Consider the following 55,786-nt stretch of genomic DNA (forward strand, 5'->3'; position numbering starts at 1 on the left):
CCCTATGAAGGCCAAATGTGGGAGGGGGCTTGCTCCCGATAGCAGTGGGTCAGGTAATGAATATGTAGCTGACACACCGCCATCGGGAGCAAGCCCCCTCCCACAGTTTTAATCGGTGGAGAATTTGAACACGGTGTTGTGGTTGTAAGTTTGTCCTGGGTTCATCAATACGTGATCTGCGGTTTGATCCTGCTACTGGCGGTGGTCATCGATCGCATGAAACAACGCTGATCCAGACCCCTATGAAAGCCGAATGTGGGAGGGGGCTTGCCCCCGATAGCGGAGTGTCAGTTTGCACATTTGTCTCTGACACACCGCCATCGGGGGCAAGCCCCTCCCACCTATAGATCTCAACTGTATTGACGGGCGGTATTTGCCATAATGCCCGCGCTTTCATACTTATAGGCCCGATATGCAGGAAAACGCCCACACCCCCGTCAAAGACGCCGCCCCCACCGGCACCCAGACCCTGCTGCGTGGCCTGGGCGTGGTGCAGGCAGTGGCGGCCGGTGCGCGGGATCTGAAAGAGATCGCCAAGCGCATCGGCACCACTCGCAGCACCACCCACCGCCTGGCCAGTTGCCTGGTGGATGAGCGTTACCTGCGCGTAGTGCCGCAAGTCGGTTACCTGCTGGGGCCAAAGTTGATTGAACTGGGCTTCCAGGCACGGGAAGAGCTGCCATTGGTGACCCTGGCGGTGCCGTATCTGGACGAGTTGTCGGCGCTGACCGGTGACACCATCCACCTGGCGATTCGCGAATTTGACGACGTGCTGTACCTGCACAAGAACCCCGGCCGTAATGGCCCGGAAATGCGCTCACGGGTCGGCCATCGCATGCCTTTGGCGCGCACGGGCGTAGGCAAGGCAATGCTGCTGGATGACACGGTGCAAGAGTGGCAACGCTTGTACGAAACCAGCCTGCCGGCGGGAGGAAAGAACTTGCAGTGGCCGCAGCACCCGGAGCAATCCTGGGCACAGTTCGAGCAGCGCATGCATGAATATGTGGTGGGCGGTTATGCGTTCGATCTGGAAGACAACGAACCGTCGATCCGCTGCGTGGCGGCACCGGTGCGCGATGCGAGCCGGCGAATCGTCGCCGGCATCAGCATCGCCAGTACCGTGCCTTATATGCCGCTGGAGAAAATGGCCGAGCTGATCCCTGTCATCAAACAAGTCGCAGCGCGGCTTTCAGCGGAGTTGGGCGCGAAGGTCTGATCAGACCTTCAGGGTCGCCATGTCGATGACAAAGCGGTACTTCACATCACCGGCGATCATGCGGGCATAGGCCTCGTTGATCTGGCGGATGTCGAGCATTTCGATGTCGCAGGTGATGCCATGCTCGGCACAGAAATCCAGGACTTCCTGGGTTTCGGCAATGCCACCGATCAGCGAGCCGGCCAGTACTTTACGGCCCAGCACCAGCTTGGCTGCATTCACCGGCGGGTCCACTGGCTCGATCAAACCCACCAGGATGTGCACGCCGTCAAAGCGCAGCACGTCGAGGTAGGGGTTGAGGTCGTGCTGCACTGGGATGGTGTCCAGCAAGAAATCAAAGTGCCCGGCAGCAGCTTTCATCTGCTCGGCGTCGGTGGACACGATCACGTGGTCGGCGCCCTGGCGACGGCCTTCTTCAGCCTTGCTCGCGGAGCGGGTGAACAGTGTGACTTCAGCGCCCATGGCCTTGGCGAACTTGATGCCCATATGGCCCAGACCGCCCATGCCCAGGATCCCGACTTTATCGCCGGCCTTTACGCCGTAGTGCTTGAGCGGCGAGTAAGTGGTAATGCCGGCGCACAGGATCGGCGCGGCGCTGGCCAGGTCGAGCTTGGCCGGAATCTTCACCACAAAGTGCTCGCTGACCACGATGCTGTCGGAGTAGCCGCCCATGGTGTTGCTGCCATCCACACGATCCGGCGTGGCGTAGGTCATGGTCGGGCCTTCGAGGCAGTATTGCTCCAGGTCCGATTTGCACGCTTCACAGTGACGGCACGAATCGACCATGCAGCCTACGCCGACGAGGTCGCCGACTTTATGCGCGGTAACGCTGGCGCCGACGGCAGTGACCTTGCCGACAATTTCGTGACCGGGCATCAGCGGGTACACAGCGATGCCCCATTCGTTGCGCGCCTGGTGGATGTCGGAGTGGCAGACGCCGCAGTACATAATCTCGATCGCCACGTCATCGGCGCGCGGGCTGCGGCGTTCAAACGACATGGGGGCGAGGGGAGTGGTGGCCGACTGGGCGGCATAACCGATGGCGGTATACATGGTGAAACCTCGCAAAAAGCAGTGACAAGTGAGGCGGGCCATTCTCCCCATCGACCGTCGAGGCGACCATGGCGATTGCTCCGAGTCTCATGCCTATTCGTCCGGGAGTGCCCCTTGTTTGGATTTATGTGCCGCCAGACCTGCGATGATGCTCTCATCCCTTTTTCGCGAAGTTTTTTGCCATGTTGTTGACCCGCCATCTCGACGCCAACGCCACGTTGGTTTCCCTGATTGAGGGGCTCACGCCCTGTGACGGTTTTTCCCCTACCCATCTGCCCGGTGTGAAGGTGCTGCGCGCCAGTTGCGACGTGGCGCGCGGCCCGCAGATCTATGAGCCGAGCCTGATGTTCGTGGCCCAAGGCAGCAAACTCGCGTATCTGGGGCCGCGGACCCTGGAGTATGGCGCTGGGCATTACTTGATCCAGGCGATGCCCGTGCCGTTCGAGTGCGAGACATTCGCCATGGCGCCCGGAGCACCGCTGTTGGGTGTGTCGGTGGGTATCGACCGTGTGGTGTTGGGGGAGTTGGTGATGGCCATGGGCATGCAGGCTGGGCCGCCACCGACCCCGCAAACCCTGGAGTCGATGAGTTCGGTGGTGTTGGATGACGCCATGCGCGGTTGCGTCGAACGGTTGTTGCAGTGCCTGCACGATCCGCTGGAAAGCCGGATCATGGGGCCAGCGCGGGTGCGCGAATTGTTGTTCACCGCGCTGCGCGGGCCGCAGGCGGATGTGCTGCGTGCGTTGGTAGAGCAACAGGGGCAATTCTCTCGGATTGCCACGTCGTTGAGTCACCTGCATGCCCATTTCGCCGAGCCGCTCAATATCGAGACGTTAGCCGGGTATGCGCACATGAGTGCGTCGACCTTCCATGAGCACTTCAAGCGCTGCACCTTGCTGTCGCCGGTGCAGTACCTCAAGCGTCTGCGCCTGCTCAAGGCCCAGCAATTGCTGCTGGTGGAAGGCATGGGCGTGGCCCAGGCGGCGCACAACGTGGGTTACCAGAGCACGTCGCAGTTCAGTCGCGAATACAAGCGCTACTTCGAGCGCAACCCAGGGGAAGAGCGCGCGGCTTAGTAGTAACGTCGCGGGTCAGAATCGATCAGGCTGGCCAACTTGGTCAGGGCGAAGCGCAGCTCGTCCTGACTGGTGGGCGACATCAGTACCAGCCGTACACTGCGCGTCACCCCGGAACGTTCGGCCTGGAACTGAGTGCCACTGAGCACCAGCACCCCATTGGCCCGCGCCAGCATGGTGAATTCGTCGCTGGTCCAGGGCTCGGGCAGCGTCAGCCAGACATGGTAGGAGTACGGCTGGGTCTTGAGTTCGTAATTGGCGAAGATCTCCTGGGCAATCGCTTGGCGCCCGGCGGCTTCGTTGCGCTGGATACGGATCAGTTTTTTGTCCAGGCCTTCGGTGACGACATTGCTGGCCAGTTGCGCAGTCAGTGGCGACGGCATCCACACGCTGCTGCGGACCATCGACGTCAAGCGTGACAGTAGTTTTGGCGGGCTATACAGGTAGCCGATGCGCAGCGCAGGCATCACCGACTTCGACAGGCTGGTCAGGTACACCGAACGGTCCGGGGCGAACGCCGACAGCGGTTTGATTGACGGGTCGGTGGCGAGAAAACCGTAGATGTCATCGTCGAGAATGATGAAGTCGAACTCTTCGGCCAGCGCGGCGATTTGCGCCCGACGCTTTTGCGACATGATCGCCGCCGTCGGGTTCTGGCAGGTTGCCACGCAGACCAGCATCGTCGGTTTTTCGCGCTGGCACAGTTCGCGCAGTGCCTCGGGGATGATGCCTTCGTCATCCATCGGCACGCCCCGCAGACGGCGCTCCAGGCCGTGGGCCAGGGAAATGATGCCGGGGTAGCAAAGCGCTTCGCAGAGCACCAGGTCGCCGGCGTTGGTCAGGGCGCTCATGGCCACCATCAAGCCATGCTGGGCCCCGGCGGTGATGATCACTTGCTGCCACTGCGCATCGGGCAACGAATGCCGCAACCACTGTGCACCCGCCTCGCGATGAGCCGGGTGGCCGCCATCGGGTGCGTAGTCCAGGGCGCGCGCGAAATCGGTGCTCTTGGCCATGCTCACCAATGCATCGCGCAGCCAGTATTCCAGGGTTTCGCTGTAGGGCTTGATGATCGACAGATCGAGCAGTTCGGACTGCCCAAGATTCAAGGGTATGGACGCGCTGTTACTCGCCGGCAGTTCCAACTGCTTTTGATTAAGCACATACGTGCCGCGCCCCACTTCACCCTGCACCAAGCGACGCCGCTGGGCTTCGCTGTACGCGCGGCTGATGGTGCCCGGCGTGACATTCAGCGTCGTGGCCAGCTCCCGCAGGGTCGGCAGGCGATCGCCTTCGTTCAATACGCCGTTGCCGATATCGCGTGCCAACGCATCGGCAATCGACAAATACATCGGCTGGCCGAATTCGCTTAGCTGGGGAACCCACATGAATGATCACTGCCCATCGTAGAAATGATGAATATCCGAGCATATCACATGGAGGTTAGGCAACTAATAAATCGACACAATTGGCGAATTGATTCGATTGATCCCGTGATTGAATCGATCTTGATCGCTAGGTTCAGATATTTTTTGGTTTTTTAATCGCCTTATAAATCAAATAATTAAATGCGTAACGGCGCAAAAACAGGCACGTATAGCAAAAAAACATCCCGTAACAACCTCGCCAGCTATTGAATCAACTCAATTCCTTCAAATACACTCATCTCGAATCGAAGCAATCGACTCAATCTTCCCCTGTTCACTGCCCGGCCCCGCCGCGCCAAGTCGAGACATCATGGACACACTCAGAAAGGATCTATCCCTGTCAGCCGTCATCGCGGGCTTTATTGCCGTGATCATTTCTTATGCCGGCCCTTTGATCATCGTGTTTCAGGCGGCCAAGGAAGCGCACCTGCCCAATGACGTGGTGTCTTCGTGGATCTGGGCGATTTCCATCGGCAGCGGCATCACTGGCCTGTTCCTCAGCTGGCGCCTACGGGTTCCGGTGATTACCGCGTGGTCCACACCTGGCGCGGCATTGCTCGTTTCGATGCTGCCGACGGTGACGCTGCCACAGGCCATCGGTGCCTATGTGGTGGCGTCGGTGATCATTGCCGTGGTGGGGTTGTCCGGCGCATTCGACAAGTTGATGAGTCGACTGCCCAAGGCCATCGCCGCTGCCATGCTTGCCGGCATTCTGTTCCGCTTCGGCGCCGAGCTGTTTACCTCGATCAAGCTGCAACCCGCGCTGGTACTGTCGATGATCGCGGCCTACCTGATCTTCAAACGCCTGTCGCCGCGCTACGCAATTCTTTCGGTGTTGATTATCGGCTGTGCAGTCGCCGCCTCGTTTGGAGAGTTGAACAGCACGGCAATCACCATCGCCGTGGCGCACCCGGTGTTTATCGCGCCGGAATGGAGTTGGCACGCCATCATCAACATCGGCCTGCCGTTGGCGCTGGTGACACTGACCGGGCAGTACGTGCCGGGCATGGCAGTGTTGCGCACTTCGGGCTACAACACCCCGGCGCGCTCGATCATTTCGGTGACGGCGATCGGTTCGGTGCTGATGGCACCGTTCGGTTCCCACGGCTTCAACCTCGCCGCGATCACCGCTGCCATCTGCACCGGCCGCGAAGCCCACGAGGACCGCGACAAACGCTACATCGCCGGGATCGCCTGCGGGGTGTTCTACATCCTGATGGGCACCTTCGGCGCGACCCTGGCTTCGGTGTTTTCCGCCTTGCCTAAAGAGTTGATTGCGTCCCTCGCCGGGTTGGCCCTGTTCGGTGCGATCAGCGCCGGGCTGACCGGTGCCATGGCCGACGAGAAGCAACGGGAAGCCGCGTTGATCACCTTCCTGGTCACCGCCTCGGGCATGAGTTTCCTCGGCTTGGCCGCGGCGTTCTGGGGCTTGATCTTTGGTCTCGTCGCCCACTTCGTGCTGACCTACACCCGAGAAAGCAAGGCCATCGCGATGGCTGAGGGCAGCCGTCCATGACCGCACGTTACGATTTCATAGTGGTGGGCGGTGGCATCGCTGGCGTGTCGGCGGCGTATGAGCTGGCGGCCCACGGCAGCGTTTGCCTGCTGGAGCAGGAGCAGCAACTGGCCTATCACACCACTGGCCGTTCGGCGGCGATCTCCATGGAAAGCTACGGCAACCAGCAGATCCGCTCGCTGACCTGCGCTTCCCGAGGCTTTTTCGAGAACCCGCCCGAAGGCCTGGCCGAACACCCGCTGTGGTCGCCACGCGGTGCCTTGATCGTGGCGCAAGCGCAGCGGGTGGACAAACTGGCTGCGCGGTTTACCGCAGTGCTCGGGCAAGTGCCCACGGCAAAGTTCCTCGACGACCAACAGGTGCTCGAACTGGTGCCCTACCTGGCCGAAGGCGCCTGGAGCGCAGGCATCTATGAGCCCAGCGCGTTCGACCTGGATGTGCATGGCATTCATGGCGCCTACCTCGGCGGCCTGCGGGTGCGCGGCGGTGTAGTCAAGCGCGAAGCCGAAGTGGTGCGCGGCGAACACCGCAACGATCACTGGACCTTGCACACCGCTGACGGCCAACGGTTAGAGGCGTCGATCGTGGTCAACGCTGCCGGCGCCTGGGCTGATGAGTTTGCCCAGCGTTGCGGGGTGCCCAAGGTTGGTGTGCGGCCGCTGCGCCGCACGGTGCTGGCGGTGGATCCGCAGTGCGACGTGCACCACACGCCGTACCTGGGCACGGTGGACGAAGACATTTTCATCAAGCCGGAAGCCGGGCGCCTGATTGTCTCGCCCTGCGATGAAAACCCGTCGCTGCCCTGTGACGCGCTGCCTGACGAGCTGGACCTGGCGATCACCATGGACCGTCTGCAAAGCACTACGCGCCTGCGTCCACGCTCGATCATCAACAAGTGGGCAGGCCTGCGTACCTTTGTTGCCGACCGGTCCCCGGTGCTCGGCCAGGATCCGCAACACGAGAGCTTTATCTGGCTAGCCGCCCTCGGTGGCTACGGTATTCAAGCCGCGCCAGCCATTGCCCGGCTGTGCAGTCACGCGGCGCTGGGCATCGCCATGCCGACCGATCTGGCGGCGCTGCAACTCAACTACCAGCATTTCTCCCCGGCGCGTTGCCGCGACGAGGCGTTTTCCAGCCTGGCCGTCAAACAGGTTGCCGATTTGCACTAACCCTCCACCCACTTCACAAGGAACGTCACCATGCAGACCAACGCTCAACACCAGTCCGTCGCCAAGCCTTTCCTGGGCGAAGAAAACGTGATCTTCACCGACAAGGCGCCGCTGCCCCTGGGCACGTATTCCCAAGGGATCAAGGTCAGTCACGGGCAAACCATCTACCTGTCGGCACAGACTCCCGTCTCGGCGCTGAACAACGAGGTGCTGGCCAAGGACTTCGAAGGCCAGTTGCGTCAGACCCTGGACAATCTGCAGCAAATGGCCGAGGCCGCAGGCGGCACTTTGGCGAACGTGGTCAAGGTCACGGCGTTCATCACGGACTTGAGCGAGTTCCCGACCCTCAACCGGGTGATGGAGGAGTACTTCACCCAGCCATACCCGGCGCGCACCACTGCCGGGGCCAGCGCCCTGGCGCGCAATACCCTGGTCGCCATCGACGCCATCATGGTGGTCTGAAGCCCACTCTCTGCGTGCAGTGCCCGTCGGTCCGGGGCAGTGGACCGACGTCGGCAGCAAAAGCACCCGCACCGCGTATTTTCAGGGGGTTGGTCATGAAACATTCGTACAGCGAGTATGTGTTGCAGTGCCTGGTCTGCGATCGCAGCTACCAGCCGCATGAGGTCAGCTACTACTGCCCTCATTGCAAAACCGACGGTGCCCTCGATGCGCTTTACGATTATTCGACGCTCAAGCGCGAATGGTCCAGGGACACCCTGGTCCATGATCACGCCCGAGGCATGTGGCGTTATGACCGGCTGATGCCATTGCGTTCGACGCAGTTCATCCCGCCGCTGCTGGTGGGGAACACGCCGCTGTATTCGCGCCCGGAACTGCTCGGTAGGGGCGCGCGGATCAAGGTCTATATCAAAGATGAATCGCGCCAGCCCACCGGCTCGCTGAAAGACCGCGCCAGCGCCCTGGCGGTGGCCCATGCCATGCAGTCCGGTGCACGCACCGTGGCGGTGGCCAGTACCGGCAACGCCGCCTCGGCCTTGGCCGGGATGAGTGCAAGCCTGGGCCTGCATAACGTGATTTACCTGCCCAAAAGTGCGCCCCGCGAGAAGCTCGCTCAGATGCAAGGCTATGGCGCCGAGATTGTGCTGGTCGATGGCCAGTACGACGAAGCCTTCGAACAATGCCTCAACGCCTGTGAAACCCACGGTTGGTACAACCGCACCACCGGTATCAACTCGTACATGAGCGAAGGCAAGAAAACCGTGGCCTTCGAGATGTGCGAGCAGCTCAACTGGCAGGTGCCGGACCTGGTGTTCGTGCCGGTCGGTAATGGCTGCATTCTGGGCTCGGTCTACAAGGGGTTCTTCGACCTGTTGCAAATGGGCTGGATCGAGCGTATTCCACGGCTAATCGGCGTCCAGGCCGAGCACAGCAACTTTATGTACCGGGCCTGGCGCAGTGACCGGCCGATGCAGCAGATTGAACGCATTGCCCCCACCAGCCTGGCCAGCAGCATCAATGTGGCCTTGCCGCGCGACCGTCTCAAAGCCATGCGCGCCGTGACGGCCAGCGGCGGCGAGTTCATTTGCGTCAGCGATCCGAGCATTGTCGCGGCGGCTTCCCGCCTGGCCGCCAGCACCGGTGTGTTTCCCGAGGCCGGCGCGGCGAGTGCCTTCGCCGGGCTGCTCAAGTACGCCGAAGCACACCCCGACACCCCGCAGACCGCCGTGATCCTGATCACCGGCAGCGGTTTGAAAGACACCTCCATTTTTCTCTCCAACTCGACCAGGGGCCAGACACGGGTGCAATCCCAGCCCCTGGCCGACCTGCTGACCTAGGAATCCCACCATGAGCCTGCAAAATTTCGACCCCGCCATTGCCCGCCTGATCGACCGTGAACGCAATCGTCAGGAAACCCACCTGGAGCTGATCGCTTCAGAAAACTATGTGAGCGACGAAGTGCTCCAGGCCCAGGGCTCGGTGCTCACCAACAAGTACGCTGAAGGTTATCCGGGCAAGCGGTATTACGGTGGGTGCAAGGTCGTCGACGAGATCGAAAACCTGGCCATCGAACGCGCCCGCAAACTGTTCAATTGTGAATACGTCAACGTTCAGCCGCACTCCGGGTCGCAGGCCAACCAGGCGGTGTTTCTCGCGGTGCTGGAACCCGGCGATACCATTCTGGGGATGTCCCTGGCTCATGGTGGTCACCTGACCCATGGCGCATCGGTGAATTTCTCGGGCAAGTTCTACCAGGCGTTTTCCTACGGCCTGGACCCTGACACCGAGACCCTGGACTACGCCGAAATGGAAGCCCTTGCCCGGCAGCACAAACCGAAGATGATCATCGCCGGGGCCTCCGCCTATTCGCGCACCCTGGACTTCCAGCGCTTTCGCAAGATCTGCGATGAGGTGGGCGCCTACTTGATGGTGGACATGGCGCATTACGCCGGTTTGATCGCGGCGGGCGTGTACCCGTCGCCGGTCGGCATTGCCGACTTCATCACCTCGACCACTCATAAAACCCTGCGTGGGCCGCGCGGCGGCTTGATCCTGGCCAAGGCGCAATACGCGGCGTTGCTCGATAAGACGATTTTTCCGGTCTACCAGGGCGGCCCGCTGATGCATGTCATCGCAGCCAAGGCTGTGGCGTTCAACGAGGCGCTTAGTGATGGGTTCAAGCATTACCAGCAACGGGTGATCGATAACGCCCGCACCATGGCCGACGTCCTCACTCGCCGTGGTTTGCGTGTGGTGTCGGGAGGCACCGATTGCCATATGTTCCTGCTTGATCTGCGCGCGATGAACATCACTGGCAAGGATGCCGAAGCGTTGCTGGAGAGTGCGCACATCACCTTGAACAAGAATGCGATCCCCAACGACCCGCAAAAACCGGCGATCACCAGCGGCATTCGCATCGGCACGCCGGCGTTGACCACCCGGGGCTTTGGGGAGGCGGAGTGTGCTGAAGTAGCAAACCTGATCGCCGACCTGCTGGAGCAGCCGAACAACGCGACGCTGCTGGAGAACACCCGGCGCCGGGTGATGCACCTGTGCGAGTGCTTTCCGGTTTATCTGCTGAGCTGACGCAAACAAAAAAGCCAACGCTTTTGGGCGTTGGCTTTTTGTGTTTCAGGCAATCGTCTTACATGTTCGGGTAAGTCGGTCCACCTGCGCCTTCCGGCGTGACCCACGTGATGTTCTGCGAAGGGTCCTTGATGTCACAGGTCTTGCAGTGCACGCAGTTCTGGGCGTTGATCTGGAAGCGCTTCTCGCCGTCTTCCTTGGTGATCACTTCATACACACCGGCCGGGCAGTAGCGCTGTGCCGGTTCATCGTAGAGCGGCAGGTTGGTGCCGATCGGGATGCTCGGGTCTTTCAACTTCAAGTGGCACGGCTGCTCTTCTTCATGGTTGGTACCAGAGATGAACACCGAACTCAGCTTATCGAAGCTCAGCTTGCCGTCTGGCTTGGGGTAGTCAATCTTGGTGCTGTCTTTGGCCAGCTTCAGGCAGGCGTAGTCCGGCTTGGTGTCGTGCAAGGTGAACGGCATCTTGCCGCCGAGGATGTTCTGGTCGAACCAGTTGAAGCCCGCACCGAGGATCGGGCCGAACTTGTGCATCGCCGGGCCGAAGTTGCGGGTGGCGAACAGTTCTTCGTAGAGCCAGCTGGCTTTGAAGCTGTCGACGTAATTGGTCAGTTCATCACCGCCTTCGGACTCTGCCAGCAGGCGCTCGGCCACGGCGTCGGCGGCGAGCATGCCGGACTTCATGGCGGTGTGGCTGCCTTTGATCTTGGCCACGTTCATGGTGCCCAGGTCGCAGCCGATCAAAGCGCCGCCCTTGAAGACCATTTTCGGCAACGAGTTGATGCCGCCCTTGGCCAGTGCGCGAGCGCCGTAGCTGATGCGCTTGCCGCCTTCCAGGTACTGTGCGAGCACCGGGTGATGCTTGAGGCGCTGGAACTCATCGAACGGCGACAGGAAAGCGTTGCTGTAGGACAGGTCGACGATCAGGCCCACGACCACCTGGTTGTTTTCCAGGTGATAAAGGAAGGAGCCGCCAGTGTTCTCGTTGCTCATGATGTCCAGCGGCCAACCGGCGGTGTGGACCACCAGGCCTGGCTGGTGCTTGGCCGGGTCGATTTCCCAGATTTCCTTGAGACCAATGCCGTAGTGCTGGGCGTCGGCATCGCTGTCCAGGTTGAAGCGCTGGATCAACTGCTTGCCGATATGCCCACGGCAGCCTTCGGCGAACAACGTGTACTTGCCACGCAGTTCCATGCCTGGGGTGTACACGCCTTCTTTAGGATTGCCTTCGCGGTCGACGCCGAGGTCACCGGTGATGATCCCGCGCACCACGCCGTTCTCGTCGAACAGTGCTTCCTGGGCGGCGAAACCTGGGTAGACTTCCACGCCCAGATTCTCGGCCTGCTGGGCGAGCCAGCGGCACAGGTTGCCGAGGGAGATGATGTAGTTGCCTTCGTTGTGCATGGTCTTGGGCACGAAGAAATCAGGCACTTTGGTGGAAGCTTCGGGGCTGCGCAGTACATAGATGTCATCGCGCACCACGGGTGTGTTGAGCGGGGCGCCGAGTTCTTTCCAGTCCGGGAACAGTTCGTTCAGGGCCCGTGGTTCAAACACGGCACCGGAGAGGATGTGTGCGCCGACTTCGGAGCCTTTCTCGACCACGCAGACGCTGATTTCCTTACCGGCTTCGGCGGCCTTCTGCTTCAGTCGGCAGGCGGCGGACAGGCCAGCCGGGCCAGCGCCGACGATGACCACGTCGAATTCCATGTATTCGCGTTCCACAGGCTATCTCCTACTCAAGGCTCAACAGGCTTTTTTTCTAATGGGTGGAGGTTCGGTGTCGTCTTGCGGCAACGGCAAGACCCACCTTTCTCTCTAGGTGGCGCATTATATATAGACCACTGTCAGCGTCCAATACAAACGTTTGTTTGAATTGCCCGCAGGCTAGGAAAATCAAAGCAACGCGGCTTATGACTGGCCATTTTGCCGTATTGACCAGAATAGGCGTTCCGGTCAATATACGGTCGGTTTTGCGCTTACCGTAGGCAGACAGCAGGTTTCAAGAGCACGTCCAAAAGCGAAACAGGTGACGCGCGCCTAAACACCGGCGCGCAGTTTACACGCCGCGATAAAGAATGACCTCTCAGTCACCACTGACGAACGGTCGTCATTTCCCGTGAGCAAGGTCATTTGCCCAGGTTTTTGGAGGTGCCCTTGTGTGCCGATGAGCATCAACCGCCAGGTTCGCCTAGGCGACTTTCTTTTCACCGGAGAGTAACGAGGAATCCATGAAGGTTCTTGTAGCTGTCAAACGCGTTGTCGATTACAACGTGAAAGTTCGCGTCAAGGCGGACAATTCCGGCGTCGATCTTGCTAACGTCAAGATGTCGATGAACCCTTTCTGTGAAATCGCTGTGGAAGAAGCCGTACGCCTGAAAGAGAAAGGCGTAGCGACTGAAATCGTCGTGGTTTCCATCGGTCCTACCACTGCTCAAGAGCAGCTGCGTACCGCCCTGGCACTGGGCGCTGACCGCGCTATCCTGGTCGAATCCGCTGAAGACCTGACCTCCCTGGCCGTTGCCAAACTGCTCAAGGCTGTTGTCGACAAGGAACAGCCTCAGCTGGTGATCCTCGGCAAACAGGCCATCGACAGCGACAACAACCAGACTGGCCAGATGTTGGCTGCACTGACCGGTTACGGCCAAGGCACCTTCGCCTCGAAAGTCGAAGTAAGCGGCGACAGCGTTGCCGTGACCCGCGAAATCGACGGCGGCGCACAGACGGTTTCCCTGAAACTGCCGGCCATCGTCACCACCGACCTGCGTTTGAACGAGCCGCGCTACGCGTCCCTGCCAAACATCATGAAAGCCAAGAAGAAGCCTCTCGAAGTGCTGACTCCGGACGCTTTGGGCGTTTCCACCGCCTCCACCAACAAGACCGTCAAAGTTGAAGCGCCGGCTGCACGCAGCGCGGGCATCAAGGTCAAGTCGGTGGCTGAACTGGTCGAGAAACTGAAAAACGAAGCGAAGGTAATCTAACCATGACTATCTTGGTAATCGCAGAACACGACAACAAAGTGCTGGCCCCGGCCACGCTGAACACTGTTGCTGCTGCCGCCAAAATCGGTGGCGACATCCACGTGCTGGTAGCAGGCCAAGGCGCTGGCGCCGTGGCTGAAGCCGCTGCCAAAGTGGCTGGCGTGAGTAAAGTACTGCTGGCCGACAACGCCGCTTACGCTCACCAACTGCCGGAAAACGTCGCTCCACTGGTTGCAGAGCTGGGCGCTGGCTACAGCCATATCCTGGCTGCCGCTACCTCCAACGGCAAAAACATCCTGCCACGCGTTGCCGCGCAGTTGGACGTTGACCAGATCTCCGAGATCATCTCGGTTGAAAGCGCCGATACCTTCAAGCGCCCGATCTACGCCGGTAACGCTATTGCCACCGTGCAATCGACTGCTGCCGTCAAAGTCATCACCGTGCGTGCCACCGGTTTCGATCCGGTTGCTGCTGAAGGTGGTTCGGCTGCCGTTGAAGCCGTCTCCGCTGCCCACGACGCTGGCACTTCCAGCTTTGTTGGCGAAGAGCTGGCCAAGTCGGACCGTCCTGAGCTGACCGCTGCCAAGATCGTCGTATCCGGCGGTCGTGGCATGCAGAACGGTGACAACTTCAAGCACCTGTACGCCCTGGCCGACAAGCTGGGCGCTGCGGTTGGCGCTTCCCGCGCCGCCGTCGACGCAGGTTTCGTACCCAACGACATGCAGGTCGGCCAGACCGGCAAGATCGTGGCGCCACAGCTGTACATCGCCGTCGGTATCTCCGGCGCGATCCAGCATCTGGCCGGTATGAAAGACTCCAAAGTGATCGTTGCGATCAACAAGGACGAAGAAGCACCGATCTTCCAGGTGGCTGATTACGGCCTGGTAGCGGACTTGTTCGAAGCCGTACCTGAGTTGGAGAAGCTGGTCTAATCCAGCCGCTTCACTTATAAAGAGCCCGGTCTTGCGACCGGGCTTTTTTTTGTCCGGCCTTTTTGAATATCGGAGAAACCGCCATGGAACTGCGTCCCTGGGCACTATTGCTGGGCCTGTCGCTGCTGCCGAGCCTGACCTTGGCCGCTGGCAAATGTGAGCGCCTGGTGATCACCGGCAGCCCTGACGCACCGCCCTTGTTATGGCGCGACCCCCAAGACCCCACGCACCTGATCGGCGCCACCGCCGACGTGCTCCAGCAAGTGGCAAAGGACCTAGGGTTGAAAATCGACCTGCTTTACGGCGGCAAGCGTTCCCAGGCCTTGGATGAGGTGCGCAGCGGCCGTATGGATATATTCGCCGATACGCCGCTAAACCTCGGCGAGCTGGAAAATCTTGATTACATCCACCCGGCGTTAGTGCAGACCGATTATCTCGTCTGGACGCGCAAAGACTCGGCACTGGTCTACACCACGGCTGCCGACTTGCACGGGCACAAGGGTGCAGTATCGGAGCGTTCCCGTTTTAGTGCCGGATTCGAAACGTTCGCCGGTGAGCAACTGACCTTACAGCGCCTGCCGACGTTGACTCCGGCATTCCAGAAACTGCTGCTGGGGGAGGTGGAGTACGTGCTGGCGGGACGTTATTCCGCAATGGCCATGGCTCAGACACTGGGCATGAGCAACGACCTGATCGCCCGCGATGTTCCGATCGATCAGCCGGGGCTGTACCTGGCGATTTCCCACAACTCGGCCTGCAATGATCCGTGGTTGCGCGGACAGCTCACCAAAAAGATGACAGAATTGCCCGGGTCTGGTGTGACGGAAGCCGCGCTGCAGCGCAATCTGGAGCGTTGGAAAGCGCAATTGCAACAACCCGTCGGCACCCCAACAAAGTAGGGATTTTCAGTGACTCTTCGACCTTTTTTCGCGGCCCTCGCCGTTGTCGTTCTGGCGGGATGTGCGGCCGATCCTGCGCCGAATGAACAAATTCGCCTCACCCAGCAAGCCCTGGAGCAAGCCAACGCGGTGGGCGCCAGCGCCGATGAATCCCCTGAACTGAAGCTGGCCGAAGACAAATTCGCCCAGGCCAAGGCCGAAATGGCCGACCAATCCTACAAAGACGCGCGCATGCAGGCCGAACAGGCCGAGTTGGACGCGCGCCTGGCCGAAGCCCAGGTGCTGACTCGCAAGAGCCAGGAACAACTGAATGTGCTTAACACCCGCATCACGCGCTTGCGCAAGCAATTGCAGTTAGGGGAAGCCCAATGAGTCGGATGATCCGTGGAGTGGGTTTTACCGTGCTGCTGGGCAGTGCGGTGCTGGGCGGTTGCGCCAGTCACCCGAATGGCGAGCAAGCCTTGCAACAGGCCGGCAGCGACTTCCAGAAGGTCAAGGAAGACGCCAACGTGCTGCGCATCGCGCCTAAAGACGTGATTCGCGCCGGTGAATCCCTGGCGCGGGCTGACCGCTTGTCCAGCTACTGGGGCAGCGGCGCCGACGTGGTGCATTACGCCTACCTGAGCCAGCGCTACAGTGCCATCGCCCGTGAACACACCGAGCAGGCACTCAACGAGGAACGCGCCGCCAAGCTCGAACTGGAACGCCAGCGCCTGCAACTGGCCCTGCGTGAAAGCAAGCTGATCAGCGTACAGCAACAGGGCAAATGGCTGGAAGAACAGATAGCCAGCCTGACCACCACCCAGACCGATCGTGGCCTGGTGATGACCTTGGGCGATGTGCTGTTCGATACCGGCGAAGCGGAGTTGAAGAACTCGGCCAACCGCACCGTGCTGAAAATCGTGCAGTTCCTGCAATTGAACCCCAAGCGCGTAGTGCGCATTGAGGGTTACGCCGACAACACCGGCGGCCAGCAGGAAAACCTCAAACTGTCCCGTGACCGCGCGCAATCGGTGGCCGATGTGTTGGTGGATCTGGGAATCGATGAAAAGCGTATCCAGGTCGAAGGCTATGGTGACCAATACCCGGTGGAAGCCAACGCCTCCGAACGAGGTCGCGCGCAGAACCGTCGGGTCGAGATTGTGTTTTCCGACGAGAAAGGCCAACTGGGCGCCGCTCGCTAAAGGCTTGCCCCGATCAAAACTGTGGGAGGGGGCTTGCCCCCGATGACGGAATATCAGTCACCGAAAAGGCTGACTGAACCACCGCTATCGGGAGCCAGACCCCTCCCACAGTTTTTTCGTATACACCTGAAAATTCTATCCGCCACCCTTACAGTTTTTACTGTCACTCCCGCGCGCGCTCGACTATTGTGGCAACTGTCCCCGTACACTTTCAAACTGTGCCGGTATGTTTCACACAAAAATAAAATACCCGTGAAATCGAGTGCTGCGTCATGACCAATCTGTTGCTTTACCAACGTATCGCCCAGCAACTGGCTGAGGACATCCGACGCGGTGTCTATCAACCGGGTGAGCGCGTGCCCTCGGTGCGCAAGATGAGCTCCCAGCTCAATGTGAGCCACGCCACGGTATTGCAGGCTTACGCCAACCTGGAAGACCAGGGGCTGATCCGGGCGCGGCCGCAGTCCGGCTACTACGTGCACCAGACGCCAGCGCTCACGGCGCCAACACCGGACATTGCACGGGTCGAGCGCCCAGGGTTGGTTACGCGCAGCAGCATCATTCAGCAGGTCTTGGGCGAATCGCGCCGCGAAGGCGTGTTCCCGCTGGGTGCCGCCGTGCCGAGTGTCGACTACCTGCCGGTGCGGGCGCTGCACCAGCAGTTGGCCAAGGTCACTCGGTTTCAGAGCCCGCGCGCGTTCAGTTATATGTTCAGCCCAGGTTTCGAGCCGCTGCGCCGCCAAGTGGCGATCCGCATGCGCGATGCGGGCGTTGTGGTTGACCCGTCCGAAGTAGTCATCACCCACGGTTGTGTCGATGCATTGCAGATGTCTTTGCGCGTGCTGACGCGTCCCGGCGACTTGATCGCGGCTGAATCACCGACGTATTACGGCTTGCTGCAACTGGCCGACTTGCTGGGCCTTAAAGTCATTGAGATCCCCAGTGATCCGTCCACCGGCATGAGTCTGGAGGCCCTGCAACTGGCAGCCAACCAATGGTCGATCAAGGCCCTGGTGCTGACCACGCGCCTGAGCAACCCCTTGGGCGGCACCATGCCCGAGGAGCGGCAGAAACAGTTGCTGCGCCTGGCCTCGGATTTCGATATCCAGATTGTCGAGGACGATATCTACGGCGAGTTGATGTTCGAAATCGGTCGCACCAAGGCCCTCAAGGCCTACGACCGCCTGGACCGGGTGATCTATTGCTCAAGCTTCTCCAAGACGTTGTCGCCGGGTGTGCGTATCGGCTGGATGATCGCCGGTAAGTACCAGCAGGAAATCCAGCGTCTGCAGATGTTCAGTACCCATTCGGCATGCAGCGTCACCCAGATGGGCGTGGCGGCGTACCTGGAGAACGGCGGCTACGACCGGCATCTGCGCTACATCCGCCAGGAATACCGCAAGAATCTCAGCGCCTTCCAACTGGCAGTGCAGCAGTATTTTCCCGAAGGCACCCAGATGACCCGTCCGACCGGTGGTTTTATCCTGTGGGTCAGTTTGCCCGGACGCGTCAATACCCAGGAACTGCACGTGCGCGCCCTGCAACAGGGCATCAGCATCGCGCCGGGGTTGATCTTCAGTAACACCGAGCAGTTCAACCACTGTATTCGCCTTAACTGCGGCACCCCGTGGAACCGCGAGGCAGAGCGGGCGCTGATGACGTTGGGGATGCTGGCCAGCCAGTTGTGTCAGGAAACCGCGGCAGGATTTTGAGGCGTTGAATGGGGACAACTCCGATAGCTGGCTAATCACCGCCCTTGTCATGGCGCGCACAACAAGCGAGCATATGGCCCTCTGCCGTTAATGCTGTAGGCGATATGACCTCGATTGTTCGTGCTGTTTTGGTGATTGGCCTGTTAAGCCTGTGCAACGTCAGCACAGTGCTGGCGGCGGCACCTGTGACTGAAAACAAGCCTGCTGCCACTACCGAGCAGAACGCTCCGGCAAAGAAACCAAGCCCCTCCAAGCAAGCCTCCGTTACGAAGAAACAAGCCGCCACGGCGAAAAAGCGTGCAGCGAAGGCGAAAAAGTCCAAGTCAGCCCAGGAAGTGGCACAGACCAAGCTGCCACCGGCACAGTTGGATCTGTCGCTGCCGTCGGACATGGTCAGGCACCTGCAGCCCCTCGGCACCATGCCCAAGCCCCAGAGCGTGCCGTTGCTGCCGCCGATGTTTGGCGAAAAGCCCACCGACAACAGTGCCTTCCAGATCAATGGCCGTCTGCTCAGCAATGAGATGAAGCTACAACTGCGGAACGAAGAGCGCCGTGACGTGGAAGGTGCCGCGCTGGAATTCGAGTTCAAGCAATAAACGTTTCCCATAGACGTGACGCAGGCCAATGACCATCTGTCGCAGACTGGTCAGTCATGTTTTTTTTATGCGAAAAACCCCTGTTAGACCATTTTAAAACGGCTGTTTAAGGGCGTACTCTAGCCCGGCCATCCCTATTGAGTCGTCGAGGACCTGCTGGTCATGAATTGCCGTGAAGGCTGTGGCGCTTGCTGCATCGCTCCCTCCATCAGTTCGCCATTACCCGGAATGCCCCATGGCAAACCGGCGGGCGAACGCTGCCTGCACCTGTCGGTCGAACAGCTGTGCCAACTGTTCGGCCAACCGGAACGCCCGGCGGTGTGCAGTGATTTCAAGGCGGATATCGATGTTTGCGGCACCGACCAAGCCGACGCGATCCGGTTGATCGGCTGGTGGGAGCAGATGACGGCGGCTTGATGGGCTTTACTATCGGAACTTCAACAATAAGGAATACAACAATGGGTTCGCTGAAACGAATGGCTGTGCTGTGCGGGTTTACGGTGTTGTTCGCTGCCACTGCCCAGGCTGAGGATTGGCAAGTCGCCAAGGATGAGGACGGTATCAAGATTTCCCTGAGCGAAATTGCCGGCTCCAAGTACAAGGCGTATCGCGGTGTGACCGTGATCAAGGCCCCTGTCGCCAAGATCCAGGCCCTGCAGGAAGATGTGGCAGGCGCCTGTTCATGGATTCATGAGTGTAAATCCCAGAAGCTGGTGGACAAGAAAGGCGATGAGGCCTGGACTTACACCCAGTTCAAGGCGCCGTTCCCGGTGACCGATCGCGATTCGTATATCCATGTCACCACCACCAAGGACGCCGATGGCAGCGTGACCCGCAAGTTGCAGGGCGTGCCTACCTACAAGCCTGAAGAGAAAGGTTACGTGCGTGTTGCCCAGGTTGAGGGTTTCTGGAAGCTGGTGCCTAAAGGCGCCAATGAAACCGAAGTCACTTATCAGGTTCACACCGAGCCAGGCGGCAGCGTGCCTTCGTGGTTGGCGAACAAGTTTGTGGTGGACGCGCCGTTCAACACTTTGAAAGCCTTGAAAGAACACGCTGAAAAATAAGTGCAGTTGATCAGGTGTCTCCGGACTTGAGCGGAACGTTTTCCGAGCCCTCAAGGTCCAGATAGTTGTAAGCCCAAACACGGGTTTTATCGAGGAGGCACCGATGCAAAAGTGGCAGATTACCTTCGTTGATGATCACGGCGTCCAGTCCGTGGAGCAGTTCACCTGCGACCAAAAGCCCAGCCTCGAAGATGCGGCACACATGATTCGCAACAAGTTGGTCCCTGTCGCAGCAGAACTCGACCTCAATGACCTGGAGGGCCGCAAGCCCGAGCCTACGGTCAAGATCCTGAAAGACCAGAACAGTATCCAGATCCTCGATATCTCGCCCGCCGTCTGAACATTCCCGCTATGCCATTCATGCGCCTCTGGTGGAGGTGATAGCTTCGCGCTACTCTGCAAGTGAGATCAGCGAATGAATCGCTAAGGTCTGGTCTTGTCAGCTACATGCTTGTTTTCCTGCGGTGATGTTATTGCCGTGGTGCCCGCGCCAGCAGCGCGCGGGGCTTTGGGAAGCACGGAAAGTCTATCCATCAGTTTGAGGAGGACGTTTCATGAGCACAGCCTATCAAGAAGACATCAGCACCAACGTTCTGCGCCGCATGAAAGAGGGCGGCTTCGACTTTTCACGCTTCCACCCCATCGAGTTCTACGCCATTTTCCCGGATGAGGAACGGGCGCGCAGGGCTGCGGGTGAGTTTCGTGGAGAATCACTGAATGCCCAGGTCAGCGCGCGCGACGATGGCGCCTGGTACCTGGAACTGAGCAAAATCATGTTCGCCACCTACGACGGCATAGGAGACTTCGAGCAGGACTTTGAGGCGGTGGTCGAGCCGCTGGGCGGGATCATCGAAGGATGGGGCGTCAAGCAGGAGGTGCGTGGGTTACCCATGTAGCGCAATTGTATGAGTAACGCAGCGTATCGGCTGACCTTAGGGTCGGCCGATTTTGTATGGGTTGCGAGAAAATTCCTGGAACTTGCGCTGCCTTTTCGTGCACCAAAAAAAAAGCCATCCTAAAAGGATGGCTGAAAGGGAAGACCTTAGGAGTCAGTCAGTACACGAGCTGTCACGGTACCGAGTGTGCACGGGGTAAAGCTGTAGGAAAGATCCTGTTCAGCTGATGGAGGCGATTATCCGCACCCTTCGTCGGGCAGTGAAATCAACTCTGGCTATGGTGTTGATAGTCAAAGCCTGCATTGCGATGAAGCGTGCAGCAATGCGACGGGCGTTCTGCGCACCAGGACGGTGCGATCAGCGCTGCGCTTTTATTTAACTCACTGATTTTTAAGTGTTTATGCCGCTGGCACGGGCCTTGCGATGGTTCTTGCGTCCGGGTGACAAGGAGTACGGCATGATCCGCACTTATTACGACGAAATGTACGATGGAGCGGGGCAGGTCCGCCCCCATTACCGCGAGTTCGCCCGCTGGTTGGCCGAGACCCCTGCAGAACTGCTGGCCCAGCGCCGGCGTGAAGCCGATTTGCTGTTTCATCGCGCCGGGATCACCTTCACGCTTTATGGCGACGAGCAGGGCACCGAACGCCTCATTCCTTTCGACACCATCCCCCGCAGTATCCCCGCCAGTGAGTGGCGAATTGTGGAGCGCGGCTGTATCCAAAGGGTCAAGGCGCTGAACATGTTCCTTGCCGACCTGTACCACGAGCAACGCATCATCAAGGCTGGGATCATCCCCGCCGAACAGGTGTTGGCTAACGAGCAATACCAGTTGGCGATGCAGGGCCTGGACCTGCATCGCGACCTGTATTCCCACGTCTCCGGGGTCGACCTCGTACGCGATGGCGACGGCACTTACTACGTACTTGAAGACAACCTGCGCACACCGAGCGGCGTGAGCTACATGCTCGAAGACCGCAAGATGATGATGCGCCTGTTCCCCGAACTGTTCGCCGCCCAGCGCATCGCGCCCATCGACCACTATCCCAACCTGTTGCTCGACACCCTTAAAAGCTCCAGTCCTTTGGATAACCCCAGCGTGGTGGTGCTGACGCCGGGGCGCTTCAACAGCGCGTTCTTTGAACATGCGTTCCTTGCCCGGGAAATGGGTGTGGAACTGGTGGAAGGCGCCGATCTGTTCGTACGTGATGACCGCGTCTTCATGCGCACCACCGACGGACCTAAGGCGGTGGACGTGATCTACCGCCGTCTCGATGACGCGTTCCTCGACCCGCTGGCCTTCAACCCGGATTCCATGCTCGGTGTGCCGGGCCTACTGGCGGCCTATCGCTCCGGCAACGTGGTGCTGGCCAACGCCATCGGCACCGGGGTGGCGGATGACAAGTCGGTGTACCCCTTCGTTACCGAGATGATCCGTTTCTATCTGGATGAAGAACCGATCCTAAAGAACGTTCCTACCTTTCAATGCCGTAAGCCTGACGAATTGTCCCACGTACTGGCCAACCTGCCGGACCTAGTGGTCAAGGAAACCCAAGGCTCCGGCGGCTACGGGATGTTGGTGGGGCCGGCGTCCACGGCGGCTGAAATCGAAGCGTTCCGGGCGCGAATCAAAGCCAAGCCTCATGCCTATATCGCACAGCCGACCCTGTGTTTATCCACCTGCCCGACCTTTGTCGAAAACGGTATCGCCCCGCGCCACATCGACCTGCGCCCGTTTGTGCTGTCCGGCAAGGAAACCCGTGTGGTGCCGGGCGGCTTGACCCGCGTGGCGCTGCGCGAAGGTTCGCTGGTGGTCAACTCGTCCCAGGGCGGCGGCACCAAAGACACCTGGGTGGTTGAGGACTGAATGCCATGTTGAGTAGAACTGCCTCGGATTTGTATTGGATGTCGCGCTATCTGGAGCGTGCGGAAAACCTCGCGCGCATGCTCGATGTCAGTTATTCGCTGTCGCTGATGCCTCAGGATGGGCGCGGCGATGGCCTGCATGAATTAGCCATGCCGCTGCTGATCACCGGCACCCTGGATGATTACCGCGAGCGCCACGGTGAATTGCATGCCGAACGCCTGCTGCACTTCTTTGCCCTGGACGCGGCCAACCCGGCGAGCATCTACAGTTGCCTCGGCTCGGCGCGGGCCAGCGCCCATGCGGTGCGTGGGCGAATTACCGCCGACATGTGGGAAAACATCAACGCCACTTGGTTGGATATTCGCGATATCGCTCAGCAAGGTCTCAGCCGCTACGGTATGAGTCGCTTCTGTGAGTGGGTTAAGGAACGCTCCCATCTGTTTCGAGGGGCGACCTACGGCACCATCATGCGCAACGATGCATTCCGTTTCATTCGTTTGGGCACCTTTATCGAACGCGCTGACAACACCCTGCGTTTGCTTGATGCGCGCTATGAAATGGCCGGCGACCGTGCTGAAGCCGTCACCGATGGCACGGCACACGCCTACTATCAATGGAGTGCCTTGCTGCGGGCGTTGTCGTCGTTCGAGGCCTACACCGAGATCTATCGCGACGCCCCTGGCGCCCGGCAAGTCGCCGAATTATTGCTGTTACGCGCCGATGTGCCGCGCTCGCTGCGCGCCTGCAGTGAAGAAATCGACCAGATCCTTGCCAGCCTGCCCGGCCTCAACGGTCGACCGGCCCAGCGCTTGGCCGCCGAAATGGACGCGCGCCTGCGCTTTACCGCGATCGATGAAATCCTTGAGGAAGGCCTGCACGCCTGGCTGACCGACTTTATCCCCCTGGTCCGCCAATTGGGCGACGCCATCTACAGTTCCTACCTGGAGGCGGCATGAGACTCTCCATCAGCCACGAAACCACCTACCACTACGAGGACCAGGTTCGCGCCAGCATCCAATACCTGCGTCTGACGCCCCATGACAGCGAGCGTCAGCACGTGCTCAGTTGGCAACTGGACCTGCCGCGCCCGGTGCGCGCCCAAGTGGACCCTTTCGGCAATATCCTGCACGTGTTGACTCTGGACGAACCCCATGACGCCATCATCATCGGCGCCCGTGGCCAAGTGGATATCGACGAATTACGCGAAGCCGAGCATGAGAGCCAGTCGGCGTTTCCGTTCCTGCGTTGCACGCGCCTGACTGAACCGGATGACGCCTTGCGTGGCTTTGCCGCACAGCATTGTCGTCAGCGTCGTGATCGCACCGGGCTGATCGACCTGATGCACGCGCTCAACCAAGCGATGGTCTACACGCCAGGCGCTACTGAGGTCGACACCTGCGCCGCCGAGGCCTTCGCTGGGGCTGCGGGCGTGTGCCAGGACCACACCCACGCGTTCCTGGCCTGCGCACGCAGCCTGGGCATTCCTGCGCGGTATGTGTCGGGGTATTTGTACACCGAAGACAGTACGCATCTGGCCAGCCACGCCTGGGCCGAAGCCTGGTTGGATGACGCCTGGTACAGTTTTGACGTGACCAACCAATTGGCGCGCCCGGAGCGGCATCTCAAGCTGGCTGTGGGACTGGATTACCTGGATGCGTGCCCCGTACGCGGCATGCGTCGTGGCGGCGGGCATGAGCAAATGCACGCCAAGGTGTTTGTGGCGCCGACGCCGGTGGTTTCTGTGCAGCAGCAATAAATGATGAGTGGGTCGTGGCTTGTTGGGGGGAGAGAGCTTTCTTTGGTGAGCGGGCTTGCCCCGCGCTGGGCTGCGAAGCAGCCCCAAGACCATCCGCCGCGTAATGCCTGCCCGACAAAATTCTGCTGTATTGGGGCTGCTGCGCAGCCCAGCGCGGGGCAAGCCCGCTCACTACACGAAACTGTCTTTCGAAGGAGGCTGGCTCAGGGCTGCTGCTTACGCCCCGCCATATGCTTCAAATACCCCACCAATAAATCCAGCTCGCTGTCAGGCAATACACTGGCAGCGAACGCCGGCATCTTCGCTTGGGGCCAATGCCTCAAACTCTGCGGATCACGGATATAGCGCTTTAGGAAATCCCCACCGAAATATTCGGTAGGGCTGTAGGGGATATTCAGATCCGGACCCACCTGCGCATCGCCTGCGCCATTGAGGCGATGGCAGGCCAGGCAGTTTTTCTGGAACAGTGCAAAGCCCTGGTTGATGGGATCATTCGCCGCCAGTTCCGGATCGGGTAGCAGCGCGGGGAAGCGCTCGGCTACGGTCTTCAATTGCTTGATTGTCGAGACTTGAAACGGCCACTGCTCGGGGCTGATGTGCCCCGCCTGCGGGTCGGTCCACACCAGATAAAACGGGCCGGCACTGTGTTTGCCATCGGCCAGGGCGGGCCACGGTTTGGCCGGATCTTCCACGGCCAACCACGCGCGGGCGCCGTGTTGTTCCAGCAGCGGTGCGGCGGTCAGTTCTGCAGCGAAGCCATCCAGGGCAACCGCTTGCACATGGCTCTGTGGCGTTAGGCCTGGTAAGAGCACCGCCAGCGGCACCGCGCGATAGGTCATATTGCGCTTGTAGGAAACGTCATCGACGATCTGCACCGTCTGCGCATCCGGATGCTTGAGCAGGTCGGCGGTCTGCCAGGTCTTGCGGGTGTGGTCCAGTTCGATAGTCAATTGCGCCGCGTCTGCGGGCAGAGCAAGCAACAAGGCTAAGAGTGCGAAGATCGGTTTCAAGACAGAGGCCCCGGGTTAAGTGGCGATGGGGCTCACGATACCGGAAAAACGCGCGTAAAAAGGCAGCCCCTGCAACGGGGTCGCTATGCACGAAGTCCCGGCAGGTGCTGCCAAAAAGCTGCAATCCTGATGCACAAAGCGCGGAGGATAGAGGGTCACCCAATGACCTTGGTCAAATTGGGCAGGATCAGAATCAGTGTGGTGGCGAACAGAATAAGTCCCGCCTGACGTACTTTCGAATGCTTGAACATGGCTGACTGCCTTTTGTTGTTATTCCTGAGCGTCAAATACGTGCCGTTTTATTTCAGTATGGCGCTATGACGTGTCACTTTTCTTACAGCTGCTCCAGCAAAACCCGGCAGCAACATCTTACTGATTGAACCTTAGAGCCCTCGTTCTTCGCGGCTTAGATCCATTTCATATCAGCTAATCAGGATTTCAGCTTAAAAAGGCATGAGGCAGAACGCCATCTTGGCGCCAATGCCTTGGCTAGACAGCTAAAACGATTAATCAGCCTATGCGCTTAGGGGCCTACCGTTCGTCCGAGCGTGGGGGTCAAAAGCAATGAGCGCATCCGTCATTGAAACCGTGTCAATCGGGCCTAAGGTAAGGGCACTACTGCGCAATGGTTCGAGGATGTCATGACCCAAGCTTTGATCTTTGATGCGATACGCACGCCCCGGGGCAAAGGCAAGGCAGACGGCGCCTTGCACAGCGTGAAACCGGTAAATCTGGTGGCAGGTCTGCTCACGGCGCTGGCTCAACGCAGCGACCTCGACACCCACCAAGTGGATGACATCGTGCTCGGCTGCGTCACCCCAGTGGGCGACCAAGGCGCCGACATCGCCAAGACCGCCGCCTTGGTAGCGAACTGGGCGATCAGCGTCGCTGGCGTACAGATCAACCGCTTCTGCGCCTCGGGCCTTGAAGCAGTGAACCTGGGGGCGATGAAAGTGCGCTCCGGCTTTGAAGACCTGGTGGTGGTCGGCGGAGTCGAGTCTATGTCCCGTGTACCCATGGGCAGCGATGGCGGTGCCTGGGTGCTGGACCCGCAGACCAACCTGCACAGCCACTTCACACCCCAAGGCATCGGCGCTGATCTGATCGCCACCTTGGAGGGTTTCAGTCGCCAGGATGTCGATAGCTTTGCCCTGCAGTCCCAGCAGAAAGCGGCCAGGGCCAGTGCCGACGGTTCCTTCAGCAAGTCGTTGATCGCGGTGCAGGACCAGAACGGTATTGTCCTGCTGGACCATGACGAATTTATCCGTGGCGACTCGACTCTTGAAGGCCTGGGCAATCTCAAACCGAGCTTCGAGATGATGGGGCAAATGGGCTTCGACGCTACGGCTCTGCGGGTCTACAGCCATGTGGAGCGCATCAACCACGTACATACCCCGGGTAATAGCTCCGGCATTGTCGACGGCGCCGCACTGATGTTGATCGGCTCTGAAGTGAAGGGTCGCGAACTGGGCTTGCAACCGCGGGCGCGCATCGTCGCCACGGCGGTTACCAGCACTGATCCCACCATCATGCTCACGGGCCCCGCGCCAGCCACACGAAAAGCCTTGGCTAAGGCCGGTTTGCGCGTGGAAGACATCGATCTGTTCGAGGTCAACGAGGCCTTTGCCTCAGTGGTGCTCAAATTCATCAAGGACATGGGCATCGATGCCGCACGCGTCAACGTCAACGGCGGTTCCATCGCAATGGGCCACCCGTTGGGCGCCACTGGTTGCGCGATCCTTGGCACTCTGCTTGACGAGCTTGAAGTGCGCCGGCAGCGCTACGGCCTGGCCACCCTGTGTGTCGGCGGTGGCATGGGCATCGCCACTATTATCGAACGCCTTTGAGCCTAAGGAATTTCTAATGACCGATGCCATTCGTTACGAAAAAGGCCAGGACCAGATTGTGGTGCTGACTCTCGACATGCCCGGCCAGAGCGCCAACACCATGAACGGTGTTTACCGCGACGCCATGGCCGCTGCGGTTCTGCGCCTGGAGTCGGAAAAGGACCACATTGCCGGTGTGATTATCACCTCTGCAAAGAAGACTTTTTTCGCGGGCGGTGACCTCAATGAATTGATCAAGGTCGAGAAGTCCCACGCCAAGGATTTCTATGAGAGCGTGTTGGTGCTTAAAGCGCAGTTGCGTCGCTTGGAAACCCTCGGCAAGCCGGTGGTGGCCGCGATCAACGGCGCGGCGCTGGGCGGCGGCTGGGAGATTTGCCTGGCCTGTCATTACCGTGTCGCGCTGGATGACAAATCGGTGCAGCTTGGATTGCCGGAAGTCACCCTCGGCTTGCTGCCGGGCGGCGGTGGCGTGGTGCGTATGGTGCGCATGCTCGGCTTGGAAAAAGCCCTGCCGTATTTGCTGGAAGGTAAAAAAGTACGGCCGCAACAGGCGCTCCAGGCGGGGTTGATCAACGAACTGGCGGTGGACCGCGATGGGCTGCTGGCCAAATCCCGCGCTTGGATTCTCGGCAATCCCGAGGCTAAACAACCCTGGGACAGCAAGGCGTACCAGATTCCCGGCGGCACTCCATCGAACCCAAAAGTCGCGCAGATGCTGGCGATTGCACCGTCGATCCTGCGCAGCAAAACCCATGGCTGTTTTCCGGCTCCAGAGAAAATCCTCTGTGCTGCCGTTGAAGGCGCTCAGGTGGACTTCGACACCGCGCACCTGATCGAAACCCGTTACTTCACCGAGTTGGTCACCGGGCAAGTGGCGAAAAACATGATTGGCACCTTCTGGTTCCAACTCAATGAAATCAACGCCGGCAGCTCGCGACCCAAGGGTTTTTCACCTTACGTGACACGCAAAGTGGGTGTGCTTGGTGCCGGGATGATGGGGGCTGGAATTGCGTATGTCAGCGCCTGTGCGGGGATCGAGGTGGTGCTCAAGGACGTCACCCAGGCCGCCGCCGAGAAGGGCAAGGCACATTCGGCCGCGCTGCTGGACAAGAAGGTCAGCCGTGGGCAATTGACCGCCGAGCAGCGGGAAGCCACCTTGGCGCGGATTTACCCTACTGCCTCGGATGCTGATTTGGTCGGCTGCGATTTGATCATTGAGGCCGTTTTCGAAGACCGTGAACTTAAGGCCAAGGTTTCGGCCGCCGCGCAATGTGTGGTCGGAGCAGATGCGGTGATCGCCTCCAATACCTCAACGTTGCCCATCACCGGCCTTGCTAGAGCTGTGGCGGATCAAGGCAAATTTATCGGCCTGCATTTTTTCAGCCCGGTGGACAAGATGCCTCTGGTTGAAATCATCAAGGGCGCCCAGACCTCGGACGAAACCCTGGCCCGAGGTTTCGATTTCATCCTGCAAATCAAGAAAACTCCGATTGTGGTTAACGACAGTCGCGGCTTCTTCACCTCGCGGGTGTTCGGCACGTTCACCAATGAAGGCATCGCCATGCTCGGTGAAGGTGTGGCCGCGCCGATGATCGAGACCGAGGCGCGCAAGGCCGGTATGCCGGTGGGGCCGCTGGCGGTGTCCGATGAAGTGTCCCTCAGCCTCATGAGCCATATCCGACAGCAGACGGCCAAGGATTTGCAGGCCGAAGGTAAGACGGTGCCAGGGCATCCGGCAACGGCGGTCATCGATCTGTTGGTGAATGAATACAAACGCGCGGGCAAGGCGGCGGGTGGCGGTTTTTACGAGTATCCCGCTGGAGGGCAGAAGTACCTGTGGCCAGAGTTGAAAGCCCGCTTTGAACGGCCGGGCCAGCAGATTTCGCCACAGGATGTGCGCGACCGTTTGCTGTTTATCCAAGCCATCGAAACTGTGCGCTGTGTGGAGGAGGGCGTGTTGATGTCCACCGCTGATGCCAATGTGGGATCGATCTTCGGCATTGGTTTTGCGGCGTGGAGCGGTGGGGCGTTGCAGTTTATCAATCAGTACGGCTTGAACGACTTCATCGCCCGTGCGCGTTATCTGGCTGAGCAATATGGGGAGCGCTTTGCGCCGCCAGTGTTGTTGCTGGAGAAAGCGGCGAGGAGTGAAGTGTTTCGGTGATTAATGGAGGGGCTTGCCTTGAAGGGGTGTTTCAAGGCAGGCTCTGGGTGTTCAATATTCCCATCGCCGTGTCAGGTATTTTTTATGTCGCTACGCGTCTGCATCCTGGAAACCGATATCCTGCGTCCAGGCTTGATCGATCAGTACCAAGGTTACGGGCAGATGTTCAAGCGCCTGTTCTCCAAGCAGCCGATTGCTGCCGAGTTTGTGGTTTACAACGTGGTGCAGGGCGAATATCCGTCAGACGATGAAGTGTTTGATGCCTACCTCGTTACCGGCAGCAAGGCCGATTCCTTCGGTACCGACCCTTGGATCCAGACCCTCAAGACCTACTTGCTGCAGCGCTATGAGCGTGGCGACAAATTGCTCGGTATCTGCTTCGGTCACCAGTTGTTGGCATTGCTGCTCGGCGGCAAGACTGAGCGCGCCAGCAAAGGCTGGGGCATGGGCATTCATGACTACAAACTCGATGCCAAGGCTCCGTGGATGAGCCCTGAGGTGCCTGAGTTGACGCTGTTGATCAGTCACCAGGACCAAGTCACCAGCTTGCCGGACAATGCCACGGTCATCGCCTCCAGCGATTTTTGCCCGTTCGCGGCGTATCACATTGGCGACCAGGTGCTGTGCTTCCAAGGCCACCCGGAATTTATCCACGACTATTCGCGCGAGTTGCTGGAGATTCTTCAGACAACCCTCGGGGAAACGGTTTACACGAATGGTGTCGCCAGCCTGGAGCGCGACCACCACGGCGCCACCGTGGCGGAATGGATGATGCGGTTTGTGGCGCACAAAGCTTAAAGCCAGCCCGAGCGTTTGAAACTGGCCCACAGACTGGTGCATCCCACCGCAATAAACCCGAGCACCGCAAAATAGCCATAGTGCCATTGCAGCTCGGGCATGTTCTGGAAGTTCATCCCATAAATCCCTGCCACCGCGGTGGGGAATGCCAGGATCGCCGCCCACGCGGCAAACTTGCGCTGCACCACGCTCTGGCGTGACGCCTCCAGCAACACACCGATTTCGATCGTCTGGCTGGCGATGTCGCGCAGGGTGGTGAGGTCCTCCATCTGCCGTGTCACGTGGATCTGCACATCACGAAAATACGGGCGCATGTTCTTGTCGATAAACGGGAAGCTCAGCTTCTGCAACTCCTGGCTGATCTCCACCATCGGCGCCACATACCGCTTGAGCCGCAGCACATCGCGGCGCAGACCGTGGATCTTCTGAATATCGCGTTCGCTCAGTGAACTGCACAGTACGTTGCGCTCCAGTTCATCGATCTCGGCGTGGATCGCCTCGCTGACCGGCTGGTAGTTTTCGGTGACGAAATCCAGCAACGCATAGAGTACGAAATCTTCCCCATGCTCCAGCAACAGCGGGCGCGCCTCACAGCGTTGGCGCACAAAGCCGTAGGACGCTGAGTGACCGTTGCGGGCGGTGATGATATAGCCGGTGCCGGCAAAGATATGGGTTTCGATAAACTCCAGCTTGCCGTTCTCGCGCACCGGTGAATAGGTGACGATAAACAGCGCATCGCCGAAGGTTTCGAGCTTGGGGCGGCTGTGTTTTTCCAGGGCGTCTTCGATGGCCAGTTCATGCAGGTTGAACTGGCGCTGCAGGTTGGCCAGCTCCTGGGCATCGGGCTCTTCCAGGCCGATCCACACAAAATGCCCGGGCTTGGCGGCCCAGGCGGCGCCTTCATCAAGGGTGATATCAGAGACTTTCTTACCGGCGCTGTAGACGGCTGCCGCAACAACTCTACCCATGGTGCTGATCACTTCTTGTTTGGAGGACAGATGTTGGGCAGCTTAGCTTGAATGGCGTTCCGTTGTAGACGTCGTTGCGGCGAGCTTTGTGTGGTGAGCGAGGTTGCTCGCGCTGGGGAAGGAGCGCCCAAATAACGTGTTCAGGCGGACTGCACTTCGCGGTCCAGTTCTGCAATGCATGCATCCATCTGCGCCTGACACGCCTGCATCAACGCAGGGACGTCATTCGCTGTCAGCCCGGCTGTAGGAACGGGTGGCAAAGAACGTATGAGCACATCACCACTGTTCCAGCGATTAAGCTTCATATGAACGACGTAATTGCTGACGCACACCTGCACGATAGGTACACCCGCCGCAATCGCCATATGAAACGCGCCTTTTTTGAACGGCAGCAGGCCCTTGCCCAGATTGCGCGTGCCTTCCGGGAACACCCAGATCGACGTGTCTTTGTGTTGCAGCGTATGGGTGGTGGTCAGCATCGCACGGCGCGCCTTGTGCGCATTGCCGCGGTCGATCAACACATTGCCTGCCAGCCAGAACAACTGGCCGAACAACGGCACCCATTTCAGGCTCTTTTTGGCAATACACACTGTGCGATGGGGCACTACAGTGCCCACCACGAACAGGTCATAGTTGGACTGGTGGTTGGCGATGACCACGCAGGTGCCGGGCTTGTTGCGCAGCGAGTCGACATCGGCTTTCACGTTCAGTCGCAAGATGCGCATCGCGGGCAGCGCATACAGGCGCGCGCACAGGCGGCTGTTGTCCGGGTTGAACGGCCGGCAGATACCTAGAAGAACCCCGAGCACACCCGCCACCATAAAGTGCAGGCCCATCAACAACATACGCAGCAGAAAAAGCATCGACACGGCCTATCGGGACAAAAGGTGGCGCAGTGTACGGATGTGCACTGACTTCGGCAATTACCCAGGTAGAGGTCGGAGATAGGCGATGTTTAAGCGTATGTTTCAACATGTGCCGACACTGGCTGGCTAGAGCGGCTAGGGGCGTTTCGGATTTAAGTGTAAGAAAAAGCCCGACACAAGGTCGGGCTCTGGCACAGCAGGTGTAGGGACTTAGCTCAGGTTGTGGCCCTGATCCTGGATAATTGCATCGTCCAAGGCTTCCAAGAGCGCTTTACGCACCTTCAACTTGGTGTGCTTGTGGGCATTCATATTGATCTTCTTCAACTGGCGCGCCGCTTCCAGTGCCGCTGCGTGCAGTTCTTCAGGCGCCACCACTTTGTCGAGGAAACCGGCCTGCAACGCGCCCTGCGGGTCAAACATCTCGGCATTGATCACCGAGCGGTGGAATGCCGACTTGCGCAGACGATCCCGCGCCAGCTCGATCCCTGCGTGGTGCATGGTCATGCCGATTGCCACTTCATTCAGGCCGATGCTGAACGGGCCTTCCACCCCAATCCGATAATCGGCCGACAGCAACAGAAACGCGCCCTTGGCCACGGCATGCCCAGGGCACGCCACAATTACCGGGAATGGGTGCGACAACAGACGACGCGCCAACGTCGAGCCCGACGTGACCAGGCCGATGGCCTCTTTAGGGCCTGCCGTCATCACTTTCAAATCATAACCACCCGACAAAATCCCCGGCGTGCCGGTGATCACCACCACCGCCCGATCTTTCTCGGCTTGGTCCAGCGCTGTATTGAACGCACTGACAACATCTGGAGAAATGGCATTCACCTTGCCGTTGCTCAAGGTCAGGGTCGCGATACCGTCTTCGAGGTGGTAGGCAATCAACTCACTCATGACGCGGTTCCTTGTAGGACTTGTTATAGAAGAATGCAGCAGACGTTACCCACCACGCCCGTTCCGGTAAAGCGCAATGACTGACTGGCCAGTCAGCCTTTTCTCGCATCCCCGGTCGCAAATGGCCTGCAGCAGGGCACAGTACCCAGCGAAGACCCTCTGAACCCTCCCCGAGATTGGCATAATCACCGTCCTCCCGCGGGCCCATTCCGGTATAACCGTCTAACCGCATGAAAATTCTGAAAAAAACCTTTGCCATCAGAAAGGCTTTCGACTACATTAGCGCGCCTCGACAGACTGAACTGGTTTGACGAGATACGGTGAAGTGTCCGAGTGGCTTAAGGAGCACGCCTGGAAAGTGTGTATACAAGAAATTGTATCGAGAGTTCGAATCTCTCCTTCACCGCCAAATTATGAAAACGCAAACCCCTGATTTTCCTAGAGAAAGTCGGGGGTTTGTGGTTTTTGGTGTCTGAAAAATGGCCACATGGGACAGATCTGGGACAGATTGATGGTTTCCCATCTACGTAATAGGCCCACAGCATTGGCCGCTCAGCCTACAATGAGCCATCATCACAAGGACGATCACTATGACTGAGCAATACGACCCGCAAGGCGCTATGACGTATTCAACGCTTTAGTGGGGACAAGATCGGCGAAGTTGTTAACGGTGTACTTTATGAAGGTCCGACGGATTATCGACAAAAGGTTGGGAGTGTCGTTATGGATGAGGGGCTATCATTTCCTCATGATGGTACACAGTTCGGCTGAGTTTCTCAGAAAATGTAATTAGTCTTTGAATGCCGATATTAAGATGTTTTCGTTAAAGTCAACCAAGGCTTGGTGTTAAAGAGTTCAGCGTGCCATTCGTCATTCAGGAGCGGTCTTTGTTTGTATGATAGGAACGCTTTACTGGAAAGAAGTGAAATTTTAAGCTTTTTTGCTGTCGAGGTTGGCGGTGGGAATAAAATAAGGTTCTTCCGGAAGGGGTTTATGGAAAATTTTTTTTCGGCGTTAAAGTTGTTGATCCCAATGCTACTAACTCCAATAATAAATAGGTTTATTTCGACGTTTCGTATTAGGCAGCTTTACTTAAGCTTTGACGAAGTATTGCCTTGTGTATTGCCGGAAACAATCGGATTTGTCGCAAGTGTTAATTTATATAATAAAGGTAAAGATAAAGAGAAAGCGGTGGAGGTGAGCTTTCCCAATTGTTCTTTGTGTCAAGTTTTGGCGAGTAATTATAGTGGCGTGTCGGTAGAGAGTAATAAGCTGTTTGTGGATCGCATACTTCCTAAACAGACGATTACCTTGAGCGTTTACTTGAACTCGACAGTGGCTATGACTTCTTTGAGTAAGCCTACTGTTAAGTCCGAAGATGCAAATGGCAAAGTTTACAATGGCCGAGGGAATGTTCCTCCCAGTATGGGGCCAGCTGTAATGGGCCTGTCTATCGGAGCTGCTACGCTAATAACGTTTATGTATATAATGCTTTCTGGATCAAATATTTTTTATCCGTATTACGCGCTTAGATATAATTCTCTTATGGCTCAGGGGGTGACCCCTTCAGGATTTTCTGATAATTATCTGGTTTCTAAGTCTGGCCTCTCCTCTGAGTCGCCTATAAAGATAGATAAGCCGTATGTGGAAAACTCTAAAATTGTACTACCCTTAAAAATAAAAAATATTACGAGTGTAAAGATTAAGCTTTTAATATTTCATGAGTTGAATAATCCGGATTACAAAAAAGAAAACGAAATTACTGATTCTGAAATATCAGACTTGCGTCAGCGCGTAGATGCATGGCGCGTAACTAATGAAAAATATGGGTACTCTTCAAAGGATCAGTTAAATATTTCGGGCCTGGTATTGGAGGCTGGTGAGGAACGAACTGTATTGTTAGCTCACACAGTGTTGCCCGCAACGACCTTAGATAATTTTAATTTTTATATTAGCGTTCAAAAAGGCGCCTACGAAGATGAGTCTTTTCGTGATTACTATAATTTTAGTATTCATGATTATAAGTGGCGAAATGAAGTGTCAAGATTTTTAGAAGCGTTGCGGCATTAGTTTTGACGGTTTAAAGTTCGCTTCTATTCTCTTAGCTTAACCGGGGCGAAATAATGTTTCGGCCCCGTTTGAGCGTTTTAAAAGGAGAATAAGTAAGCTAGGCTCGTACAGAACGCTTGCTATTGAATCTTGAGCGTAGTTGTTTAGGAGTATCTATTGGATAGGAGGGGGTTGGTTACACTAGCAGCCTATGATTTATAGCATTAGTGCCACCTGTAACATCCCCACGACATCCGGCCCATCCTCATTAATCCACGTCCCGTAATGCTGACGAATCATATTCCCGTTGGTATGCCCCATCTGTTCGGCGATCCAATCGATCGAAGCGACGCCGGTGGTCAGCAACTGACTGGCGTAAGTATGTCGGCACTGACCGGGCCCACGATAGCGAACCCCGGCCGCGAGCAAGTGAGCCTTGAAAAACCTATCCCTGACCACGAAGTCGCTGACGTGCGGTAAACCGCTTTTCGTATTCAAGAAGACAAAGTGCAGCTTGTGCTGCCGTACCGTCTTGTTGTCCCGCTCGACAATATCGACGGTTTCCGCCTTTCTTTTCCGATTCAGTGCGTCGATCTTCTGCAGCGCATCCCAGGCCGGGGCGAGTAGTCGAACCTTGCGTGTCGACCGCCGGGTTTTCGTCACCCTATAAGCCCCACGCACCTTGGATCGACGGAACGTCACCGTGCCTTGCGCCAGATCCACATCCTCCCATGCCAGGGCGATGGTCTCGGATACGCGGGGGCCGGCCCATATCATGAACTGAACCATCAACAGCTCTTGCGTGCGGTTGGTGTGGGTTTCCAGGATCTGTTTGATTTCCGCCCGGGTGAACGGATCCGGTGCTTCGGGATCTGGAAGGCGCACCATCAAACCCTCGGTCGGGTCATGCGCCACTTTCATCCTGGTGCGATAGAGCCTGAACACCTGGCGCACGTTGCTGATGATGTCGCGGATGGTCTTATTTTTTAGCGTTTTAGACAGCGTTACCTGTATCCATTCCTGCAGATCCAGGTGGTCGATATTGTGGATCTGTACTTTCCCCCAGCGTGGTCTGACATGAACCTCTGCCTTGTTGGCATAACCCCGATAGCTGGACGCTGCCACACTGTTGGCTTTGATCTTTAACCAGAGGTCCAAGTAATGGCCGAACGTGTTTTCCACCAGCTTGGCCGAGTTGGGGAAGTGCCGTGCGTAATCGAAGGTGCCGGTCTGAATTTCGTACTCGATGATTTCGACCATGCGCTTAGCCTGGGCCACGTTGGCCGGATTGTTGCCTCCCGGGAGTGTTTCCCGGCATCTCTCCCCTTTGTATTGAAAATAGATTCTCACGGATTTCCCGCGAGCTTCGACCCCACTCATGTAAACCCCTAAAGCTGTGCTTGTGTATTGACAGTCTGACGATCGGAAAAAAAAAGGCCCGTTTCCGGGCCAAGTATCTGGAAGCGCATCTTCTTGTGGACGCGGCTTATGACTTCGGCTTCTGGTTGCGAAGATGGGCGTTCTGCACCTGGCGCCGTCGGCTGCATTTCATATGATTACCCTGTGCGCGCCACCTGCCGCACTGGTCGCAGACGCTGGTGTAGTCGATGTTCCAAGGAAAGCGCCGTACCGGTGCTAAATGGCTGTTAGGCATTTTGTGATTCGCCCCGGGTGAACGGTTTTGCGAGCAGTTGGGCTACGACGGCCGCATCCGTTTCGCTCAGTTCGCCCAGGGTGTTGGCCATCTGACTGAGGCTTTCGAGGCGGGCGCGTGATTCAGGGGTCTTGTGCACTAGGTAGCCAATGAAGGCCGCGCCGATGATCGCGGTGGCCACCAGGTTACGTGCCGGTGTGGTAGCCTTCGCGCCGCTGCTGCTTAGGTTCTGTGCTTGCATGGTATTGCCCTCTGTTGCGGTTAGGTGTCGGGGAGCTGCAACTCCTCGACACTGCTTTTTTAAGGTCAGTCCTTACGGGCCAGGTGGATCACCAGGCCGTCAAAATCCGGCTCATGCTCAACGCATGATTGCCACTCCAGTACCCTCAAAATCTGTTGCCTGCTGCAGTCGTCCACCAGGATTTCGCGCTGGCCACCGGCCGCCCGGACTTCCAGAATCTCCAACAAACCATCCTCCCCATAAGCACCGGCCTGGATGATCGGCGCGCTCTCGCCGGTGAAGTCGAGACGGTCTTGCACGGACTGCAGCTTGCTTGTTTTGCCGTCGCCGGCATTGCCCATAAACACTTGGATCTGCATCGGTCTTGCTCTCCTTTACGCCTTGAATGTCCAGCACTTCACTGTGGTCGGCCGGGGTTGTGAACACGGGTTGCGGCCGTTGAACGCGGCACGTACAGCGCTGTGTACGGCTTTGTTGCTGTCCAGAAACTTGCGGGAACGGGACTCTTTGAGCAGGTCGCGCAACGTGGCCACGTCGGCCAGCTTCTGTTTGTGTTCAGCGGCACGCTCACAGAATTCGTTGAGGTTGATAGCGATAACGGTGGGGTCGCTGCTGTGGTCCACCACCGGGTCTTCGCTCAAGGATTCGAGGTAGTCGTAAACCTCCCAAAACTCGGCCACGGCCGCATGGTCGGAGCTGATCGACGCCTGGCGCTCGATGGCCATCCGCACGATCTGGCGCTGGGTGGCGGCGACCTGGGGATCACTCAATTTCAGGACCAGGCGAATACCGTCCAACAACGAGAGCATTTGTGCGTGGTTTTTGCTGATGCGCTCCACGCGGATGTAGCCCCGCAGGTCATAGCCGCAGCTGGTGCAATTGCCCTGGTCACTGGCATAGGCTGTGCTGCAGGCGAAGCAATGGGTGTGCAAACGACGCAGCTTCGATTCGTGTTCGGGCATTCGCTGGGCGAATAGCTCAAGCACCGCGGACTCCTTACCCACGGCCCGCAACAAGAAGTGGCTGAGGGTGCCACCGTCCAGGGCGTTGAGTTGATCCGCTGCAGCACGGCTTTCAGGTGTGACGGTCGGGCGCACGAAGTGCAGCTTCACAATGCGCGTCATGATCGCTTCGTGTGCAACCACTGCCGCGTTCTGGCTGATAGCAATCGTTCCCCGGAATGGTGGCTCGTATGTCTCGTTGCCGGCGGTCTTGACGCCTTTCGTAGCCAGGGTGCCGCCGCCATAAAAGTCTTTCAGCTCGTCCCATTCGAAGGTTTTGGCGTGTGCCCGATCATCGCCGTGGCGATCCGCTTCCAGGAACACCACTGGCATGCCGGAGACCTGGCCCATCAGGCGAGAGCGCCCAGCCTTGGTGGATTTCATAGGGTCAAATCCTTCATAGCCTTCGCGGCCGAGTAGTTTCCAAAGGAGGTTCAAGAGGGTGGTTTTGCCGGCGCCGGCCTCACCTGTGGCTTCCAGGAAAGGGAAGGACTGATAGCGGGCGCGGATCTGTTCGCAGAACAGCGAGCCAAAGAAGAACACCAGCGCGACGAAGCCCTGGGCGCCGAAGCATGTCCACAGCAACTGCACCCACTTCTCGTCAAAGCCCTTCGCTTCGCGCTGCAGCTTGATCGGGACGCCTTTCTGCAGGGTTTTCAGGCGCAGTTTGCCGAACTCGAAATAGTCTTCGCTGTTGACCTTGTAGGTGGTGCCGTCCTTGATCGCGATGTCACCGTAGACGTAGCAGGCGTATTCCTTGCTGTAGCCTACGTAGTCGATCGTTGAGACGGTTTTGATGCCGAACAGTTGGTCCTTCATGAGCTTGTCGAGCTGCTGGCCACTGCCTGTGAACATGGCACCTGCCGCCATGCCGAGCAGTCGCTTTTTGAACTCGCTCGCGGCCGACAACTGGCCGCTGGTGAAGGTGTTTTTCACACTTTCGGAATCGTGGGGGAAGTCCACACGCATGTAGTACCAGGACTCGTCTGTTACCTCGTTTCGCTGGAAATACAGCGCCTGGGGGTAGCAGTTGGCGATCTCCACGACACTGCCGGACTGCTGCAGCGCTTTTTCGCGCTGTTGCGCCTGGTTCAGCAGCTGGTCGTCGTGGTTCTCGCTGTCCTCGATGTCGGACATGGCGCGGTTGAATTTCTCCATGTCCAACTTGAACCAGTACAGGCGGCTCCCGAAGCCCAGGTGAAATTCCCCACGCTTGTTCCAGTCGTACATGAGCAATGCCTTTTCCGCCGCGCTCTCGGCCAGCAGCAGGGCGCCCTGGTGGCGAGCTTGCTTGAGGTCGCTGGCGATCTGGTCGGCACGTTTGGTTTCGTCCTGGATGAAGTTCCAACGCTGGTGAAGATCGTTCCAGTCAGACTTTCGGCCGTCGCGTTGCGGGATCTGTGCGGACTCGCAGATGAAACCCAGGGCACGGGCTTCGCGCACCCAGCGCCGGGTGTAGGCGTTTGCGCTCGGTTCGTTGTCCAGAGCCCAAACCAGTTTGGGCAGCTTCCCGCCTTCCCGGGTTTTAACCAGCTCCCTGAGCGAGTCCCCAGGGAACGCGTTGGACGACATTGCAGACACGGCAGCGATGTCGTTGTGCACCAGGGCAATGGCGTCGAAGATCCCTTCAACGATCCAGATTTCCTTGGCCTCAAGCAGATCGACGCAGGGCGGGCACCACCAGACGCCGCGATAGCTGTCCTTGGACTTGAAGCGGGCCTTCATCTTGCCGAAGCGATGCGGTTGATCAATCAGGCGCTCCCACCAGCCACCTTTGTCCAGGGCGAAGCGCACGGTCGCGCTGCCGGCGTTGTGTTCGGCGGAATAGAAGGTTTCCTGGGTGAACCAGCCCTGGATCAGCTCAAACCGAAAGCCCCGGGCGAACTCCAGATAGGCGCGTGCGGTCGCGTTGGGGTGTTGATCTGTTGCCGGCGCTCGTTTGCTCCAGTCTTCGAACAAATCGTCGTACAGCTCTTTTACGTGCAGGGTGTGGCCGCACTTTTCAGGGCGACCACAGATGACCATCCATGGCGTGTCAAACCGGGAGTACAGCTCCTTTTTTTTGCACTTGGGGCATGTGCCGCCGCGCATGTAATCGGTGCCTGTGCGGTGCTTGAGCCCGAAGTCGGACTGGAGGCGTTGCAACACGTCGTGGCGAAGATCTTCTTTCATGGTTACTTCACTGCTTTCAGGCTGTGGGACAGGGCTGCCATAAGGCGTTTTTGCGCAGCCATTACCGGGACATGGGCGAGAATTGCGCCGTGGCGCAGACCGTCCGCCACAAGGCGGAACTGGTCGGCATACCAGTGTTCGTTGAGGCTCAAGCGGTACTGTTCGCGCAAGTTGGCCAACAACGCTTCGGCCTCTGCGGGTGGCAGTTGGGTGGTGACAATTACGGCGGTTGCCATCGTGAAACCTCGTTTTTGGGCGCAGCTCACCCAAACCCACGGCAGGTAGGCTCAGGACATTGCTAAAGGGGTGTTAGGTAGCGGGGGTAATGCGAGTGGCACGGCCGGCGGCTATCAGGTGTTCATAGATCAAGTGAACAGGCACTGACCAGGTGCAGCCGCGTACGGGATCGGTGATAACCACGGCATCTGATTTGCTGGCCTTGATGTCGATCTGTTGTCGAACATTGATTTCAGCAAGATCACCCAAAGCCTCACATGTGAGCCGCAGGGCAAGCGCTTTATCAGCTTGGAAGCTATCCACCAGGTGGTTAATGGTCCGTTCAATGAATTGGCCCTGATCACCCAGGTGTTCGCCCTGGTGGCGTTCCAGGAATGTGAGGGCGGCAGCACGGATGGTGCTGCGATAGTCCATGTCTGAGGCGGGGGCGTTCATTGGGCATTCCCTGATTTGGCGCGGTAGAGATCAATGGCGGCATGGACTTCGGCAGTACGGGCGGCCATGTGTATTAGGTGTGCGTTCAGGATTAGTTCGGCCTCACTCTCGGTGATTACGCCGTCTTCAAGTGCCTGGGCAATGATTTGATCGACCGTGCCCTGTTTTGCTGAGGTCTGCATTGCTCGTGCATACATCTCTACGTTGTCCAGGTTTTCGGGCTGGACCACTGGCACGAACATACCGCCGTACAGTGCCGCTACGTAGTTGGCCAAATGCTGGGTTCTTGTTACTTGCTCCAGCTGGAAGATCTGCACGTCAGTCAATGGACGGCAGTTGTTGTTCTCGTAGGCGTGGTTATCAAACTTCTTGAGAGATATGCCCAGTCGAGCGGCGGCGCGTCCCCGGCCACCTTCGTAGGTGCAAATAATCGCCCTTACGACTTCCCGACGCGTTTTTAGAACCTGACTTTTCATCTTCTGCTGTTCCCTCAGTGAGCTGACCATTACTGTGCGATCACGCCGTCTTTGATACCGAGCAACACGGCGGCGCGATGTGCCTCCCCCCGGCGACCTTTGATCCGACCGTTCAACAGGTCGCTGACTAAATTTTTATTCAACCCGTGCTGACGGCTGAACTCCGCGATGCTCACTCCCTTGTGATCAAGAGCGGCCCGGGCTTGCTCGGGTGTAATGGTGGCGGGCATCATGTCTACTCTGTTTGTTTGTGGTTGTTTCTGTTTGTCTGTGGTGATTCTTGGTCAAAAAATTGATCAGGTCAAGTGTGGTGAATAAAAAAATGCTCATAGCAGACGGTGTAGGTGATCGCCTAAGGGAAGAGCGCGAGCGCTTAGGTTTGAATCAAACTGATTTCGGGACGTTATTGGGAGTCAGCCGCGGGACTCAGAAAAATTACGAGTTAGGCGCCAATTCGCTGGACCTGCGCTATGTATCCGCTCTGACCGAACACAAGGTGGACGCAGGTTATGTGCTTTCTGGGCGCCGATCTCCACCACCAGGTGAGGGGCTTGATTCTGTAGAGGCTGATTTGGTTGAGCATTTCAGGCGTCTTCCACCAGATGATCAAAAAACTGTGCGGCGGATCGTCAGGTCTATGGCTGCTGAGGCCGATCAACAATCCGATTGACGTGACGTAATTTGCGTATCTCCGATGAAGTTGCTGCGCCGACGGGCCAATCACGGCCCAATACCGTCGATTCAGCAAATGCAATAACGGAGCAGTACGCATGTTGGATCGCAAGAAATTGGAAAGCAGTTATCGCGACTCGGTTGGTTGTGAGTGGTTGGAATTGACGGCTTTGGAAGTCCGCCTTATTGAGCTCTACCGACAAATATCTGAGCAGGACCGTAAACAGGTTCGACGCATTACTGGTTACCTTGCTGAACCGTCTGAGATCGAATGATCGACCTGGTTAAACACTGAAAGCATGCGCCGACCCTCTTAGGTCGGCGCTTTCCACTAGCATCAAGCTGATCGAACAGCGACCGATCCCACAACGGATCAACGAAAAAGGACTTAACGATGGCTTTACCAAGACCAGGAAATATTCAGTCAGCCCATGTTCTGGAATTTTGTGACAGTGTTGTCCCGGCACAACTTCCCATTCTGGTCCCGCACGAACCTCTGGCTAACAAGCCATTGCTGGAATGTCTCACAATCGTCCCAGAGCATGTGGCCCATCACGGCGGAAAACAGCTGACGGGCTGGGCCATTTGGGAAGGTCCCCATATCATTGAAGCCGAGTTCCACGCTGTCTGGCGGAATCCTGAAGGGCGTATCGTTGACTTGACTCCCCGACCATCTGAGCTGGCATTGGCCAACATCCTCTTCTTGGAAGACACTGGCCGTGAATACACCGGCCGACAAATCGATAACATCCGAAAGCCGTTGGTGGACAGTTTCAACGTGAAACGTCTGATCAAGTTGCTTAGTCGACGATTTGAAATATTGAACGAGGGTGACTTGGCCGACCAATATGAAATCCAGCTCGCTCCGGCCGTCGAGCGGGAATACCGGGAGCTCGAAAAGGAGGTGATGAAGTTGCAACTTAGGCTTTCTAAGTTCTGATGCAAGGCCAACAGAACGGTTTTTATGGATCAAAATTTTCATAGTCTGCGTATTCCTTGAGTCGTTCTTTTCCACGTAACTCAGCATTGATCGAGTCACCACCAATCGCCGGTCTGTTGCTGGCGGTTCAGCCTCGATCATGCAGCGCCCAACTGATCGAATAACTCCCGTTGTTTCGCCCTGGGCATATCTCTCAAGCGATCAAACAGCATCCGTTCGTAGGATTGAGCGGAGGGACTAAGCGTGTGCGAAAACGTCAAGTTCGCCACCCAGGTGTGCCCACACGTTGCGTCCAGGCACTGGCAATACAACTTCGCAAAATCTCGCGATAGTTCTTCCCTTGAAGCAATTCGGCCCTTGTTTCCGCACTTGCATACAACTCTCATTGTGTCCCTCCCCAGGGCAGCCAATAGCCACTATTTTGCCACAATTTGTAGTGGTAATAGCTGCAAAGTCTAACTTATCAAGTGTTATCAGCTGCAATATTGGCTTTGTGCCAGCTAATCTTCCTGTCATGTCTCAGGGTGCCATTGAGTTGGTCGAACAACTGACAAATCGGCCTGATTTCGTTGCTGGTGTACACCCGGTCAATTTTTTCAATGTCGCCAAACCCGCCGTTGTTTTCCGGGATGATCCCGGCCAGGGCAGGGTTCATACGCCAAGCCGCGATCACGTCGTTGCGCGTGATGTTCTTCACCTTCTCCAGCTCGTCCTTAGCCTGAAAATCCCCCACGGGGATGATCTGGATTGCGTTCTCTTTGCCGTTGGGGATGTTGACGAACATCGAGCGGAAGTTGCCCACACCCTTGCTGGCGCTGATCTGGGCACGCAGGTTTTCTTCGTCCTCTTCGGTCAGGTCCGGGTCGTTGGTGTAGAAGATGTATCCCGCGTGCGCGCCGTTGCTGTAGTAGCGCCGGCGGAACAGGGTCGCGGCTTCGTTGAGCAACAGCGCTTGCAGGCCGCCCAGGTAGTCGGGCACGCCGTAGATGTTCTGTTCCACGTCGTAGTCCAAGACGTGTTCGATTTCGTCCTGGTCGAAGTCCATGTACTTGCTGTCGGGCAGCAGCATCCTGAACCCGCCATCCACCTTCACCCGCATGTTGATCGCTGGCAGGTGCTGCATCTCCAGCACTTCGCCGAAGGCGTTGGTGTCGCGGTAAAAATACGCCTCGCCAAATACCATGTAGTCCAGGCTCGCCCTGCCCATGGTTTGCGTGCTGCAACCCTCGGACGGGATAAATTCACGCAGCAGCAGGTTGCGCTTGAACTTGGGAATGGCGCCGTGGTGCGCGTTGGCGCGCAGCAGTTTGGCCAGGCCCGCCCGCGACACCGGCGGTTTGTAGATTTCGCCGTCGTCGCTGAGGAACACCCCCAGATACTCGCCGATGTTGCCGGACAGCACCTGTTCGGGTTCCCCGAAGGTGAACGCCCGCATGGGCTGTGGCTGTTGCACCTGCTGGCGGGCTTGGGGCTTTTTGCGTCGTGGCTTGGGCATTGGTTCCGCTCGTAACGTAGCGGCTGCGGCGCCGCTTGTTGTGGTTTAGGGGTTCATTGGCCAGGGCGTGCATGACCGCCCAGGCGATGTCGGCGTGACCGGTGGCGTCGGTACGCGAAGCGCTGTAGGTCACTTGGCCGCTGGTGGTGGTGCCGCGCTTGATCGTCAGGAATGCCTGGGCGATGTCGGTCCAGCCTGCGTCCCACTCGATGCGACTGCCCTGGATCGTGTCCTGGGCCTTTAGCACCAGGGTGTTTTTGGTTTCCAGGCTGTAGTGGATTGGCGTCGCCTTCGCGTAGAAGTCGCGCACCAGGTCGAACACGCCATAGCCCACGCCGGTGATGTCGATGCCGATGTGTTGCACGTTGAAGCGCTCGGTGAGCTTCTTGACCTGGGCAGCCTGGAAGGTGAACGAATGCCCCCGCCAGCTGTGCTTTTCCAGGATGCGGAATTTCGCCCCGGGTTCCAGCGGTGGTGCGACCACCACACAGGTGGCGTCGTCGCGGGTACGGCTTGGATCGTAGCCAAGCCACACCGGGCTGTTGCCGAAAGGCCGATCCAGTTCCGGGTCGTAGTCTTCCCACAAGGACAGGTCGGAGTAGCAGCGCTCCAGATCCTTGAGCCCGAACGCGCTCTGGCTGCTGTCGATGAACTTGCAGTAGAACAGCTGCTGGAATTTGTCCTCGTCGTACTCCAGCTGCAGCTGCTCCAGGTCGAACAGATCGCAACCGCCGGCGATGGCATCGTCCAGGGTGATGGTCTTTCGCCACTGACCATCGGGGCACAGCGCGCCCTGGGTGTACGCCGCTTCGGTGGGCCAGACACCGCCGGCTTTCTTGCCGCGTTTGCTGTTGCGGAATTCCTCACCGGACCAGAAGGGGTAAGCCTGGTGCGACACCGCGCTGGGCGTTGAAAAGTAGGTTTTGCGCCACTTCTTGTGCGTGCCCATGGCGCTGGCCACGGTGCTGAGTTTGTCGAAGTCGCGAATCCAGAAATACTCATCCACGTAGACGTGGCCATGGTAGCCCTGGGCGGTGCTGCTGTTGGTGCTGAGGAAGCGCAGTTCGGCGCCGTTGCTGAGAGTGATCGGGTTGCCGGTCAGCTCGATGTCAAACCATTGCTTGGCGAACTGGATGATGTAGCTGCGGAAGATTTCCGACTGCGAGCGGCTGGCCGATAGGAACACCTGGTTGTCGCCGCTCAGTACCGCGTCCATGAACGCTTCGCCGGCGAAGTAGTAGGTCAGGCCCACCTGGCGGCTTTTGAGGACGTTGCGGATGCGACAGGTCAGCGGGTTTTGCTTGGCGGCGAACAGTTCCTGCTGATAGCGGTACATCTTGCTGATGAACTTATCCAGGAAGTCCACTTCGGACAGCCCGCTGATGTCGTTCTTGGCCTTCTTTTCCTTTTTCTTGCAGCCACCTTCGCCACGGCCCGAACGCTCACCACGCGCACCAGGGCGACGCTCCTGGGGCTCGCCGGCAGATTCGCCAGCCGGCGCCGGCAACGGTTTGACCGCTTGCTTTAACAGGCGCTCTCGAACGGTGGTCAGTCGGTCCAACTCGTTCAGCTCGTCTTTGGTGAGGCTGCTGGCTTTGTCCAGGAGGAGGGTGATCCGCCGGCCAACGGCGGTCAGCGGTTCTTCGTCCGACAGCATGTCCTCCCATCCGCCATGGCGTATCCAGTAGTAGACGATACGGATGTTGGGCAGGTTGAGCTGCGCCTGAATTTCCTTGGCCTTGCAGCGGCGCAGAAACAAGCGTTTGGCGGCTTCTTTAACTTCGGTCGAGTAGTACATGGACCGCAGTCTATGCGGCGAAAACGCTGGAAACGCGGGGTTAAATTCCGCGATTCACCTATATCGTGAATATAGGAGAAACGCGCATTTGAACCGTTTGTTTGAGGGCGTGCAGCTCCCTATCTTGGCGGCTCATTCAACGATTGAGCGCAGTTATCGCCCATGCCCCGTTCCCTTGTTTCGTTCTGGAAACGTGTCGCCACCAGCGGCATCACCGCCGATGGTCGCGAGATCCTTCCCCAGGAACTGCGCGACATCGCTGAAACCTACAAGCCCTCGAAATACACCGCTGTGATCTGGTGCGAACACCAGCGCGGGGAGGGTTCTTTCGGCACCGTTTACGCGGTGCGTCTGGTTGAGGAGGGCGACGACCTGGAAGAGGGGCAGATTGCCCTAGAGGCCCAACTCAAGCCCAACGACCGACTGCTGTACCTGAATGACCAGGGGCAGAAGCTGTTCACCAGCATTGAGATTTGGCCGAATTTTGCAGGCAGTGGCAAATCCTACCTGACCGGCCTTGCGGTCACTGACACACCGTCGAGCCTGGGCACCCAAGAACTCTATTTCTCTCGCCGAACCAACAACGCGACGTACTACGCCGCATCCGTTGAGCTGGGCGCATTTCACGAAGAGCCCCAGGGCGAAATGGGCAAGCTGATTGGCATGCTTACCGGCTTTTTCAAGCGCTTCGCGGCGGACGCTGAGCCCGCCGAACCTACCACCCCCACCGAGACCAACCCCCCTATGGATGAAGCTACCGCAACGGCTTTGAAAGCCCTGCTGGCTCAACTGCTGATTGTCGCTGCCGGCATTCAAGCCGTGATTGAGCCCGTCGCCGAAGAGGCTCCCGAGCCAGAACCTGAGCCGATTGATGATGTTCAAGCGGCTGTTGATGACATCGTGACCACTGTCGAAGGTGAGCGTGAGTTCAGCCGTAAAGGCAGTGCTACGAACAAGGCCCTGTTGGCGAGCATGGACGCTCTGCAGAAGCAGTTCACTGCGCTGCAGAACACTTCCGCCGGTCGCCAGTTGCCACGCAACCCAGGCCCGGTAACCACCGTCAAAAAGCGGGTGCTCTGACATGGCCTATTCCCTGAGTGCCTACGGCGCCCAAATGTTTGCGCAGCTGCAGTTCGCCATTGCGGAAACCTACGGCGTTGAACTGGCCACCAAGATGTTCAGCGTTGATCCGACCATTGCCCAGGAGCTGAACGACGCCATCACGGCCAAGTCTGATTTCCTGGCGCGTATCAACGTCATTCCGGTGACCGAGATCAAAGGTCAGAAGGTCTTCATTGGCGTGTCGGGTCCAGTCACTGGCCGTACCAACACCAACAGCAAGGACCGCGAAGCCAAGGATGCATCCGCGCTCGATCAGACGACCTACGAACTGTCGTCTACCGAGTCAGATGTGGGCATGCCGTACGCCAAGATCGACGCCTGGGCAAAGTTCCCGGACTTCCATCAGCGCTATTCCGCAGCTGTACAAAAGCAGATCGCGCTGGACCGCATCATGGTCGGCTTCCACGGCACCCACGCTGCCCCGCAGACTGATATTGCCCAATACCCGATGCTGCAGGACGTCAACAAAGGCTGGCTGCAACAAGCCCGTGAGCAGATCCCGGCCCAGGTACTCAAGGAAGGCAAGGTCGCCGGCAAAGTCACCCTCGGCGCCGGTGGCGACTACGCCAACTTGGATGCCCTGGTGCACGACACCAAACAACTGGTGGACGAACGTCTGCGCGATGCCGGCGACCTGATCGCGATCATCGGCACCGACCTGCTGGCCGCTGACAAGGCCAAGCTGTATTCGAAGCAGGGCGACACCCCGACCGAAAAAGAGCGCATCGAAGAGGCCCAGGTAATCGCCACCTACGGCGGCTTGCCGAGCTTTAGCGTGCCGTTCTTCCCGGTCAACGGCGTCGTCGTCACCAGTTGGGACAACCTGTCGATCTACTTCCAGGACTCCAGTTGGCGTAAGCAGACCATCGACAATCCGAAGCGCTCCCGCGTCGAGGACTACAACAGCCGCAACGAAGGTTATGTGATCGAGCAGTTGGAAAAGTTCGCCATGACCGAAAACGTGGAGCTGGTGGCGTGAGTCTGGCCCTGGCGCACAAGCGCCGCACCATCGCCCTTGGAGGCGCCGCCGTTGTGGCGGCTGCCGCCTGCGCAACGCTTCCTTACTCGCCGGCGGAAGCCCTGAGCAGCCCTGCCAATGCGCGCAAGCACTTGCTGCTGCAGGAAGCCGCACTGGACCAGGATCTGGAGCGCATCAGCGCAATCAACGGTCTGGCCGGACGCCAGGCCCTCAAGCGCGAAGAGCTGCTGCCCAAGTACCAGGAATACGTCCAGCGCTATTGCGAGTCGGGGTTGAATTTCCCCAACCGCGTCGCGGTGCAGGTGCTGGTCTGGCTGTTCGACACTGCCCAGTTCGAAGACGCCCTGGGCCTGGCCGACTTCCTGATCGAGCAGGGCCAGCAGATGCCGGAGCGCTTCAAGCGCCGTGACATCCAGACCTTTGTCGCCGACGCCGTGTGTGAATGGGCCTATGCCGAATACCAAGCCAATCGCAGTCCAGAGCCTTACCTCTCCGACCTGCTGCCGCTGGTTGACGGTGAGTGGCAACTGACGGAACAGATCCCGAGCAAGTACCACAAGTTGATCGGTATGCGCGCCATGGAGGCCGAACAGTGGGAAACCGCGCTTAAGCATTTGGAGCGCTCCACTGAGTTGTACGCGCAGGCCGGCAATGACACCCGCATCAAAAAGGTCCGCAAGGCCCTGGCAAAACAAGCGGCCGCTAACCCGGCCTCCGAATAACCGACTACCCCCCCCAGCGGGGACTTGTGGAAGTGAGCCGCCCATTTATGGACCGTCGCACTGAAAACAGGCTCCCCGCCCTATTTGAGCGGCCAGCAATGAGCTTTTCCGGGAAACCCACCACCTTTGTGGAACAGGCGATTGAGAACGACGGCTTTTGGCCCGACCTCTCCGTGTCCGAGTTCCAGAAGGAACAACGCCTGCCGGCGGAGTACCTGGTGGAGCTGCTGGCCGACGCGTTGAACACTGCAATGGTTGAGGTCAATACGGACCTAGCCAAGTGCAAAGCCCGCTGGCAATCCAACGGCGTCACGCGTGTCGAGTCCGCTGACTCCACGGTGCTGCCTGAACGTGCCTTCCAGGTGAAGTTGTACAAGCGTGCGGTGTACTGCCGCGCCAAAGGTAACGCGCTGCCGCAGTTCCCCACCGTGACCCGCCGCGAAAGCGCCGAGAACACCGGCAAAGAAGCCCCCGAGCGTGCGGAAACCTTCCTGGCTTTCAGTCAGCAGGCCGTGCGCGCCCTGCAGGGCCGTGGCCGCATCACGGCGGCGTTGCTGTGATCAAGCTGCAGGCCATGACGGCCTATCTGATCGAGCGCCGCCTGGTCGAGCCTGAACAGCTCGACAGCTGGACCGACCAGGTCAAGTTAGACCTGATCTGGAAGCCCGACGTTGGCGGCATGCGTATGGGCGACATGCGCTACCTCGCCACGATTGCCCTGGATCGTTTTGCCGATCATCCGGGGCGCCTGATGGCGTTGGTGGGCAGTTGGCTTGAAACCCACGACCAGAACCGCGACGACCTGCCCGGGGCGAGTTTTGACATCACCATGCTCGATAACGATCTGGCGGACGTGGACATCACCCTGGAGTTCATCGAGCCGCAGTACCTAGCCGAAGACCCCGCCGGCGAGATCGAGGCGTTCGGTAAGTCCTGGTCGTTTATCCCATTTGACCTATGGGTTGCCGAACACGGTGAGGTCTCCAGCAATGGCCGGACGTAGCACGTTAGAGCTGGATGCCCGGGGTTACCTGGGCGTCCAGGAACAACTCGCGCTGTTGACGCTGTCGCCGCAATTGCGCCGGCGTTTGCTGAACAACGTGACCAAGCGCGTGCGCACGATGAACCGAAAAAACGTGCGCGACCAGAAGAACACCGATGGCACCCCGTTCGCCGCCCGTAAGGGCGAGACCAAGGGCAAAAAGAAGATGGAGGCGGGCCTGGCCAAGCTGATGCAGGTCACGCGGGTCAGCCCTGATGAAGCCGTGCTGGGCTGGCGTAACGCCCTGACCAGTTGGGTCGCCGCGCAGCAGCACAACGGGGCCAGCGAGCGCCGTACCGCCGCGCAGATGCGCAAGTGGAACAACGTTTCCCCTGGCCTGGCCGCGACCGACAAGCAGGCCAAGCGCCTGCGCCGTCTCGGTTTCAAGGTGCGCCAGGCCGGGAAAAAGGCGCTGACCAGACCCTCGGTGGCCTGGATCAAAGAGCACGTTAACTACGCCAAAGCGGGCCTGCTCATTCGCATCCTGGACGACGAAAAGAAAGAAAGCACCGGCGCCCAAAGCTGGGAAATAACCCTGCCAAAACGCCAGTTCATTGGGGTCAGCACTGAGCACGATACCGGCTTGCTGCTTAACCAGGTGCTGCAACAAATCCTTAATTCACCCCGCTAGCGAGGCATTGCATGGCACTCGGTAAAGTCAGCGTCAACAATCTCAACCTCGGCCAAGGGGCCGTTACCGAGATCGAGCGCTATTTCTTGTTCATCGGTCCCGCCGCGAAAAACGTCGGCAAGCTGGTGTTGCTCGACACCCAAAGCGATCTGGACACCCAGCTGGGCGTCCCAGCCAGCGACCTGAAAACCCAGATCCAAGCCGCACGCCTGAATGGCGGCGACCGTTGGGCCTGTGTGGCTGCGCCCATTGCCGAAGACATCACCTGGCAGGATGCCCTGGCTGCTGCGACTCGTACGTACTCCGTCGAGGCTGTGGTGATCACTCATCCAGTCACCAGCGGTGCCGAGCTGTCGGCCATGCACGATGCCGCCACCGATCTGAGCAACCGCCTGGGTCGTCGCGTCTTTGTGATGGCAGCTACCCCGGGCATCGCCCTGGAACAAACCTGGGACGCCTACGTCGTTGAGCAAACCGCGATTGTGAACGGTCTCGCTGCGCCCCGCGTTCTGCCGGTGCCACAGCTGCACGGCAATAACCAGGGCGTGTTGGCCGGTCGCTTGGCCAACGCGGCGGTGAGCATTGCCGACACCCCGATGCGTGTCGCGACCGGCGCAGTGATGGGGCTGGGTACCGAACCCAAGGATTCGAGTGGCGACCCGTTGCCGTCCGCTGTGCTGACCCAACTGGACGCCGCCCGTCTTTCGGTGCCGCAGACGTACCCCGACTACCCGGGCGTGTTTTGGGGCGACGGCAATCTGCTGGACGCCCCGGGCAGCGACTTCCAGGTGATCGAGCACCTGCGCGTGATCGACAAGGCAGCGCGGCGTGTACGCATGCTGCTGATTCAGCGCGTGGGTGATCGCAAGCTGAACAGCTCGCCCAACTCGATGGCGGCCGCCACCTCTGCGTTGATGGCGCCCCTGCGCCAGATGGCCAAGTCAGTGACCTTCGCCGGCCAGCAATTCCCGGGCGAGATCGAGCCGCCCAAAGATGGCGACGTAACCCTGGTCTGGAAGAGCAAAACCGCCGTCGAGGCGTACCTGGTCCTGCGCCCCCTCAACTGCCCGAAAGACCTGACGGCGAACATCGCCCTGGATCTTTCCACTGACGACTCGGAGTAACCCTTATGGCCCGCATTGGCGGTATGAACTTCGACGTGAACATGGGCGACCTGCTTGTTCACGTCGAAAACGCGACCCTGGACATCACCGACAACTCGGCGGTGGCCCAGACCAAGGGTGTCCCGGACGGCTTCATTGATGGCGACGTGGCTGCCGCCGGCGAGCTGGAGCTGGACACCCAAAACTTCAACCTGGTGATCGAGGCGGCAGGCAAAGCGGGCAGTTTCCGCAAGCTGGAAACCTTCGACTTGGTGTTCTTTGCTAAGACCGCCGACGAGGAAATGCGCGTCGAGGCGTTCGGCTGCAAATTCCGTATTTCCAGCCTGTTGAGCATTGCTCCTAAAGGCGGTGAGAAGTCCAAGCACAAGCTGCCGTTTGACGTCACCAGCCCGGATTTCATCCGCATCAATGGCGTGCCGTACCTCGACAGCACAGAGACCGAGGGCCTGCGTTGATGTCCTGCCTGTTCGACCGCGCCCAGGCCCTGGAGCAACGCGAGCGTGATCAAGCCATCGCCGCCCAGCTGGCCCGCAAACGGCCGAGCGGGCCAAGCCTGACCCACTGCGAAGACTGCGACAAACCCATCCCGGAACAGCGCCGTGCCTTGGGCGGAATGACCCACTGCGTGCCGTGCCAATCCCTTATTGAGCAAGGACAGCGCCGATGACCGTTCGCGCCACGCCCAAACGCAACCTGGAAAGCCGTGTCGCCGTGCTTGAGCACCGTTTCAGCGACCTGGAAGACCGCCACGCAACCGTGCCAACCCGAGTCACCCGGTTGGAAGGCGAGTTCGAACACATGGCGGTACAGCTCTCGGATCTGAACGATGGCCAGCGCGAACTGACGGCAACCGTGGCCGACATCGGCACCAAGGTCACCCGTATGTTGGCGGTGCTGACCGTGCTGGGCATCCTGGCGCAGATGATCGGTGCCGCGTTGCTGCGGGTGCTGTTCCCGTGAGCCTGCGCAGCAAGATTGCCGCCGGCGCCATCGTGCTGGTTAGCGCGCCGTTGCTCGCCTTCCTGGGCAAGTGGGAAGGGCAGGGCGAGAACATCGTCTACCCCGACCAACTCGCCCGTGGCCTGCCCACCGTGTGCAAGGGCATCACGCGTTACACCAGCCCGTATCCGCTGGTGATCGGTGATTACTGGTCGCCGGCACGTTGCGCCGAGGTGGAGCAGCTGGTGGTTGAAAAGGGCCAGTTGGCCCTTGCCGACTGCCTGACAAATCCAGCCATCGGCCAGCAGACGTTCGACGCACTCAGCAGCCACGGCCACAACTTCGGCGTGCCCAGCACCTGCGCCAGTCGGGCCGTTGGCCTGATCAACGCCGGCCGCATCAAGGACGGCTGCAAGGCGCTCGCCTGGGGGCCTGATGGCAAAACCCCGGTGTGGTCGTCGGTCACTGATGGCCAGGGGCGCAAGCGCTTTGTACCAGGGCTGCACGCCCGTCGGCGCGCCGAAGCGGCCATGTGCGCGGAGGGTCTGTGATGCGCGATGCCATTTTCATCCTGGTGCTATGCCTGACGGCCTGGTTCAGCGTTCACCTGCTGCAAGGCCAACGCGACACCGCCCGCGCCGAGCGTGACCAGGCGCAAGACGAACGCGACGCCCTACGTGAAGCCGCCCGTATCACCAGTGAGCGCATGACCCAGGCCGCGAGCAATGACGTTAAGCACACCCAGGAACTGACCGATGCACGCGATAAAAACCTTAATCGCCGCCGCGCTGTTGATGCTGGCGATCAGCGGTTGCTCGTCAAAGCCGCCTGTCCAGCCGCAGTGCCCGCCCATGCCGGCGCCGGCGGCGTGGCTGATGCAGCCCCCGCCGAACTCGCAACAAACGCTCGACCGGATTATTTCACCCTCGTCGATCAACTCGCCCTCAGTCGGCAAATGATCCTCGGCCTGCAGGACCAGGTGCGGCTCTGCCTGCACTGATTCCCCCACTTTTCCCTGAACCACACGGAGCTACACCATGACTCGCCGCACCATCACCCTGACCATCGCCGACAAAGATTTCGACTTCACCCTGGGGGCGCCCGAGGTCACCAAGTACTTCAACGCCATGACCCAGACCAACAAGATCGCCCCGGCGCATAACCTGCTTTCCACCAGCGTGAAAGCGGATCAGCGCGACGACCTCAAGTTGTACCTGGTCAACCCGGTGACCGTCATTCAGATCGCCGGCGCACTGCTGGAAGAGTTCAGCCCTGACGTCGAGATCACCGTAAAAAAGCCCTCGGATACGCCGAGCGCCTGACCGAAAACAGCCTGGGCCAGCTCTTGGCCCTGACCGCACGCTGGTTACCTGGTGCGGAGCCCACGGTGGAAAACCTGGGCTCTGCCAAGTGGCTTGAAGACGAATACTGGAAACGCATGGAATTTGCCGTGGCCAACGGCATTGCCCACGCGTTTAACGGATAAGCACCGATGGCTGATCGCTCCTCTCGACTGGATTTCATCCTTGCCCTGACTGACAAAGTCACCGCCCCATTGGGCAAGGTGAAAACCGGGTTTTCCGACCTGGCAAGCCAGAGCCAGGAGCACTTCAAGACCATGGGTATCGGCCTGGCAGGGGTCACCGGTGGCTTTATGGCCATGGGTGCATCGTTGGAGCCCGCCCTGGAGATGAACCGCGCCCTGGGCGAAGTTCGCTCGCTAAACGTTGCCGAAGACGCGCTAGATTCGCTCAACGCCAAGGCCCTGGAGTTTTCCGTCAACTATGGCGAAAACGCCCAGGCTTTCGTCGCGTCGGCGTATCTGGTTGAAGGTGCAATCAAGGGCCTGACGGGCAGCCAGTTGGCCACGTTCACCAACGCTAGCAACGTGCTGGCCAAGGCCACCAAGACTGATGCCCACACCATGGGCGAGTACGTCGGCACCCTCTACAACCTGCAGAAGTCCCAGGCGGATGCGATGGGCAAAGGCGCCTGGGTGGAAAAGCTGGGCGGGCAGACGGCCCTGGCTACTCAGCTGTTTCGTACCAGTGGTGCGGCGATGAAAGACGCCTTCAAGGAAGCCGGGGCGATTGCGACCACGGCCGGCGTCGATCTGGCCGAGCAAATGGCGGTGATCGGTACGCTCAGCAGCACCATGGAAGGGGGCGATGCCGGCGGGCGCTACAAGGCGTTGTTTGAAAACATGGGCGCCGCCTCGGAAAAGCTGGGGATGAAACTGTCGGATCAGCAGGGCAAGGCGCTGCCAATCCTCGACATTATGGACAAGCTACAGGGCAAGCTCGGCGACCTTACCAGCGCCTCGGCCGGCGTGAAGCTGACCGATGCGTTTGGTGGTGAGGGTGCCCAGGTCATTGCCGCGCTGGCCAAGGATGCTGGCCGCTTGCGAAACGGTATCGACCAACTGGGCAAAGTCCGGGGCTTGGAGCAGGCCGAGAATATGGCCAAGGCCATGGTTGACCCCTGGCAGCAGTTCGGCGCAGCCGTGCAAGCGTTGCGCATCGCGTTTGGCCAATCGCTGATTCCGATCCTGACCCCATTGATGGATCGCCTGGTTGGCATCGCCGGCACACTGACCCGCTGGACTCAGCTGTTTCCGAACATCACCCGCCTGATCGGCATTGTCTCCCTGACGTTCCTGGGCCTGGCCACGGCCATGGGCCTGCTGACGTTCGCCGTGGGCCTGAGCAAAACCGTCTGGCTGGCACTGGTGACGGTCTGGAACGTGTTGACCTGGACCGGCTTCCGGTCCATTGCCATGTTCTTATTTCACACGGTCATGATCACGGCCTTTGCTGCCGGACTGGTGGTTATGTACACCGGGATCGGCCTGGTCAGAGGGGCCATGTTGCTATGGCAGGGCGCTATTTGGCTGGTCAACGCCGCCATGATGGCCAACCCGGTGGGAGTCGTGATCATTGGAATCGTCGCGTTGGTCGCGGCAATCACGGCAGTAGTCGTCTATTGGGACGACCTGGTGGCCGCGCTGATGAACACCGCCGCGTTTCAGTGGGTCTCGGCCCAACTGGAAGCACTCAGCGCCTGGTTCTCGTCCATGGGCGGCTGGTCGGGCATGGCGAAGGCTGCGTGGGA

At 58.8% G+C, this 55,786-nt stretch carries 61 protein-coding genes and 1 tRNA gene (1 of these 62 cut by a window edge); 44 read left to right on the forward strand and 18 right to left on the reverse strand.

What is annotated here, in order from left to right; translation table 11 throughout:
* The first annotated feature begins 412 nt into the window (after positions 1–412).
* Positions 413–1,216 (forward strand): IclR family transcriptional regulator, encoded by an 804-nt coding sequence (locus tag BW43_RS12605; protein WP_032887414.1) that lies wholly within the window; start codon positions 413–415, stop codon positions 1,214–1,216.
* Here the strand turns inward: BW43_RS12605 and BW43_RS12600 are convergent, their stop codons facing one another.
* The gene (locus tag BW43_RS12600) at positions 1,217–2,269 is read right to left on the reverse strand and encodes an NAD(P)-dependent alcohol dehydrogenase (RefSeq protein ID WP_032887416.1); all 1,053 of its coding nucleotides are present in this window, start codon (positions 2,267–2,269) and stop codon (positions 1,217–1,219) included.
* A 182-nt stretch (positions 2,270–2,451) separates the two neighbouring features.
* Here BW43_RS12600 and BW43_RS12595 point away from each other — a divergent pair, with 182 nt between their 5' ends.
* Positions 2,452–3,345: an AraC family transcriptional regulator gene (locus BW43_RS12595; protein ID WP_032887418.1), complete on the forward strand. Its 894-nt coding sequence runs from the start codon at positions 2,452–2,454 to the stop codon at positions 3,343–3,345.
* Here BW43_RS12595 and BW43_RS12590 read toward each other — a convergent pair.
* Complete coding sequence (locus tag BW43_RS12590; protein WP_032887420.1) at positions 3,342–4,733, reverse strand: PLP-dependent aminotransferase family protein; 1,392 nt, start codon at positions 4,731–4,733, stop codon at positions 3,342–3,344. The genes BW43_RS12595 and BW43_RS12590 overlap by 4 nt on opposite strands.
* Positions 4,734–5,082: 349 nt before the next feature.
* On the opposite strand from BW43_RS12590, the gene BW43_RS12585 reads away from it, so the two are divergent.
* The 5 genes from BW43_RS12585 to glyA all read left to right on the forward strand — a co-directional run bounded on the left by BW43_RS12585 (position 5,083) and on the right by glyA (position 10,505).
* Positions 5,083–6,288: a benzoate/H(+) symporter BenE family transporter gene (locus BW43_RS12585; protein WP_032887422.1), complete on the forward strand. Its 1,206-nt coding sequence runs from the start codon at positions 5,083–5,085 to the stop codon at positions 6,286–6,288.
* The gene (locus BW43_RS12580) at positions 6,285–7,457 is read left to right on the forward strand and encodes an FAD-binding oxidoreductase (RefSeq protein WP_032887423.1); all 1,173 of its coding nucleotides are present in this window, start codon (positions 6,285–6,287) and stop codon (positions 7,455–7,457) included. The genes BW43_RS12585 and BW43_RS12580 overlap by 4 nt, the downstream gene beginning before the upstream one ends.
* Before the next feature lie 30 nt (positions 7,458–7,487).
* The gene (locus BW43_RS12575; protein WP_050442841.1) at positions 7,488–7,919 is read left to right on the forward strand and encodes a Rid family detoxifying hydrolase; all 432 of its coding nucleotides are present in this window, start codon (positions 7,488–7,490) and stop codon (positions 7,917–7,919) included.
* A gap of 95 nt (positions 7,920–8,014) precedes the next feature.
* Positions 8,015–9,256: a threonine synthase gene (gene thrC / locus BW43_RS12570; protein ID WP_032887425.1), complete on the forward strand. Its 1,242-nt coding sequence runs from the start codon at positions 8,015–8,017 to the stop codon at positions 9,254–9,256.
* Between the two features lie 10 nt (positions 9,257–9,266).
* A complete protein-coding gene (gene glyA / locus BW43_RS12565) occupies positions 9,267–10,505 on the forward strand; it encodes a serine hydroxymethyltransferase (protein ID WP_032887426.1) in 1,239 nt (412 codons plus the stop codon).
* A gap of 58 nt (positions 10,506–10,563) precedes the next feature.
* Here glyA and BW43_RS12560 read toward each other — a convergent pair whose 3' ends face one another.
* Complete coding sequence (locus BW43_RS12560) at positions 10,564–12,228, reverse strand: electron transfer flavoprotein-ubiquinone oxidoreductase (RefSeq protein ID WP_032887428.1); 1,665 nt, start codon at positions 12,226–12,228, stop codon at positions 10,564–10,566.
* Between the two features lie 506 nt (positions 12,229–12,734).
* Here BW43_RS12560 and BW43_RS12555 point away from each other — a divergent pair.
* The 14 genes from BW43_RS12555 to BW43_RS12490 all read left to right on the forward strand — a co-directional run bounded on the left by BW43_RS12555 (position 12,735) and on the right by BW43_RS12490 (position 24,390).
* Entirely contained in the window at positions 12,735–13,484 is a 750-nt protein-coding gene (locus BW43_RS12555; RefSeq protein WP_032887429.1) for an electron transfer flavoprotein subunit beta/FixA family protein, read from the forward strand.
* A 2-nt stretch (positions 13,485–13,486) separates the two neighbouring features.
* A complete protein-coding gene (locus BW43_RS12550; protein ID WP_027603632.1) occupies positions 13,487–14,416 on the forward strand; it encodes an electron transfer flavoprotein subunit alpha/FixB family protein in 930 nt (309 codons plus the stop codon).
* A gap of 83 nt (positions 14,417–14,499) precedes the next feature.
* On the forward strand, positions 14,500–15,315 hold the full coding sequence (locus BW43_RS12545; protein ID WP_032887431.1) for an ABC transporter substrate-binding protein: 816 nt from the start codon (positions 14,500–14,502) through the stop codon (positions 15,313–15,315).
* Positions 15,316–15,324: 9 nt separating this feature from the next.
* Positions 15,325–15,687, forward strand: a complete 363-nt coding sequence (locus BW43_RS12540; protein WP_032887433.1) for a DUF4398 domain-containing protein — start codon at positions 15,325–15,327, stop codon at positions 15,685–15,687.
* Entirely contained in the window at positions 15,684–16,499 is an 816-nt protein-coding gene (locus BW43_RS12535; RefSeq protein ID WP_032887435.1) for an OmpA family protein, read from the forward strand. Before BW43_RS12540 ends, BW43_RS12535 begins: the two co-directional genes overlap by 4 nt.
* A 272-nt stretch (positions 16,500–16,771) precedes the next feature.
* A complete protein-coding gene (locus tag BW43_RS12530) occupies positions 16,772–18,211 on the forward strand; it encodes a PLP-dependent aminotransferase family protein (RefSeq protein WP_032887437.1) in 1,440 nt (479 codons plus the stop codon).
* A gap of 104 nt (positions 18,212–18,315) precedes the next feature.
* Positions 18,316–18,807 (forward strand): hypothetical protein, encoded by a 492-nt coding sequence (locus BW43_RS12525; protein ID WP_032887439.1) that lies wholly within the window; start codon positions 18,316–18,318, stop codon positions 18,805–18,807.
* A gap of 162 nt (positions 18,808–18,969) precedes the next feature.
* A complete protein-coding gene (locus tag BW43_RS12520; protein ID WP_032887441.1) occupies positions 18,970–19,224 on the forward strand; it encodes a YkgJ family cysteine cluster protein in 255 nt (84 codons plus the stop codon).
* A 41-nt stretch (positions 19,225–19,265) separates the two neighbouring features.
* Positions 19,266–19,871 (forward strand): START domain-containing protein, encoded by a 606-nt coding sequence (locus tag BW43_RS12515; RefSeq protein ID WP_032887442.1) that lies wholly within the window; start codon positions 19,266–19,268, stop codon positions 19,869–19,871.
* Positions 19,872–19,974: 103 nt separating this feature from the next.
* On the forward strand, positions 19,975–20,211 hold the full coding sequence (locus tag BW43_RS12510; protein ID WP_032887444.1) for a hypothetical protein: 237 nt from the start codon (positions 19,975–19,977) through the stop codon (positions 20,209–20,211).
* A gap of 214 nt (positions 20,212–20,425) precedes the next feature.
* A complete protein-coding gene (locus BW43_RS12505) occupies positions 20,426–20,767 on the forward strand; it encodes a ribonuclease E inhibitor RraB (protein WP_015885395.1) in 342 nt (113 codons plus the stop codon).
* Between the two features lie 457 nt (positions 20,768–21,224).
* A complete protein-coding gene (locus BW43_RS12500; RefSeq protein WP_032887446.1) occupies positions 21,225–22,634 on the forward strand; it encodes a circularly permuted type 2 ATP-grasp protein in 1,410 nt (469 codons plus the stop codon).
* 5 nt (positions 22,635–22,639) lie between these two features.
* Entirely contained in the window at positions 22,640–23,590 is a 951-nt protein-coding gene (locus tag BW43_RS12495) for an alpha-E domain-containing protein (protein WP_032887448.1), read from the forward strand.
* The gene (locus BW43_RS12490; protein WP_032887449.1) at positions 23,587–24,390 is read left to right on the forward strand and encodes a transglutaminase family protein; all 804 of its coding nucleotides are present in this window, start codon (positions 23,587–23,589) and stop codon (positions 24,388–24,390) included. The genes BW43_RS12495 and BW43_RS12490 overlap by 4 nt, the downstream gene beginning before the upstream one ends.
* A 203-nt stretch (positions 24,391–24,593) precedes the next feature.
* Here the strand turns inward: BW43_RS12490 and BW43_RS12485 are convergent, their stop codons facing one another.
* Positions 24,594–25,400, reverse strand: coding sequence for a cytochrome c (locus tag BW43_RS12485; protein WP_032887451.1), 807 nt, complete (start codon positions 25,398–25,400; stop codon positions 24,594–24,596).
* A gap of 641 nt (positions 25,401–26,041) precedes the next feature.
* On the opposite strand from BW43_RS12485, the gene BW43_RS12480 reads away from it, so the two are divergent.
* The 3 genes from BW43_RS12480 (at position 26,042) to BW43_RS12470 (ending at position 30,209) form a co-directional block, all read left to right on the forward strand.
* A complete protein-coding gene (locus BW43_RS12480; RefSeq protein WP_032887453.1) occupies positions 26,042–27,247 on the forward strand; it encodes an acetyl-CoA C-acetyltransferase in 1,206 nt (401 codons plus the stop codon).
* 16 nt (positions 27,248–27,263) lie between these two features.
* Positions 27,264–29,411, forward strand: coding sequence for a 3-hydroxyacyl-CoA dehydrogenase NAD-binding domain-containing protein (locus BW43_RS12475; RefSeq protein ID WP_032887455.1), 2,148 nt, complete (start codon positions 27,264–27,266; stop codon positions 29,409–29,411).
* 84 nt (positions 29,412–29,495) lie between these two features.
* Positions 29,496–30,209 (forward strand): amidotransferase, encoded by a 714-nt coding sequence (locus BW43_RS12470; protein WP_032887456.1) that lies wholly within the window; start codon positions 29,496–29,498, stop codon positions 30,207–30,209.
* Here the strand turns inward: BW43_RS12470 and BW43_RS12465 are convergent.
* The 3 genes from BW43_RS12465 to BW43_RS12455 all read right to left on the reverse strand — a co-directional run bounded on the left by BW43_RS12465 (position 30,206) and on the right by BW43_RS12455 (position 32,946).
* The gene (locus tag BW43_RS12465; RefSeq protein ID WP_032887457.1) at positions 30,206–31,177 is read right to left on the reverse strand and encodes a magnesium and cobalt transport protein CorA; all 972 of its coding nucleotides are present in this window, start codon (positions 31,175–31,177) and stop codon (positions 30,206–30,208) included. The genes BW43_RS12470 and BW43_RS12465 overlap by 4 nt on opposite strands.
* 140 nt (positions 31,178–31,317) lie before the next feature.
* Positions 31,318–32,040: a 1-acyl-sn-glycerol-3-phosphate acyltransferase gene (locus tag BW43_RS12460; protein WP_032887459.1), complete on the reverse strand. Its 723-nt coding sequence runs from the start codon at positions 32,038–32,040 to the stop codon at positions 31,318–31,320.
* A gap of 213 nt (positions 32,041–32,253) precedes the next feature.
* Positions 32,254–32,946: a crotonase/enoyl-CoA hydratase family protein gene (locus BW43_RS12455; protein WP_032887461.1), complete on the reverse strand. Its 693-nt coding sequence runs from the start codon at positions 32,944–32,946 to the stop codon at positions 32,254–32,256.
* Positions 32,947–33,265: 319 nt separating this feature from the next.
* Here BW43_RS12455 and BW43_RS12450 point away from each other — a divergent pair.
* Together BW43_RS12450 and BW43_RS28815 are read left to right on the forward strand one after the other, a co-directional pair.
* Positions 33,266–33,355 (forward strand) — tRNA-Ser (locus BW43_RS12450).
* A 584-nt stretch (positions 33,356–33,939) separates the two neighbouring features.
* Positions 33,940–35,016, forward strand: a complete 1,077-nt coding sequence (locus tag BW43_RS28815) for a hypothetical protein (RefSeq protein WP_155989969.1) — start codon at positions 33,940–33,942, stop codon at positions 35,014–35,016.
* Positions 35,017–35,211: 195 nt separating this feature from the next.
* Here the strand turns inward: BW43_RS28815 and BW43_RS12445 are convergent, their stop codons facing one another.
* The 8 genes from BW43_RS12445 to BW43_RS12410 form a co-directional block, all read right to left on the reverse strand.
* Positions 35,212–36,375 carry a site-specific integrase gene (locus BW43_RS12445; RefSeq protein ID WP_032887463.1) on the reverse strand — a complete coding sequence of 388 codons (1,164 nt, stop codon included), beginning with the start codon at positions 36,373–36,375 and terminating at the stop codon, positions 35,212–35,214.
* A 266-nt stretch (positions 36,376–36,641) separates the two neighbouring features.
* Positions 36,642–36,890, reverse strand: a complete 249-nt coding sequence (locus BW43_RS12440; RefSeq protein ID WP_032887465.1) for a hypothetical protein — start codon at positions 36,888–36,890, stop codon at positions 36,642–36,644.
* Positions 36,891–36,955: 65 nt separating this feature from the next.
* A complete protein-coding gene (locus BW43_RS12435) occupies positions 36,956–37,249 on the reverse strand; it encodes a hypothetical protein (protein ID WP_032887467.1) in 294 nt (97 codons plus the stop codon).
* Between the two features lie 15 nt (positions 37,250–37,264).
* Positions 37,265–40,063, reverse strand: coding sequence for a toprim domain-containing protein (locus BW43_RS12430; protein WP_032887469.1), 2,799 nt, complete (start codon positions 40,061–40,063; stop codon positions 37,265–37,267).
* A gap of 2 nt (positions 40,064–40,065) precedes the next feature.
* On the reverse strand, positions 40,066–40,299 hold the full coding sequence (locus tag BW43_RS12425) for a hypothetical protein (RefSeq protein ID WP_032887471.1): 234 nt from the start codon (positions 40,297–40,299) through the stop codon (positions 40,066–40,068).
* A gap of 73 nt (positions 40,300–40,372) precedes the next feature.
* A complete protein-coding gene (locus BW43_RS12420; RefSeq protein ID WP_032887473.1) occupies positions 40,373–40,735 on the reverse strand; it encodes a hypothetical protein in 363 nt (120 codons plus the stop codon).
* Positions 40,732–41,211: a YmfL family putative regulatory protein gene (locus BW43_RS12415; protein WP_305728739.1), complete on the reverse strand. Its 480-nt coding sequence runs from the start codon at positions 41,209–41,211 to the stop codon at positions 40,732–40,734. Before BW43_RS12415 ends, BW43_RS12420 begins: the two co-directional genes overlap by 4 nt.
* A 29-nt stretch (positions 41,212–41,240) precedes the next feature.
* Positions 41,241–41,441 (reverse strand): DNA-binding protein, encoded by a 201-nt coding sequence (locus BW43_RS12410; RefSeq protein WP_032888074.1) that lies wholly within the window; start codon positions 41,439–41,441, stop codon positions 41,241–41,243.
* 92 nt (positions 41,442–41,533) lie between these two features.
* On the opposite strand from BW43_RS12410, the gene BW43_RS28380 reads away from it, so the two are divergent.
* The 3 genes from BW43_RS28380 (at position 41,534) to BW43_RS28820 (ending at position 42,823) form a co-directional block, all read left to right on the forward strand.
* Entirely contained in the window at positions 41,534–41,881 is a 348-nt protein-coding gene (locus tag BW43_RS28380; RefSeq protein WP_081797728.1) for a helix-turn-helix domain-containing protein, read from the forward strand.
* A gap of 100 nt (positions 41,882–41,981) precedes the next feature.
* Positions 41,982–42,158: a hypothetical protein gene (locus tag BW43_RS28975; protein ID WP_177326442.1), complete on the forward strand. Its 177-nt coding sequence runs from the start codon at positions 41,982–41,984 to the stop codon at positions 42,156–42,158.
* 119 nt (positions 42,159–42,277) lie between these two features.
* Positions 42,278–42,823, forward strand: coding sequence for a zinc chelation protein SecC (locus BW43_RS28820; protein ID WP_155989970.1), 546 nt, complete (start codon positions 42,278–42,280; stop codon positions 42,821–42,823).
* A 137-nt stretch (positions 42,824–42,960) separates the two neighbouring features.
* Here BW43_RS28820 and BW43_RS28385 read toward each other — a convergent pair whose 3' ends face one another.
* The 3 genes from BW43_RS28385 to BW43_RS12400 all read right to left on the reverse strand — a co-directional run bounded on the left by BW43_RS28385 (position 42,961) and on the right by BW43_RS12400 (position 46,116).
* Positions 42,961–43,209, reverse strand: a complete 249-nt coding sequence (locus tag BW43_RS28385) for an ogr/Delta-like zinc finger family protein (RefSeq protein WP_071483122.1) — start codon at positions 43,207–43,209, stop codon at positions 42,961–42,963.
* 77 nt (positions 43,210–43,286) lie between these two features.
* On the reverse strand, positions 43,287–44,153 hold the full coding sequence (locus BW43_RS12405; RefSeq protein WP_032888076.1) for a phage portal protein: 867 nt from the start codon (positions 44,151–44,153) through the stop codon (positions 43,287–43,289).
* Positions 44,065–46,116, reverse strand: a complete 2,052-nt coding sequence (locus BW43_RS12400; RefSeq protein ID WP_032887481.1) for a terminase large subunit domain-containing protein — start codon at positions 46,114–46,116, stop codon at positions 44,065–44,067. Before BW43_RS12400 ends, BW43_RS12405 begins: the two co-directional genes overlap by 89 nt.
* A 162-nt stretch (positions 46,117–46,278) precedes the next feature.
* On the opposite strand from BW43_RS12400, the gene BW43_RS12395 reads away from it, so the two are divergent.
* From BW43_RS12395 to BW43_RS12330, 15 genes are all read left to right on the forward strand, one after another.
* The gene (locus tag BW43_RS12395) at positions 46,279–47,196 is read left to right on the forward strand and encodes a GPO family capsid scaffolding protein (protein ID WP_032887483.1); all 918 of its coding nucleotides are present in this window, start codon (positions 46,279–46,281) and stop codon (positions 47,194–47,196) included.
* Between the two features lies 1 nt (position 47,197).
* A complete protein-coding gene (locus BW43_RS12390; protein ID WP_032887485.1) occupies positions 47,198–48,217 on the forward strand; it encodes a phage major capsid protein, P2 family in 1,020 nt (339 codons plus the stop codon).
* Positions 48,214–48,939: a phage terminase small subunit gene (gene gpM / locus BW43_RS12385; RefSeq protein ID WP_032887487.1), complete on the forward strand. Its 726-nt coding sequence runs from the start codon at positions 48,214–48,216 to the stop codon at positions 48,937–48,939. The genes BW43_RS12390 and gpM overlap by 4 nt, the downstream gene beginning before the upstream one ends.
* Positions 48,940–49,037: 98 nt before the next feature.
* Entirely contained in the window at positions 49,038–49,499 is a 462-nt protein-coding gene (locus BW43_RS12380; RefSeq protein ID WP_032887489.1) for a head completion/stabilization protein, read from the forward strand.
* Positions 49,496–49,942: a phage tail protein gene (locus BW43_RS12375; protein ID WP_032887490.1), complete on the forward strand. Its 447-nt coding sequence runs from the start codon at positions 49,496–49,498 to the stop codon at positions 49,940–49,942. Before BW43_RS12380 ends, BW43_RS12375 begins: the two co-directional genes overlap by 4 nt.
* Positions 49,929–50,612: a phage virion morphogenesis protein gene (locus BW43_RS12370; protein ID WP_032887492.1), complete on the forward strand. Its 684-nt coding sequence runs from the start codon at positions 49,929–49,931 to the stop codon at positions 50,610–50,612. The genes BW43_RS12375 and BW43_RS12370 overlap by 14 nt, the downstream gene beginning before the upstream one ends.
* An 11-nt stretch (positions 50,613–50,623) precedes the next feature.
* On the forward strand, positions 50,624–51,736 hold the full coding sequence (locus BW43_RS12365) for a DUF2586 domain-containing protein (protein ID WP_032887494.1): 1,113 nt from the start codon (positions 50,624–50,626) through the stop codon (positions 51,734–51,736).
* Positions 51,737–51,741: 5 nt separating this feature from the next.
* The gene (locus tag BW43_RS12360; protein WP_032887496.1) at positions 51,742–52,191 is read left to right on the forward strand and encodes a phage protein; all 450 of its coding nucleotides are present in this window, start codon (positions 51,742–51,744) and stop codon (positions 52,189–52,191) included.
* Positions 52,191–52,403 carry a TraR/DksA family transcriptional regulator gene (locus BW43_RS12355; protein WP_032887498.1) on the forward strand — a complete coding sequence of 71 codons (213 nt, stop codon included), beginning with the start codon at positions 52,191–52,193 and terminating at the stop codon, positions 52,401–52,403. The genes BW43_RS12360 and BW43_RS12355 overlap by 1 nt, the downstream gene beginning before the upstream one ends.
* Positions 52,400–52,696 (forward strand): hypothetical protein, encoded by a 297-nt coding sequence (locus BW43_RS12350; protein WP_032887500.1) that lies wholly within the window; start codon positions 52,400–52,402, stop codon positions 52,694–52,696. The genes BW43_RS12355 and BW43_RS12350 overlap by 4 nt, the downstream gene beginning before the upstream one ends.
* Positions 52,693–53,226: a lysozyme gene (locus BW43_RS12345; protein WP_032887501.1), complete on the forward strand. Its 534-nt coding sequence runs from the start codon at positions 52,693–52,695 to the stop codon at positions 53,224–53,226. The genes BW43_RS12350 and BW43_RS12345 overlap by 4 nt, the downstream gene beginning before the upstream one ends.
* A complete protein-coding gene (locus BW43_RS12340; RefSeq protein ID WP_032887503.1) occupies positions 53,226–53,675 on the forward strand; it encodes a lysis system i-spanin subunit Rz in 450 nt (149 codons plus the stop codon). Before BW43_RS12345 ends, BW43_RS12340 begins: the two co-directional genes overlap by 1 nt.
* Before the next feature lie 37 nt (positions 53,676–53,712).
* On the forward strand, positions 53,713–53,997 hold the full coding sequence (locus BW43_RS12335; protein WP_032887505.1) for a putative phage tail assembly chaperone: 285 nt from the start codon (positions 53,713–53,715) through the stop codon (positions 53,995–53,997).
* 23 nt (positions 53,998–54,020) lie between these two features.
* Positions 54,021–54,161, forward strand: coding sequence for a hypothetical protein (locus BW43_RS28980; protein WP_032887507.1), 141 nt, complete (start codon positions 54,021–54,023; stop codon positions 54,159–54,161).
* Positions 54,162–54,167: 6 nt separating this feature from the next.
* A protein-coding gene (locus BW43_RS12330) for a phage tail tape measure protein (RefSeq protein ID WP_032887508.1) crosses the window boundary here: on the forward strand, positions 54,168–55,786 show its 5' portion. The gene runs 667 nt beyond the window's last position; the window shows 1,619 of its 2,286 coding nt (coding positions 1–1,619); the start codon lies at positions 54,168–54,170; its stop codon lies beyond the right edge, outside the window.

It is taken from the genome of Pseudomonas sp. RIT357 (assembly GCF_000632245.1).
In the GTDB taxonomy this organism is placed as follows: Bacteria; Pseudomonadota; Gammaproteobacteria; order Pseudomonadales; family Pseudomonadaceae; genus Aquipseudomonas; species Aquipseudomonas sivasensis.

Bases quoted from the DNA above. Each gene is read 5' to 3' on its own strand.
- BW43_RS12400 (WP_032887481.1), bottom strand. From the start codon at position 46,116: ATGTACTACTCGACCGAAGTTAAAGAAGCCGCCAAACGCTTGTTTCTG.
- BW43_RS12380 (WP_032887489.1), top strand. From the start codon at position 49,038: ATGAGCTTTTCCGGGAAACCCACCACCTTTGTGGAACAGGCGATTGAG.
- BW43_RS12365 (WP_032887494.1), top strand. From the start codon at position 50,624: ATGGCACTCGGTAAAGTCAGCGTCAACAATCTCAACCTCGGCCAAGGG.
- BW43_RS12470 (WP_032887456.1), top strand. From the start codon at position 29,496: ATGTCGCTACGCGTCTGCATCCTGGAAACCGATATCCTGCGTCCAGGC.
- glyA (WP_032887426.1), top strand. From the start codon at position 9,267: ATGAGCCTGCAAAATTTCGACCCCGCCATTGCCCGCCTGATCGACCGT.
- BW43_RS12360 (WP_032887496.1), top strand. From the start codon at position 51,742: ATGGCCCGCATTGGCGGTATGAACTTCGACGTGAACATGGGCGACCTG.
- BW43_RS12555 (WP_032887429.1), top strand. From the start codon at position 12,735: ATGAAGGTTCTTGTAGCTGTCAAACGCGTTGTCGATTACAACGTGAAA.
- BW43_RS12430 (WP_032887469.1), bottom strand. From the start codon at position 40,063: ATGAAAGAAGATCTTCGCCACGACGTGTTGCAACGCCTCCAGTCCGAC.
- BW43_RS12510 (WP_032887444.1), top strand. From the start codon at position 19,975: ATGCAAAAGTGGCAGATTACCTTCGTTGATGATCACGGCGTCCAGTCC.
- BW43_RS12435 (WP_032887467.1), bottom strand. From the start codon at position 37,249: ATGCAGATCCAAGTGTTTATGGGCAATGCCGGCGACGGCAAAACAAGC.
- BW43_RS12600 (WP_032887416.1), bottom strand. From the start codon at position 2,269: ATGTATACCGCCATCGGTTATGCCGCCCAGTCGGCCACCACTCCCCTC.
- BW43_RS12580 (WP_032887423.1), top strand. From the start codon at position 6,285: ATGACCGCACGTTACGATTTCATAGTGGTGGGCGGTGGCATCGCTGGC.
- BW43_RS12415 (WP_305728739.1), bottom strand. From the start codon at position 41,211: ATGAAAAGTCAGGTTCTAAAAACGCGTCGGGAAGTCGTAAGGGCGATT.
- BW43_RS12500 (WP_032887446.1), top strand. From the start codon at position 21,225: ATGATCCGCACTTATTACGACGAAATGTACGATGGAGCGGGGCAGGTC.
- BW43_RS12335 (WP_032887505.1), top strand. From the start codon at position 53,713: ATGACTCGCCGCACCATCACCCTGACCATCGCCGACAAAGATTTCGAC.
- BW43_RS12530 (WP_032887437.1), top strand. From the start codon at position 16,772: ATGACCAATCTGTTGCTTTACCAACGTATCGCCCAGCAACTGGCTGAG.
- BW43_RS28820 (WP_155989970.1), top strand. From the start codon at position 42,278: ATGGCTTTACCAAGACCAGGAAATATTCAGTCAGCCCATGTTCTGGAA.
- BW43_RS12445 (WP_032887463.1), bottom strand. From the start codon at position 36,375: ATGAGTGGGGTCGAAGCTCGCGGGAAATCCGTGAGAATCTATTTTCAA.
- BW43_RS28385 (WP_071483122.1), bottom strand. From the start codon at position 43,209: ATGAGAGTTGTATGCAAGTGCGGAAACAAGGGCCGAATTGCTTCAAGG.
- thrC (WP_032887425.1), top strand. From the start codon at position 8,015: ATGAAACATTCGTACAGCGAGTATGTGTTGCAGTGCCTGGTCTGCGAT.
- BW43_RS12545 (WP_032887431.1), top strand. From the start codon at position 14,500: ATGGAACTGCGTCCCTGGGCACTATTGCTGGGCCTGTCGCTGCTGCCG.
- BW43_RS12585 (WP_032887422.1), top strand. From the start codon at position 5,083: ATGGACACACTCAGAAAGGATCTATCCCTGTCAGCCGTCATCGCGGGC.
- BW43_RS28975 (WP_177326442.1), top strand. From the start codon at position 41,982: ATGTTGGATCGCAAGAAATTGGAAAGCAGTTATCGCGACTCGGTTGGT.
- BW43_RS12460 (WP_032887459.1), bottom strand. From the start codon at position 32,040: ATGCTTTTTCTGCTGCGTATGTTGTTGATGGGCCTGCACTTTATGGTG.
- BW43_RS12590 (WP_032887420.1), bottom strand. From the start codon at position 4,733: ATGTGGGTTCCCCAGCTAAGCGAATTCGGCCAGCCGATGTATTTGTCG.
- BW43_RS12595 (WP_032887418.1), top strand. From the start codon at position 2,452: ATGTTGTTGACCCGCCATCTCGACGCCAACGCCACGTTGGTTTCCCTG.
- BW43_RS12520 (WP_032887441.1), top strand. From the start codon at position 18,970: ATGAATTGCCGTGAAGGCTGTGGCGCTTGCTGCATCGCTCCCTCCATC.
- BW43_RS12495 (WP_032887448.1), top strand. From the start codon at position 22,640: ATGTTGAGTAGAACTGCCTCGGATTTGTATTGGATGTCGCGCTATCTG.
- BW43_RS12350 (WP_032887500.1), top strand. From the start codon at position 52,400: ATGACCGTTCGCGCCACGCCCAAACGCAACCTGGAAAGCCGTGTCGCC.
- BW43_RS12420 (WP_032887473.1), bottom strand. From the start codon at position 40,735: ATGAACGCCCCCGCCTCAGACATGGACTATCGCAGCACCATCCGTGCT.
- BW43_RS12370 (WP_032887492.1), top strand. From the start codon at position 49,929: ATGGCCGGACGTAGCACGTTAGAGCTGGATGCCCGGGGTTACCTGGGC.
- BW43_RS28380 (WP_081797728.1), top strand. From the start codon at position 41,534: ATGCTCATAGCAGACGGTGTAGGTGATCGCCTAAGGGAAGAGCGCGAG.
- BW43_RS12390 (WP_032887485.1), top strand. From the start codon at position 47,198: ATGGCCTATTCCCTGAGTGCCTACGGCGCCCAAATGTTTGCGCAGCTG.
- BW43_RS12440 (WP_032887465.1), bottom strand. From the start codon at position 36,890: ATGCAAGCACAGAACCTAAGCAGCAGCGGCGCGAAGGCTACCACACCG.
- BW43_RS12475 (WP_032887455.1), top strand. From the start codon at position 27,264: ATGACCGATGCCATTCGTTACGAAAAAGGCCAGGACCAGATTGTGGTG.
- BW43_RS12535 (WP_032887435.1), top strand. From the start codon at position 15,684: ATGAGTCGGATGATCCGTGGAGTGGGTTTTACCGTGCTGCTGGGCAGT.
- BW43_RS12525 (WP_032887439.1), top strand. From the start codon at position 18,316: ATGACCTCGATTGTTCGTGCTGTTTTGGTGATTGGCCTGTTAAGCCTG.
- BW43_RS12465 (WP_032887457.1), bottom strand. From the start codon at position 31,177: ATGGGTAGAGTTGTTGCGGCAGCCGTCTACAGCGCCGGTAAGAAAGTC.
- BW43_RS12395 (WP_032887483.1), top strand. From the start codon at position 46,279: ATGCCCCGTTCCCTTGTTTCGTTCTGGAAACGTGTCGCCACCAGCGGC.
- BW43_RS12355 (WP_032887498.1), top strand. From the start codon at position 52,191: ATGTCCTGCCTGTTCGACCGCGCCCAGGCCCTGGAGCAACGCGAGCGT.
- BW43_RS12605 (WP_032887414.1), top strand. From the start codon at position 413: ATGCAGGAAAACGCCCACACCCCCGTCAAAGACGCCGCCCCCACCGGC.
- BW43_RS12505 (WP_015885395.1), top strand. From the start codon at position 20,426: ATGAGCACAGCCTATCAAGAAGACATCAGCACCAACGTTCTGCGCCGC.
- BW43_RS28815 (WP_155989969.1), top strand. From the start codon at position 33,940: ATGGAAAATTTTTTTTCGGCGTTAAAGTTGTTGATCCCAATGCTACTA.
- BW43_RS12575 (WP_050442841.1), top strand. From the start codon at position 7,488: ATGCAGACCAACGCTCAACACCAGTCCGTCGCCAAGCCTTTCCTGGGC.
- BW43_RS12425 (WP_032887471.1), bottom strand. From the start codon at position 40,299: ATGGCAACCGCCGTAATTGTCACCACCCAACTGCCACCCGCAGAGGCC.
- BW43_RS12455 (WP_032887461.1), bottom strand. From the start codon at position 32,946: ATGAGTGAGTTGATTGCCTACCACCTCGAAGACGGTATCGCGACCCTG.
- BW43_RS12515 (WP_032887442.1), top strand. From the start codon at position 19,266: ATGGGTTCGCTGAAACGAATGGCTGTGCTGTGCGGGTTTACGGTGTTG.
- BW43_RS12550 (WP_027603632.1), top strand. From the start codon at position 13,487: ATGACTATCTTGGTAATCGCAGAACACGACAACAAAGTGCTGGCCCCG.
- BW43_RS12340 (WP_032887503.1), top strand. From the start codon at position 53,226: ATGCGCGATGCCATTTTCATCCTGGTGCTATGCCTGACGGCCTGGTTC.
- BW43_RS12410 (WP_032888074.1), bottom strand. From the start codon at position 41,441: ATGCCCGCCACCATTACACCCGAGCAAGCCCGGGCCGCTCTTGATCAC.
- BW43_RS12480 (WP_032887453.1), top strand. From the start codon at position 26,042: ATGACCCAAGCTTTGATCTTTGATGCGATACGCACGCCCCGGGGCAAA.
- BW43_RS12490 (WP_032887449.1), top strand. From the start codon at position 23,587: ATGAGACTCTCCATCAGCCACGAAACCACCTACCACTACGAGGACCAG.